Origin of the sequence: Variovorax paradoxus, from assembly GCF_040544635.1 — a bacterium.
Taxonomy (GTDB): Bacteria; Pseudomonadota; Gammaproteobacteria; order Burkholderiales; family Burkholderiaceae_C; genus Variovorax; species Variovorax paradoxus_R.
Map to the genome: position 1 here is coordinate 171,657 of NZ_JBEPKJ010000008.1, position 57,078 is coordinate 228,734.

Annotated in this window: 47 protein-coding genes and 1 pseudogene (2 of these 48 running past the window's edge); 19 read left to right on the forward strand and 29 right to left on the reverse strand. The window is 66.8% G+C overall.

Translation table 11 applies throughout. The features are described from left to right. The 3 genes from ABIC94_RS15365 to ABIC94_RS15375 all read left to right on the forward strand — a co-directional run. Positions 1–858, forward strand: the 3' portion of a protein-coding gene (locus tag ABIC94_RS15365; RefSeq protein WP_354373865.1) for an MFS transporter. Its footprint begins 627 nt before the window's first position; the window shows 858 of its 1,485 coding nt (coding positions 628–1,485); its start codon lies beyond the left edge, outside the window; it ends in the stop codon at positions 856–858. 75 nt (positions 859–933) lie between these two features. Beyond that, positions 934–2,073, forward strand: coding sequence for an ABC transporter substrate-binding protein (locus tag ABIC94_RS15370; protein ID WP_354373866.1), 1,140 nt, complete (start codon positions 934–936; stop codon positions 2,071–2,073). A 50-nt stretch (positions 2,074–2,123) separates the two neighbouring features. Next, positions 2,124–2,891 carry a class II glutamine amidotransferase gene (locus ABIC94_RS15375; RefSeq protein ID WP_354373867.1) on the forward strand — a complete coding sequence of 256 codons (768 nt, stop codon included), beginning with the start codon at positions 2,124–2,126 and terminating at the stop codon, positions 2,889–2,891. Positions 2,892–2,902: 11 nt separating this feature from the next. Here the strand turns inward: ABIC94_RS15375 and ABIC94_RS15380 are convergent, their stop codons facing one another. Together ABIC94_RS15380 and ABIC94_RS15385 are read right to left on the reverse strand one after the other, a co-directional pair. Further along, complete coding sequence (locus ABIC94_RS15380; RefSeq protein ID WP_354373868.1) at positions 2,903–3,772, reverse strand: NmrA/HSCARG family protein; 870 nt, start codon at positions 3,770–3,772, stop codon at positions 2,903–2,905. Between the two features lie 50 nt (positions 3,773–3,822). After that, positions 3,823–4,758 carry an NADP-dependent oxidoreductase gene (locus tag ABIC94_RS15385; protein ID WP_354373869.1) on the reverse strand — a complete coding sequence of 312 codons (936 nt, stop codon included), beginning with the start codon at positions 4,756–4,758 and terminating at the stop codon, positions 3,823–3,825. Positions 4,759–4,861: 103 nt separating this feature from the next. Here ABIC94_RS15385 and ABIC94_RS15390 point away from each other — a divergent pair, with 103 nt between their 5' ends. The 3 genes from ABIC94_RS15390 (at position 4,862) to ABIC94_RS15400 (ending at position 9,451) form a co-directional block, all read left to right on the forward strand. Continuing rightward, complete coding sequence (locus ABIC94_RS15390; RefSeq protein WP_354373870.1) at positions 4,862–5,737, forward strand: LysR family transcriptional regulator; 876 nt, start codon at positions 4,862–4,864, stop codon at positions 5,735–5,737. A 188-nt stretch (positions 5,738–5,925) separates the two neighbouring features. Continuing rightward, complete coding sequence (locus tag ABIC94_RS15395) at positions 5,926–8,151, forward strand: TonB-dependent receptor (RefSeq protein WP_354373871.1); 2,226 nt, start codon at positions 5,926–5,928, stop codon at positions 8,149–8,151. Between the two features lies 1 nt (position 8,152). After that, positions 8,153–9,451, forward strand: a complete 1,299-nt coding sequence (locus ABIC94_RS15400; RefSeq protein ID WP_354373872.1) for a PepSY-associated TM helix domain-containing protein — start codon at positions 8,153–8,155, stop codon at positions 9,449–9,451. On the opposite strand, the gene gshB is transcribed toward ABIC94_RS15400, so the two are convergent. Both gshB and ABIC94_RS15410 read right to left on the reverse strand, forming a co-directional pair. After that, positions 9,411–10,367 (reverse strand): glutathione synthase, encoded by a 957-nt coding sequence (gene gshB, locus ABIC94_RS15405; RefSeq protein ID WP_354373873.1) that lies wholly within the window; start codon positions 10,365–10,367, stop codon positions 9,411–9,413. The genes ABIC94_RS15400 and gshB overlap by 41 nt on opposite strands. Then, positions 10,367–11,635 carry a benzoate/H(+) symporter BenE family transporter gene (locus ABIC94_RS15410; RefSeq protein WP_354373874.1) on the reverse strand — a complete coding sequence of 423 codons (1,269 nt, stop codon included), beginning with the start codon at positions 11,633–11,635 and terminating at the stop codon, positions 10,367–10,369. The genes gshB and ABIC94_RS15410 overlap by 1 nt, the downstream gene beginning before the upstream one ends. Positions 11,636–11,749: 114 nt before the next feature. Here ABIC94_RS15410 and ABIC94_RS15415 point away from each other — a divergent pair, with 114 nt between their 5' ends. Then, a complete protein-coding gene (locus ABIC94_RS15415) occupies positions 11,750–12,190 on the forward strand; it encodes a nuclear transport factor 2 family protein (RefSeq protein ID WP_354373875.1) in 441 nt (146 codons plus the stop codon). 10 nt (positions 12,191–12,200) lie between these two features. Then, complete coding sequence (locus ABIC94_RS15420; protein ID WP_354373876.1) at positions 12,201–13,121, forward strand: polysaccharide deacetylase family protein; 921 nt, start codon at positions 12,201–12,203, stop codon at positions 13,119–13,121. 28 nt (positions 13,122–13,149) lie between these two features. Here ABIC94_RS15420 and ABIC94_RS15425 read toward each other — a convergent pair whose 3' ends face one another. From ABIC94_RS15425 to leuS, 6 genes are all read right to left on the reverse strand, one after another. Continuing rightward, on the reverse strand, positions 13,150–15,021 hold the full coding sequence (locus ABIC94_RS15425; RefSeq protein ID WP_354373877.1) for a potassium transporter Kup: 1,872 nt from the start codon (positions 15,019–15,021) through the stop codon (positions 13,150–13,152). Between the two features lie 178 nt (positions 15,022–15,199). Further along, positions 15,200–16,507 carry a glutamate--cysteine ligase gene (gene gshA / locus ABIC94_RS15430; RefSeq protein WP_354373878.1) on the reverse strand — a complete coding sequence of 436 codons (1,308 nt, stop codon included), beginning with the start codon at positions 16,505–16,507 and terminating at the stop codon, positions 15,200–15,202. A gap of 120 nt (positions 16,508–16,627) precedes the next feature. Further along, positions 16,628–17,920 carry a glutamate-5-semialdehyde dehydrogenase gene (locus ABIC94_RS15435; RefSeq protein WP_354373879.1) on the reverse strand — a complete coding sequence of 431 codons (1,293 nt, stop codon included), beginning with the start codon at positions 17,918–17,920 and terminating at the stop codon, positions 16,628–16,630. Positions 17,921–17,985: 65 nt separating this feature from the next. After that, positions 17,986–19,053: a DNA polymerase III subunit delta gene (gene holA, locus ABIC94_RS15440; RefSeq protein WP_354373880.1), complete on the reverse strand. Its 1,068-nt coding sequence runs from the start codon at positions 19,051–19,053 to the stop codon at positions 17,986–17,988. A 26-nt stretch (positions 19,054–19,079) separates the two neighbouring features. Continuing rightward, entirely contained in the window at positions 19,080–19,601 is a 522-nt protein-coding gene (lptE, locus tag ABIC94_RS15445; protein ID WP_354373881.1) for an LPS assembly lipoprotein LptE, read from the reverse strand. Positions 19,602–19,615: 14 nt separating this feature from the next. Then, on the reverse strand, positions 19,616–22,258 hold the full coding sequence (gene leuS / locus ABIC94_RS15450; protein ID WP_354373882.1) for a leucine--tRNA ligase: 2,643 nt from the start codon (positions 22,256–22,258) through the stop codon (positions 19,616–19,618). A gap of 183 nt (positions 22,259–22,441) precedes the next feature. On the opposite strand from leuS, the gene ABIC94_RS15455 reads away from it, so the two are divergent. Further along, complete coding sequence (locus tag ABIC94_RS15455) at positions 22,442–23,419, forward strand: Bug family tripartite tricarboxylate transporter substrate binding protein (protein ID WP_354373883.1); 978 nt, start codon at positions 22,442–22,444, stop codon at positions 23,417–23,419. Then, positions 23,412–24,503 carry an NAD/NADP octopine/nopaline dehydrogenase family protein gene (locus ABIC94_RS15460; RefSeq protein ID WP_354373884.1) on the forward strand — a complete coding sequence of 364 codons (1,092 nt, stop codon included), beginning with the start codon at positions 23,412–23,414 and terminating at the stop codon, positions 24,501–24,503. Before ABIC94_RS15455 ends, ABIC94_RS15460 begins: the two co-directional genes overlap by 8 nt. Here ABIC94_RS15460 and ABIC94_RS15465 read toward each other — a convergent pair. From ABIC94_RS15465 to ABIC94_RS15475, 3 genes are read right to left on the reverse strand one after another with little or no spacing between them, the layout of a single operon-like run. Next, positions 24,498–25,097: a peroxidase-related enzyme gene (locus tag ABIC94_RS15465; protein WP_354373885.1), complete on the reverse strand. Its 600-nt coding sequence runs from the start codon at positions 25,095–25,097 to the stop codon at positions 24,498–24,500. The two genes, ABIC94_RS15460 and ABIC94_RS15465, sit on opposite strands and share 6 nt — an antisense overlap. Beyond that, positions 25,097–25,615 (reverse strand): CMD domain-containing protein, encoded by a 519-nt coding sequence (locus ABIC94_RS15470; protein WP_354373886.1) that lies wholly within the window; start codon positions 25,613–25,615, stop codon positions 25,097–25,099. Before ABIC94_RS15470 ends, ABIC94_RS15465 begins: the two co-directional genes overlap by 1 nt. Positions 25,616–25,646: 31 nt before the next feature. After that, the gene (locus tag ABIC94_RS15475; protein WP_354373887.1) at positions 25,647–27,122 is read right to left on the reverse strand and encodes an NAD(P)/FAD-dependent oxidoreductase; all 1,476 of its coding nucleotides are present in this window, start codon (positions 27,120–27,122) and stop codon (positions 25,647–25,649) included. Positions 27,123–27,263: 141 nt separating this feature from the next. Here ABIC94_RS15475 and ABIC94_RS15480 point away from each other — a divergent pair, with 141 nt between their 5' ends. The 6 genes from ABIC94_RS15480 (at position 27,264) to ABIC94_RS15505 (ending at position 38,611) form a co-directional block, all read left to right on the forward strand. Next, on the forward strand, positions 27,264–28,940 hold the full coding sequence (locus tag ABIC94_RS15480) for an alpha-amylase family glycosyl hydrolase (RefSeq protein WP_354373888.1): 1,677 nt from the start codon (positions 27,264–27,266) through the stop codon (positions 28,938–28,940). 5 nt (positions 28,941–28,945) lie between these two features. Continuing rightward, complete coding sequence (gene glgB / locus ABIC94_RS15485; RefSeq protein ID WP_354373889.1) at positions 28,946–31,117, forward strand: 1,4-alpha-glucan branching protein GlgB; 2,172 nt, start codon at positions 28,946–28,948, stop codon at positions 31,115–31,117. A gap of 4 nt (positions 31,118–31,121) precedes the next feature. Next, entirely contained in the window at positions 31,122–33,200 is a 2,079-nt protein-coding gene (gene glgX, locus ABIC94_RS15490) for a glycogen debranching protein GlgX (protein WP_354373890.1), read from the forward strand. An 88-nt stretch (positions 33,201–33,288) separates the two neighbouring features. Further along, positions 33,289–34,587 (forward strand): glucose-1-phosphate adenylyltransferase, encoded by a 1,299-nt coding sequence (glgC, locus tag ABIC94_RS15495; RefSeq protein WP_354373891.1) that lies wholly within the window; start codon positions 33,289–33,291, stop codon positions 34,585–34,587. A 17-nt stretch (positions 34,588–34,604) separates the two neighbouring features. Beyond that, positions 34,605–36,086, forward strand: coding sequence for a glycogen synthase GlgA (gene glgA / locus ABIC94_RS15500; RefSeq protein ID WP_354373892.1), 1,482 nt, complete (start codon positions 34,605–34,607; stop codon positions 36,084–36,086). Positions 36,087–36,127: 41 nt separating this feature from the next. Further along, positions 36,128–38,611 (forward strand): glycogen/starch/alpha-glucan phosphorylase, encoded by a 2,484-nt coding sequence (locus ABIC94_RS15505; RefSeq protein WP_354373893.1) that lies wholly within the window; start codon positions 36,128–36,130, stop codon positions 38,609–38,611. A gap of 48 nt (positions 38,612–38,659) precedes the next feature. On the opposite strand, the pseudogene ABIC94_RS15510 reads toward ABIC94_RS15505, so the two are convergent. Further along, a pseudogene (locus tag ABIC94_RS15510) lies at positions 38,660–39,102 on the reverse strand (Lrp/AsnC family transcriptional regulator). Positions 39,103–39,233: 131 nt separating this feature from the next. Here ABIC94_RS15510 and ABIC94_RS15515 point away from each other — a divergent pair. Further along, entirely contained in the window at positions 39,234–40,136 is a 903-nt protein-coding gene (locus tag ABIC94_RS15515) for a DMT family transporter (RefSeq protein WP_354373894.1), read from the forward strand. 31 nt (positions 40,137–40,167) lie between these two features. Here ABIC94_RS15515 and ABIC94_RS15520 read toward each other — a convergent pair whose 3' ends face one another. The 4 genes from ABIC94_RS15520 to ABIC94_RS15535 all read right to left on the reverse strand — a co-directional run bounded on the left by ABIC94_RS15520 (position 40,168) and on the right by ABIC94_RS15535 (position 42,967). Beyond that, positions 40,168–40,647, reverse strand: a complete 480-nt coding sequence (locus tag ABIC94_RS15520) for an ExbD/TolR family protein (protein ID WP_354373895.1) — start codon at positions 40,645–40,647, stop codon at positions 40,168–40,170. Between the two features lie 20 nt (positions 40,648–40,667). Beyond that, positions 40,668–41,369 (reverse strand): MotA/TolQ/ExbB proton channel family protein, encoded by a 702-nt coding sequence (locus ABIC94_RS15525; RefSeq protein ID WP_354373896.1) that lies wholly within the window; start codon positions 41,367–41,369, stop codon positions 40,668–40,670. A gap of 96 nt (positions 41,370–41,465) precedes the next feature. Next, a complete protein-coding gene (dapB, locus tag ABIC94_RS15530) occupies positions 41,466–42,314 on the reverse strand; it encodes a 4-hydroxy-tetrahydrodipicolinate reductase (protein ID WP_354373897.1) in 849 nt (282 codons plus the stop codon). Positions 42,315–42,403: 89 nt separating this feature from the next. Next, positions 42,404–42,967 (reverse strand): outer membrane protein assembly factor BamE, encoded by a 564-nt coding sequence (locus ABIC94_RS15535; RefSeq protein ID WP_354373898.1) that lies wholly within the window; start codon positions 42,965–42,967, stop codon positions 42,404–42,406. A gap of 86 nt (positions 42,968–43,053) precedes the next feature. Between ABIC94_RS15535 and fur the strand changes: the two genes are divergently transcribed. Further along, the gene (fur, locus tag ABIC94_RS15540) at positions 43,054–43,473 is read left to right on the forward strand and encodes a ferric iron uptake transcriptional regulator (RefSeq protein WP_354373899.1); all 420 of its coding nucleotides are present in this window, start codon (positions 43,054–43,056) and stop codon (positions 43,471–43,473) included. Between the two features lie 4 nt (positions 43,474–43,477). Here the strand turns inward: fur and hprK are convergent, their stop codons facing one another. The 4 genes from hprK to ABIC94_RS15560 all read right to left on the reverse strand — a co-directional run bounded on the left by hprK (position 43,478) and on the right by ABIC94_RS15560 (position 47,837). Beyond that, positions 43,478–44,437 (reverse strand): HPr(Ser) kinase/phosphatase, encoded by a 960-nt coding sequence (hprK, locus tag ABIC94_RS15545; protein WP_307703254.1) that lies wholly within the window; start codon positions 44,435–44,437, stop codon positions 43,478–43,480. 108 nt (positions 44,438–44,545) lie between these two features. Continuing rightward, positions 44,546–45,013, reverse strand: coding sequence for a PTS sugar transporter subunit IIA (locus ABIC94_RS15550; RefSeq protein ID WP_354373900.1), 468 nt, complete (start codon positions 45,011–45,013; stop codon positions 44,546–44,548). Positions 45,014–45,196: 183 nt separating this feature from the next. After that, positions 45,197–45,526 carry a ribosome hibernation-promoting factor, HPF/YfiA family gene (hpf, locus tag ABIC94_RS15555; RefSeq protein ID WP_126748817.1) on the reverse strand — a complete coding sequence of 110 codons (330 nt, stop codon included), beginning with the start codon at positions 45,524–45,526 and terminating at the stop codon, positions 45,197–45,199. A 193-nt stretch (positions 45,527–45,719) separates the two neighbouring features. After that, entirely contained in the window at positions 45,720–47,837 is a 2,118-nt protein-coding gene (locus ABIC94_RS15560) for an ATP-dependent helicase (protein ID WP_354373901.1), read from the reverse strand. 214 nt (positions 47,838–48,051) lie between these two features. On the opposite strand from ABIC94_RS15560, the gene corA reads away from it, so the two are divergent. Continuing rightward, positions 48,052–49,038 carry a magnesium/cobalt transporter CorA gene (gene corA, locus ABIC94_RS15565; protein WP_258503637.1) on the forward strand — a complete coding sequence of 329 codons (987 nt, stop codon included), beginning with the start codon at positions 48,052–48,054 and terminating at the stop codon, positions 49,036–49,038. Between the two features lies 1 nt (position 49,039). Here corA and ABIC94_RS15570 read toward each other — a convergent pair whose 3' ends face one another. The 7 genes in view from ABIC94_RS15570 to ABIC94_RS15600 are tightly spaced (at most 50 nt apart) and all read right to left on the reverse strand, a layout consistent with a single transcriptional unit that may run on beyond the window. Continuing rightward, positions 49,040–49,825, reverse strand: coding sequence for a 5'-methylthioadenosine/adenosylhomocysteine nucleosidase (locus tag ABIC94_RS15570; protein WP_354373902.1), 786 nt, complete (start codon positions 49,823–49,825; stop codon positions 49,040–49,042). Positions 49,826–49,828: 3 nt separating this feature from the next. Beyond that, positions 49,829–51,463 carry an ABC transporter substrate-binding protein gene (locus ABIC94_RS15575; protein WP_354373903.1) on the reverse strand — a complete coding sequence of 545 codons (1,635 nt, stop codon included), beginning with the start codon at positions 51,461–51,463 and terminating at the stop codon, positions 49,829–49,831. A gap of 31 nt (positions 51,464–51,494) precedes the next feature. After that, positions 51,495–52,538: a peptide ABC transporter ATP-binding protein gene (locus ABIC94_RS15580; protein WP_354373904.1), complete on the reverse strand. Its 1,044-nt coding sequence runs from the start codon at positions 52,536–52,538 to the stop codon at positions 51,495–51,497. Further along, positions 52,535–53,563, reverse strand: coding sequence for an ABC transporter ATP-binding protein (locus ABIC94_RS15585; RefSeq protein ID WP_354373905.1), 1,029 nt, complete (start codon positions 53,561–53,563; stop codon positions 52,535–52,537). Before ABIC94_RS15585 ends, ABIC94_RS15580 begins: the two co-directional genes overlap by 4 nt. A gap of 18 nt (positions 53,564–53,581) precedes the next feature. Next, positions 53,582–54,490, reverse strand: a complete 909-nt coding sequence (locus ABIC94_RS15590) for an ABC transporter permease subunit (protein WP_354373906.1) — start codon at positions 54,488–54,490, stop codon at positions 53,582–53,584. A gap of 2 nt (positions 54,491–54,492) precedes the next feature. After that, entirely contained in the window at positions 54,493–55,497 is a 1,005-nt protein-coding gene (locus ABIC94_RS15595; RefSeq protein ID WP_354373907.1) for an ABC transporter permease subunit, read from the reverse strand. 50 nt (positions 55,498–55,547) lie between these two features. Then, positions 55,548–57,078 carry the 3' portion of a long-chain-fatty-acid--CoA ligase gene (locus tag ABIC94_RS15600; RefSeq protein ID WP_354373908.1) on the reverse strand. 149 nt of this gene lie beyond the right edge of the window, so 1,531 of the gene's 1,680 nt are visible here — the last part of the coding sequence; its start codon lies beyond the right edge, outside the window; its stop codon occupies positions 55,548–55,550.

The following is a 57,078-nucleotide window of genomic DNA, read 5'->3' on the forward strand; positions in this document are numbered from 1 at the left end:
GCGCCGGGCGGCGTGGCGGCCACACGCGGCAGCGGGCTCGACTGGCGCGGCCTGGCGCTGGGCACGGCCGGCACGCTCTGCCTGCTGAACGGGCTGGTCGAATTGCGCGGCGATTCGCCGGTTCAAGCGGCTCTGCTGCTGGCCGGCGCGCTGGCGGCCTTTGCGGCCTTCATCTGGTGGCAGCGCCGGTTCGCGGCCTCGGGCGGCACACCGCTCATGAACCTGGCGCTCTTTCAATACCGCCAGTTCGCCATGGGCAGCGTGGTCGCCTTCATCTACGGCACGGCGCTGTTCGGCTCGACCTACCTGCTGCCGGTGTACATGCAGGTGGGGCTCCAGCTGTCGGCCTCGCACGTGGGCACCATCCTGCTGCCGGCGGGCATCGTGCTGGCCGTGACCATCGCCGGCGTGGGGCGGCTTGCTGACCGGCAACCGACGTGGCTGCTGGTGAGCACAGGCCTTGCGCTGCTGGCGGCATCCTTCGCGCTGATGATGGTGCTCAGGCTCGACAGTGCCCTGTGGCTGCTGGTGGCGTTCGCCATCATCGGGCGCATCGGGCTGGGCTTCATCCTGCCTTCGCTCAACCTGGGATCGATGCGGCCGCTGGCCAAGCCGCTGATTCCGCAGGGCGCCAGCGCCATCAACTTCCTGCGCATGCTCGGCGGTGCGGCGGGCGTGAGCCTGTGCGCCATCGTGCTCGAGTGGCGCCTGGCTGCGCATGGCGATTCGCTGGCCAATGCCGTGAGCAGCCCGGCGCGGCTGGCGGCCTTCGACGAGGTGTTCCTGATGCTGGCCGCGCTGTGCGCGATTGCCATTTGCGCGGCCTGGCAGTTGCGCCAACCCGCGCCGCAAGGGTAACCCCCAAGTAATACATAAGCACCCATCGCTTCTAATTGTTAGCATTTGTTAATCAACCATGGGGATGGGTCTTTCATGCAACGCAGAAATTTTGTCGCCTCGACGGCGGTTTTCGCCGCGGGCCTGGCCCGTCTCTCATCCGCACAGGCCGCCGAGGCGGGCGTGACCGACACCGAAATCGTGCTCGGCAGTTCGGCCGTTCTGAGCGGCCCGCTCGGCTCGCAGATCAAGGTCGTGCACAACGGTGCCGGGCTGGCTTTCGATGCGGTCAATGAACAAGGCGGCGTGGGCGGACGCAAGATCAAGCTGGTGGCGCTCGACGACGAGCTGAAGCCCGAGAAGGCGCTGGAAAACTACGGCAAGCTGATCAACGACCATCGCGTGTTCGCATTCTTCGGCTGCGTGGGCTCGGGCACCACGGCCGCCGCGGCCAAGCTGCTGCAGCAAAGCGGCGCGCCCAGCGTCGGCGGCTACGGCGTGGGCGACAGCGCACGTGAACGCGTGGCGGGTTCGGCCTACTTCGTGCGCGCCAGCAATGCGCGCGAAGCGCAGGCCCTGGTCGAGCACCTGTCGACCATCGGCGTGAGCAAGATCGCCATCGCGCACCTGGACAATCCCGGCGGCGTCGAGGCTGTGAAGCTGATCGAGGCGGCCATGGCCACGCACAAGCAGACCCCGACGGTGGTGGTCTCGGTGAAGGGCGACGGCTCGACCTCCGCCGCCGGCGGCAAGGCATTGGCGGACAGCCGGCCCCAGGCCGTGTTGATGTACCTGGCCGGCACGGTGGCCGGCGAGGTGATCAAGGCCACCTACGAGGCCGGCAGCAAGCCGATGTTCTACGGCATGTCGATCGTGCCGGGCGAGGTCACGGCCAAGGTGGTGCAACTGCAGGCCAGCGGCCTGGCCATCTCGCAGGTCATGCCCTATCCCTGGGGCGAGGTGGAATCCGTCACGCGCGACTACCGCCGCCTGGCCGAACGCGCGCAGGTGCCGGTGGGCTACGGCAGCTTCGAGGGCTACCTGAACGGGCTGGTGATGGTCGAGGCGCTCAAGCGCACCGGCCGCGACCTGACGCGCGCCCGCCTGCATGCAACGCTGCGGGCATTCAAGCTGCGCCTGGCCGGCATGGACATCGATTTCTCCGCCGGCGCCACCACCGGCTCGCGCTTCATCGAAATGGTGCGCGTCACGCCCGAAGGCCGCTTCGTGCGCTGAACGGGCGGGCCGGTTCGCCGGGCAGGCGGCGCTCGCGCTTTAATAGCGCCATGTGCCAACTGCTTGGAATGAACTGCAACACGCCCACGGACGTGACCTTCAGCTTTACCGGCTTCGCCCAGCGCGGCGGCCGGACCGACCACCACGCGGATGGCTGGGGCATTGCTTTCTTCGAAGACCGCGGGCTGCGGCACTTCGTCGATCACATGCCCGCGAGCGAATCGCCGGTGGCCGAGCTGATCCGGCGCTACCCCATCCAGAGCCGCAACGTCATTGCGCATATCCGCAAGGCGACCCAAGGCGCCATCAACCTGCAGAACTGCCACCCTTTCGTGCGCGAGCTGTGGGGCCGCTACTGGGTGTTTGCCCACAATGGCGACCTGAAGGACTTTCGCCCGCGCCTGCACGGCAACTTCCATCCGGTGGGCAACACCGACAGCGAGCACGCCTTCTGCTGGCTGATGCAGGAACTGGCCAAGTCGCATGCGGGCGTGCCGAGCATCGAGGAGCTCACGCTCACGCTGCGCGAACTGGCGCCGCAGCTCGCGAGCCACGGCACCTTCAACTTCATGCTGTCGAACGGGCAGGCGCTCTGGGCCCATGCCTCCACGCAGCTCTGGTACGTGGAGCGCCGCCACCCTTTCGTGACCGCGCAGCTGTCGGACGAAGACCTCGAGATCGACTTTGCGAAGCACACCACCCCGAATGACCGGGTGGCGGTGGTGGTGACCACGCCGCTCACCACCAACGAGACGTGGACACCGTTCGCGCCCGGCGAACTGCACGTGTTCGTGGACGGGCAGCTGGCGCGGCGCTGACATCGGGCCGCCTACGACGCGGCAGTGGCCTCCTTGACGAAGTCGGCGTACTTGCGCAGAGGGCGCCCGAGGATGGCCTGCAGGCGATCCGCCGCGCCGTCGGCACCGTGCATGCCGAACTTCTGGATCCCGGCCATCATCAGGCGCATGTCGTAGGCAAGCCAGGACGGCCCCCACGTGGCCATCTGCGCTTCGAAGGCCGCCACGTCGTCCCCGCCGTAAGTCACTTCGCGACCGGGCGCGGCACTCCAGATACGGGCCACCGACTCTCCGGTCAACAGCTCGGGCCCGACCAGCTCCAGCGTGGTGCGCGGTGACGGCGCGGGCGCGCGGTCACGGCGCAGGAGTTCGGCGACCGCGGTGTCCGCGATGTCTCGCGCATCGATCATCGCGACGCCCGTGGAGCCGATCGGCATCGGGTAGACGCCGTAGCCCTGGATCACCTGCTGGACCGTGCGATCGTTCTGCATGAAGTAGGCTGGCCGAAGGATGGTCGCCGGAATGTCGAGGCTCTCGATCATTCGCTCGACCGTGTGCTTGCCGGTGAAGTGCGGCACATTGGTGAACTTGTCCGCATGAATGACCGACAGGTAGACCACGCGCTCGATGCCGGCCTCGCGCGCCAGGTTCAGCGCGACGAGGGCCTGGGTCACTTCGTCGGGCGTGACGGCGTTCAGCAGAAACAGCGTGCGCACCGACGACAGTGCCGCGCGCAACGAGGGCACGTCGGTCAGGTCGCCGACGACCTCCTTGACGCCCGCCGGAAAGCTTTGCTTTCCGGGGGTGCGAACGAACGCGCTGACTTGGGCGCCGGCGGCCGCCAGGCCTTGGACGACGAGGGAACCGATGGTGCCGGTGGCACCTGTGACGAGAATGCTCATGAAAATCTCCAGGGGTTGAGGGGAAACGGGTCAGAGGGGCAAGGGATCGATCAGCGCGAGAAGTCCGCGACGACCTTGCCGATGCGAGGGTCGGTGCGATTGCGTTCGATGGCTGCGGGGATGTCGTCGAAGCCCACGACTTCGCCGAGCTTCGAAATCAGCGTGCCTTCGGCGATCTCCGCCGCCAGCCGTTCCAGCAGGGCGGCGTCCGGCTTGTTCATGAACCACAGTCCGCGGCGGCCGGCCGGCGTGCGTGCAAGGATGTCGGGCGAGGAGGTGCCGACGATTGCGCCCTCCTTCGTCAACACCTGCCAAGAGCGATCGAGCACTTCGCCGCCGACGTAGTCGAGCACCAGGTCGATGTCCCGCGCAACCGATTCGAAGCGCTGGGTCCGGTAGTCGATGACGTGGTCCGCGCCCAGGCTGCGAACGTAGTCGATGTGTGCGGTCGATGCCGTTGCGAAGACTTCGGCGCCTGCCCGCTTGGCGTACTGCACGGCATAGCCGCCCAGTCCGCCCGCTGCACCGTGGATCAGGATCCGCTGGCCTGCGCCGATCGGACCTGCGTGGTGCAAGCTCTGCCAGGCTGCCACGGCGGCGACGGGGATGGCGGCCGCATGAACGTCGTCCAGGCCCTGCGGCGTGCGCACCAGGTTCACCTCGTCGACGGTCACGAAGTCGGCATAGGCACCCAGCCCGCCCAGCGGCCCCATGACGCGGTCACCCACGCGAAAGCGCGAAGCGCCGGGGCCGACCGCCTCGACAACACCCGCGAGCTCGATACCCAGCACGGCGGGCAGTTGCAGCGGAAAAGCCTGCTGAACCAGGCCGTCACGAACTTTCCAATCGATGCCGTTCACGCCAGCGGCGCGAACGCGAACCAGAACCTGGCCCGGTCCGGCGGCAGGCCTGGCGATCTCGGTGACCTCGGCGGCGGCAGCACCGCCATAGGCTCGGATCAGCACAGCACGTTGAGTGGTGGTCATTTCAATTTCCTCATCTCGAAGTTGCGATGAGGAGAAGATAGGCCGTTGCATTCGCAAAACGAAGACGCGAAAATGAAGACACCTCGTCTCAAATTCGGAACACATGGACCTGAACGCATTGACCGACTTCGCGCTCGTCGCAACGAATGGAGGCCTCGGAAAGGCAAGCCGCGCGAGCGGGAGATCGAAGGCGACCCTGTCCCGGCGCATCACGGACCTGGAAGAACAGCTCGGCGTGCGGCTCATCGAACGTAGCGCCCGCGGGCTCAAGCTCACGGAAGCCGGCCAGATGCTGATGGACCGCACCGAAGGGCCGATGCACGAGGTGGCTGACGCCATGACCTCCGCACGCGAGGGCTTGTCGGTACCGCGCGGACGCTTGCGCATCGCCTCGCCGGTGCTGTTCTCCCAGCTTGCGATGGGTCGCATCTCCGCCGAGTTCTGCGCGGCTTACCCCGAAGTCACGTGCGAGGTGGTGGCGGAAGATCGCCTGGTCGACCTCGTCGAGGAGCAGTTCGACGCCGCGATCCGGATCAATCCAAGCCCGGACAGCAGCCTTGTGGGCCGGTGCTTCGCCAAGGACCGGTTGGTGGTGGTGGCCGCACCCTCTGTGCCGGTGCCGACGCCAGGCAAGGTCTGCCCCGTTCCCGGCATCGTTTCAACAAGCTTTCAAGCCGGGAACTGGACGCTCGACGACGGACGCCTTGTCATCGAGCCGATCCCGAGGCTGAGACTTTCCTCGTTCCTGATGATCCGCGACGCTGCAATCGCCGGCGCCGGGGCAGCCCTGATTCCGCAGTCCATCGCATGGAACCAGCTGACGCGCGGAGAACTGGTTCAGTGGGGCATGGTGTCGAGCGCGGAGGTCGCGCTCTGGGTCCTGCACACATCGAGGCGACTTCCTGCGCCGAAGGTTCGGGCGTTTGTCGAATTCATGTGCGAGCAATATCCGCAGGGGTCTCTCGTACTGAATGGCTAGGGGACTGGTCGGCGGGCAGTCGCGGCGGTCGCGGAGGGCGGGTTCATGGAGGCGAAAGCCGCAGGCCAGGCGATCCAGCTGACAACTTTTCTCTGACACTTTTCCGCAACAACGCAAGAAAGTATCGAAAACGCTGGCTTGCCGTCGAATAATAACGGTTCTCATTTGTATTTCAGATCGAACCGCTCATGCCCGTTGCTCCGTTTCTCCGGCTTCGCCCGACCGTGGCCGCCTCACTGCTCGCCCTTCACGCCGTCGCAGCCCTTGCCCAGACCACCACGGCGGAACCCGCTGCCGCCCCGCCGATCGCCGCCCCTGGCGGCACGCTGGCCACTGTGACTGTCGAAGCGAGCGCCGATGCTTCGGCCGAGGGCTTGACCAAGCCCTATGCCGGCGGCCAGGTGGCGCGCGGCGGGCGCGTCGGCATCCTGGGCAACCAGGACATGATGAGCACGCCGTTCTCGAGCACCAGCTACACCAACGAGCTCATCCAGGACCAGCAGGCCAAGAGCGTCGCCGACGTGCTGCTCAACGACCCGTCTGTGCGCCAGGCGCGCGGCTTCGGCAACTTCCAGGAGTTGTACGTGGTGCGCGGCTTCCCCGTGTACTCGGACGACGTGGCCTACAACGGCCTGTACGGCATGCTGCCGCGCCAGTACATCGCCTCTGAATTCTTCGAGCGCGTGGAAGTGTTTCGCGGCGCCAACACCTTCCTGAACGGCGCCGCGCCGGGCGGCAGCGGCATCGGCGGCGCGATCAACCTGCTGCCCAAGCGTGCGTCCAACGAGCCGCTCACTCGCGTCGGCTTCGGCGTGCAGACCGGCGGCCAGGGCTACGTGAACCTCGACCTGGCGCGCCGCTTCGGCCCCGACGACAGCCTGGGCGTGCGCGTGAATGCCGTGCGCCGCGAAGGCGGCACCGGCGTCCACAAGGAGAGCCAGCAGCTCAGCGCATTCGCCGTCGGCCTGGACTGGCGCAACCGCAACGTGCGCCTGTCGGCCGACTTCGGCTACCAGGACTACGACCTGAAGGACGGCCGCCCGAGCCTCACGCCCTCGTCGGCGCTGCCGATTCCGCGTGCGCCCGACGCCAGCACCAACTTTGCCCAGCCCTGGACCTATTCGAAGGAAAAGGACAAGTTCGCCACCTTCCGCGGCGAAGTCGACATCACCGACAACATCACCGCCTGGGCCGCCGGTGGCGTGCGCCGCAGTGACGAAGACAACGTGCTGGCGAACCCGACGCTCGCCGACGCGTTCGGCAACACCAGTGGCACGCGTTTCAGCAACACGCGCAAGGACCGCATCGGCACCGCCGAATTGGGCGTGCGCGGCAATTTCGTGACCGGACCGGTGAAGCACACGGTGGTGGCTTCGGCCGCCACATACAGCAACGACCGCGACAACGCCTACACGATCTCGCGCGGCAGCCTGCGCAACAACATCTACGCGCCGTACGCGTCGCCGTTCCCGGTGGCCAACGGCTTCACCGGCAACACGCTGGAAGACCCGCGCCTGACCGACAAGATCGACACCTCGAGCGTTGCGGTGGCCGACACCATGTCCTTCATGGACGACCGCATGCTGGTCACGCTTGGCGTGCGTCGCCAGACGATCGAGCAGACCAGCTTCGCCTACAACACGCTCAAGCAGTCGAGCACCTACGACAAGAGCAAGACCACGCCGGTGGCCGGCGTGGTGTTCAAGATCACGCCGACCGTGTCGGCCTACGCCAACTACATCGAAGCCCTCGTCAAGGGCAACGTGGCGCCCGGCACGGTGAACAGCCGTCCGGTCACCAACGCCGGCGAGGTGTTCGCGCCGTACCAGGCCAAGCAGAAGGAAGTCGGCGTCAAGTACGACGGCGGCACGATCGGCGCAAGCGCTGCCTTCTTCACCACCGACCAGCCGACCTACCAATACGAGGGCCAGACCTACGGCCTCTACGGCAAGCAGCGCAACCAGGGCCTGGAGTTCTCGGTGTTCGGCCAGCCTGCCAAGGGCCTGCGCCTGCTGGGCGGCCTGACGCTGCTCGACGCCAAGCAGAAGGAAACGCAAGGCGGCGCCACCGACGGCCGTACGGCCATCGGCGTGGCCAAGCAGCAGGCCAACCTCGGCGCCGAATGGGATGTGCCGGGCGTGCGCAACCTGTCGCTGAACGCGCGTTTGCTCTACACCTCCAAGCAGTACGCCAACGCCGCCAACACGCAGCAGATCCCGGGCTGGACGCGCTTCGACATCGGCGCGCGCTACCTGGTCGACCTGGGCAACGGCCGCGCGCTCACGCTGCGCGCGCGCATCGACAACTTGTTCAACAAGTCGTACTGGGCCTCGGTGGGCGGCACGCAGGGCTCCAACTACCTCACGCTCGGCGCACCGCGCACCTTCGCGGTGAGCGGCACCATCGACTTCTGAGATGCGTGCCTTCGCGACGACAGTGCACCGCTGGGCGGGCCTCGCGGTTGCACTGTTCCTCATTGTCTCGGGCCTGACCGGCGCCGTGATCTCGTGGGACCACGAGATCGACGGCTGGCTCAATAGCGAGCTCTACGACACGGACTCGCGCGGCCCGTTCCGCGATCCGTTCGACCTGGCGGCCGCGGTCGAGGCGCACGACCCACGCGCGCGTGTCGCTTACATGCCGCTCGGCTTCGAGGAGGGCCATGCGGCCGGCTACTTCGTGCAGCCGCGCACCGATCCCGCCACCGGCAAGCCCTACCAGCTCGGCTACAACCGCGTGTATGTCGATCCGGTGACGGCCGAGATCCGCGGCCGGCGCGACTCGACCGCGATCTCGCTCAAGCCCGAGACGCTGATGCCCTTCCTGCGCAAGCTGCACTACACGCTGCATGTGCCGGCCGTCTGGGGCACCGACCGGCTGGGCTACTGGATCATGGGCGGCGCGGCGCTGGTGTGGCTGCTCGACAGTTTCGTTGCGCTCTACCTCACGACGCCGCGGCGGCAGCGCCGGGCCGCGCACCCCGAGCACCGCCCCGCGCGCGAATGGTGGCGGCGCTGGAAGCCCGCCTGGGCCGTGCGCTGGGCCGCCGGCGGCTACAAGCTCAACTTCGACCTGCACCGCGCGGGCGGGCTGTGGTTGTGGGCGCTGATCATCCTCATCGCCTTCACCTCGTTCTCGCTGAATCTCTACAAGGAGATCTTCCACCCGATGCTGTCGCTGATGTCGAAGACCACGCCGGGTCCGTCGTCGCTGGTGCCGCTCGCGCCGCTGGGCACGCGCATCGAACCCGCCATCGGCTTCCGCCAGATCGTGGCCGACGCCGAGGCCGAGGCACGCCGGCGCGGCTGGACCACGCCGCTGGGCGGCGTGTTCTACAACCAGCGCGGGGGCTTCTACAACGTGTCTTTCTTCGACCATGCCTCGCACGACGACAGCGACGGCATGGGCCTGTCGAACCTCTACCTGGACGGCCGCGACGGCCACATCATCAGCAGCAACCGGCCTTGGCACGGCACCGCAGCCGATGTGTTCGCGCAGCTGCAGTTGCCGCTGCACGGCGGGCGCATCCTGGGGCTGCCGGGACGCATCCTGATGTCGCTCATGGGGCTGGCGGTGGCGGGCCTGTCCATCACGGGCATCGTAATCTGGTGGCGCAAGCGGCGCGCACGGCTGGTGCAGGCGCGCCGGGAGCGTGAACTGGTACCGAAGGAACTCAGCGCGGTGCAGCCAGGTGCGCTTCGAGCGCATCGATGAACATCTTCGGCACGTCGAAGCCGGTCTGCTCGGTGATCTCCTGAAAGCAGGTCGGGCTGGTCACGTTGATCTCGGTGACCGCGTCGCCGATGACGTCGAGCCCGATCAGCAGCAGGCCGCGCGGCGCGAGGGCGCGGCCAATGGCCTCGGCGATCTCGCGGTTGCGCGGCGTGAGCGGCTGCGCCACGCCCTTTCCGCCGGCTGCCAGGTTGCCGCGCACCTCGGTGCCTTGCGGAATGCGCGCCAGCACGAACGGCGCCGGCTCGCCCGCGATGATCAGGATGCGCTTGTCGCCCTGCACGACGTCGGGCACGAAGCGCTGCACCATGATGGTTTCGGCGCCGTTCTTGTTGAGCGTTTCGACGATGGAGCCGAGGTTCAGCGCGTCCTGCTTCACGCGGAAAATGCCCATGCCGCCCATGCCGTCGAGCGGCTTCAAAATGATGTCGCCATGCTCGGCGTGGAAGTCGCGCACGGCCTGCGCGCTGCGCGTCACCAGCGTCGGCGTGACGAACTGCGGAAACTCCATGATCGCGAGCTTCTCGGGGTGGTCGCGCAGCGCGCGCGGCTTGTTCACCACGCGCGCGCCTTCACGCTCGGCCTGCTCGAGCAGGTGCGTCGCGTAGATGTACTCGGCATCGAAGGGCGGGTCCTTGCGCATGAGCACGGCGTCGAAGTCCTTCAGCGCCTTCGATTCGCGGATGTCCTCGCGGTACCAGGCCTTGCTGTCTCCGGTGAGCGTGATCTGCTGCACGTTGGCCGTGACCAGTCCGCCCGACACCCACTGCAGGTCTTCCGGCAGGCAGGCCGCGATGCGATGCCCGCGGCGCTGGGCCTCGCGCATCATCGAGAAGGTGGTGTCCTTGTAGATCTTGAAATGGTCGAGCGGGTCGGCGACGAAGAGAATGTTTTTCATCAGGGAGTCTTTCCGGCGCCGGGTGCGGCCGCCATGTTGCTGCTGTCTGGCGCGATGTTGCCGGAAGCGGCGATGTCCTTGCCGGCGGAGGCCTTTGTCTTCGTGCGCCCGGCCTGCTGCACTGCCAGTGCCAGCGCACCGGCCACCACGCCCCAGAAGGCCGAGCCGATGCCCAGGATGGCCACGCCCGAGAGCGTGACCAGGAAGGTGATGATCGCGGCTTCGCGGTGCGGCTCGTCGCGCACCGCGCCAGCCAGCCCGCTGCCGATGGTGCCCAGCAGTGCCAGTCCGGCAATGGCGGCGACCAGTTCTTTCGGAAACGCCGTGAGCAGCCCGGTGACCGCCGCGCCGAAGAACGCGATCACCACGTAGATGGCGCCGCAGCTCACGGCGGCCGTGTAGCGCCGCGCCGGGTCTTCATGCGCCTCGCGGCCCATGCAGATGGCGGCGCTGATCGCACCGAGGTTCAGGGCAAAGGCACCGAAGGGCGCCAGCACCAGCGTCGCGAGCCCGGTGATCGTGATGAGCTTGCTGACCGGCAAGTCGCCGTAGCCGGCCGCGCGTATGGTCGCCACGCCCGGCAGGTTCTGCGAGGCCATGGTGACGATGAAGAGCGGCAAGGCCAGGCTGACGATGGCCTGCCAGCTGAACACCGGCATGGTGAGCACGGGCCAGGTGAGCGAGAACTGCACCATCGACCCGCTCAGTTCGCCGCGCGCCGCCACGAAGGCAATGGCCACCAGCAGCGTGAGCGGCACCGCATAGCGCGGCAGCAAGCGCTTGGCGACCAGGTAGGTGCCGAGCATCAAGAGCACCAGCGGCAGCGCGGTTTTCGCCGCAATGAATGCATCGAGCCCGAAGCGCGCGAGCACCCCGGCGAGCAGGGCGGAAGCGATGGCCATCGGAATCTTGTTCATCACCCGTTCGAACCAGCCCGTGGCGCCCGCGAGCACGATCAGTGCGGCGCAGACGAGGAAGGCGCCGACCGCTTCGCCCATGCCGTAGCTCCCGGCCGCCACGGCGAGCACGGCGGCGCCCGGCGTGCTCCAGGCAATCATCACCGGCTTGCGCCACCACAGCGACAGCACGATGGATGGCAGGCCCATACCGATGCCCAGCGCCCACATCCACGAGGCCGCGATCTCGGGCGTGGCACCGAAAGCCTGGGCGGCCTGGAAGACGATGGCTACCGAGCTCGTGAAACCCACGAGCACCGCGACGAAGCCCGCGGTGAAGGCCGAAAGGCTCAGATCCTTGAAGAAACGCATCGGGCGATTGTGCCGGGGACGCCGGGGCTGCAACGCCGGCGAATCGGCGCGGGAATTGCTAAGTCACCCTCATGCCCCCGCCATGCACCGCATGGCCTCATGCCGGAGAACCCCATGGATCCACTTGCTTCACCCGATGTGCCTGCATCGCCGGGCCCTGCCACGCCCGCTGAAATCGTCGACGAATTCCTTCGCCTGGTGATGATTCCGGACCCGGCATCGGCCTCGCGCTTCACCGCACCCGACATCCGCATCCGCTTTACCGGCAACCGCGCGATGCATGCGCCCGGAGACACCTCGGCCTTCAATGCGAAGCGCTATGCATGGGTGAAGAAGAAGATCGAGCGCACCGAAACCGTGGCCGGCGGCACGCCGGAGGAAACGGTGGTCTACAGCCTCGGCACGCTCTACGGCGCCTGGCCCGACGGCACGGCCTTCGAAGGCAACCGCTATGTCGACCGCTACGTGGTGCGCCACGGGCTCATCGTGCAGATGGACGTGTGGAACGACAGCGCCGAATGGCTGCTGGTGCGCGCCGGCCTGGCGGTGCTGTGAGGCACGGCGCATGACGGCACGCTGGCCCGAACGGCTTCCCGCGCACGGCCGCTTCGGCTACAGCCCCATCACGCGGCGACCCGACTACGCATGGCCGAACGGAGCGCGGCTGGCCGTGTACATCGGCTTCAACATCGAGCACTTCGCGTTCGGCGACGGGCTGGGCGCCCGCATCGGCCCGGCTTCGCCCGAGCCCGATGTGCTGAACCACGGCTGGCGCGAATACGGCAACCGGGTGGGCGCCTGGCGCTGCCTCGAACTGTTCGATGCGCTGGCGCTGCCCACCGGCGCGCTGATCAACACCGCGCTCTACGACCATTGCCCGGAGCTGGTGCAAGCCTGCGTGGCACGAGGGGACGAACTCATCGGCCACGGCCACAGCAACGCGGAACGCCAGGGCGGATGGGACGAAGCGCACGAGCGCGCGCTGCTGGTGCGCTGCCGCGAGCGCATGCAGCGCGAGAGCGGCCAGGCGCCCGCCGGATGGCTGTCGCCGTGGATTTCGGAAAGCGCGGTCACGCCCGACCTGCTGGCCGAGACCGGCTATGGCTACACGCTCAACTGGTGCCACGACGACCAGCCGGTGCGCATGCGCACGCGCGGCGGCTCGATCTGGTCGGTGCCGTATCCGCAGGAGCTCAATGACATCCCGATGATCGTGGGCCGCCTGATGGATGCCAAAGACTTCAGCGCGATGGTTGTCGACAACTTCGACGAGATGCTCGATCAATCGCGCGCGCAGCCGCTGGTGATGGGGCTTGCGCTGCATCCGTACATCGTGGGCCAGCCGTATCGGCTGCGCCATCTGCGCACGGCACTCGCGCATCTGGCGCGTGCGCGCGACCGGGGCGAGATATGGGTCACCACGCCGGGCGCGATTGCATCGCACATGCAGCAGCTTGCGGCGGATCGGCCGGCGGACTTCGCTTGAGCGAACGCCGCGAACCCCGCGCCCGCCGTCAAATCTCGATCTTCGACCCCAGCTCCACCACCGCATTGTTCGGCAGCCCCAGGAAGGCCGCGGCGCCGCTTGCGTTGTGGTGCATCTGCGCAAACAGCTTCTCGCGCCACGGTGCCATGCCGCTGCCGAGCGTGGGAATGACGACGTCGCGCGAGAGGAAGTAGCTCGTCGCCATGGGCTCGAGCTGGCAGCCGCGCAGGCGCGCGTGGTCCAGCGCGCGCGGAAGGTCGATATCGTTCTTGAAGCCGTAGTGCACGATGATCTGCCAGCAATGGTGGCCAAGCGCCTCGATCTCGATGCGCTTGTCCATCGGGACCCAGGGCACCTCGTGATTGCGCACCGTGACGAACAGGTTCTGCTCGTGCAGCACCTTGTTGTGCTTCAGGTTGTGCAGCAGCGCATTGGGCAGCACGCCGGGCTCCGCCGTGAGGAACACCGCCGTGCCGTCCACGCGCGCGGGCGGGTTCTCGAACACCGAGTCGAGGAAAGCCTGCAGCTCGATGGCATCGGCGCGCTGCACCTCGCCCATCAGGCGGCGGCCTTCCTTCCACGTGATCATCAAGGTGAACACGAAGCCGCCGATCACCAGCGGGAACCAGCCGCCTTCGAACAGCTTGAGCAGGTTCGAGGCGAAGAACAGGAAGTCGACGACGAAGAACACCGCGGTCGACGCAATGCACAGCGCCAGCGGCAGCTTCCAGGCGTAGCGGATCACGAAGAAGGTCAGCACCGTGGTGATGAGCATGTCGGTGGTCACCGCAATGCCGTAGGCCGCGGCCAGGCTGCTCGAGGTGCGGAACATCACCACCGCCAGCACGATGGCCACGAACAGGCCCCAGTTGACCAGTGGAATGTAGATCTGCCCCGCGGTGCGGACACTGGTGTGCTCGATGCTCAGGCGCGGCAGGTAGCCCAGTTGGATGACCTGGCGCGTGACGCTGAACGCACCGGTGATGAGCGCCTGCGATGCGATCACCGTCGACATCGTGGCCAGCAGCACCAGGGGAATGAGGGCCCATTCGGGCGCCATCATGAAGAAGGGGTTCTTCACGGCCTCGGGGTTCTCGAGCAGCAGTGCGCCCTGGCCGAAGTAGTTGAGCGTCAAAGCCGGCATCACGACCGTGAACCAGGCCACGCGGATCGGCCGCTTTCCGAAGTGGCCCAGGTCGGCATACAGCGCCTCGGCGCCGGTCACGCACAGCACCATGGCCCCGAGCAAAATGAAGCTGGTGCCCGGGTTGTCCCACATGAACTTCAGCGCGAACCAGGGGTTCAGCGCCTTGAGGATTTCAGGATGGTGAACGATCTGCGACACGCCAAGCACCGCAATGGCCGCGAACCACGCCAGCGTGATCGGTCCGAAGAACTTGCCGATGCCCGCCGTGCCCCGCTTCTGCACCGCGAACAGGCAGAACAGCACCACCAGGGTGATCGGGATCACGTAGTGCTTGAAGTGCGGCGACACCACTTCGAGGCCTTCGACAGCGGAAAGCACCGAAATGGCCGGCGTGATGACACCGTCGCCATAGAACAACGAAGTGCCGAAAATGCCCACCAGCAGCAGCACATTGCGCAGCTTGGGCTTGTCGGCCACCGCTCGGGAGGCCAGCGCCAGCATGGCAACCAACCCGCCCTCGCCTTCGTTGTCGGCCCGCAGCACCAGCACCACGTATTTGATCGACACGATGACGGTGAGCGTCCAGAAGAACATCGAAAGGATGCCGTAGACGTTCTCGAAGGTGAACGGCACGTGGCCGTGGCCGAACACTTCCTTGACCGCATACAGCACGCTGGTGCCGATGTCGCCATAGACGACGCCGACGGCGCCGATGATCAAGGCGACGGAGGAAGATGATTTGGGAGGTGACACGAAGTCGATGGGAAAAAGGGCAGGCCGCAAGCGCGTAACCGAACGTCACACGCACCGGAATGCTGCCGCGGGTGGAGTTTTTCCGGCCGCTGCGCGCATCCCTCCGCCCTTTTGTTTCCTTTGCTGTGGGGCCGCTATTTTGCCGCCGACCGCCGCTGCCGCAAGCCGCCCCCCAAAATCATTCGTAGATTTCTGCGTCCGGATCGGTGGCTTCCATCTCGTAGCTGGCCGCCACCATGGCCAGGCGGCCCACCACGCCATACATGTAGAAGCGGTTCGGCGCGCTCGCGCCGGGCTTGGCACCGGGCTGCGGCAGATGCGCGCTTTCCGAAAAAGCCAGCGGCACGAAGCTGGCGCCCGGGGACTTCAGGTTCTCGTCGGGGTTGCGCTCGGCATGCACGCGATAGAAGCCGCCCACCACGTAGCGGTCCATCATGTAGACCACCGGCTCGGCCACGCCGTTGTGCACCCGCTCGTTGGTGAGCACTCCCTCCTGAACGATCACCTCGCCGGGCTCGCGCAGTTCCCTGGCCGCAGCGGCCTTGCTGCTCGCGGCGGCCCGCGGCTTGCCGACAAGGCCTTCGACCTCCTTGGCGTCATGCACCGTGATCACGCCCGGACCGTCGCTGCCGGTATGGCCCTTGACGATCACGAAGGGCTTCTCGTTGATGCCGTATTCCTTGTATTTGCGGCGTACCTTGGTCAGCACCGCATCCACGTGGCTGGTCAGCACATCGATGCCGCGGCCTTCGGCGAAGTCGATGCCCTCGGCGCGTGCATAGATGGGGTTGATGAGCCAGGGGTCGATGCCCAGCAGCTTGCCGAAGCGCTTGGACAGCTCTTCGTAGCTGTGCAGGTGATTGCTCTTGCGCCGCACCGACCAGCCGGCATGCAGCGGCGGCAACAGGTATTGCTCGTGCAGGTCTTCCAGGATGCCCGGCGTGCCGGCCGACAGCTCGTTGTTGAGCAGAATGGTGCAGGGATCGAAATTCTTGAGGCCGAGGCGGCGCTTGCTGCGCACCACGGGCTCCAGGCACACGGTTTCGCCGTTGGGCAGCTCGATCTTCTTGGGCGACTTGATGGCCGGATCGATCGACCCCACCCGCACGTTGAGTCCCGCCATGTGGAAGATGCGCACCAATTGGGCCACGTTGGCGAGGTAGAAGGTGTTCTTCGAGTGATTCTCGGGAATGACGAGCAGGTTGCGCGCTTCCGGACAGATCTTCTCGATGGCGGCCTGCGCGGCCTGCACCGCCAGCGGCAGCATCTCCTTGGTGAGATTGTTCCAGCCACCGGGAAAAAGATTGGTGTCGACCGGCGCCAGCTTGAAGCCGGCATTGCGGATGTCGACCGCGCTGTAGAACGGCGGCGTGTGCTCCATCCATTCGAGCCGGAACCAGCGCTCGATGGCGGGCGTCGAGTCGAGTACCCGCTGCTCCAGCTCGTTGATCGGGCCGGTCAGGGCGGTGACTAGATGCGGAACCATGCGGCGGCCTTATTGGATTTGTACTTGGAGGTAGAGCGGAATTGTAGGATTTGGGGGTGGCCGCCCCAATGACAAGACTACGTACGGCAGTCTTGGTTCAATCCGCCCGCCTCCGGTGCATCAGCTGCGGACTTCGCCTTGGCCGAGCACCACGTACTTGAGCGAGGTCAGCCCTTCGATGCCGACCGGTCCGCGCGCATGGAATTTGTCGGTGCTGATGCCGATCTCCGCCCCCAGGCCGAACTCGAAACCGTCCGCGAAGCGTGTGCTCGCATTGACCATGACGCTGGCCGAATCGACCTCGCGCAGGAAACGCTGCGCATGCACGTGGTCGCGCGTGACGATGGCGTCGGTATGGTGGCTCGAGTAACGGTTGATGTGCGCAATAGCCTCGTCGACCCCCTCGACCACCTTGATGCTGATCACTGCGGCAAGGTATTCCTCGGACCAGTCGGACTCGACGGCATCGACGATTCTTGCGCTGGAATGAGCCGCATCGTCGGCGCGCAGGATGCGTGCCGCGACCGGGTCGCAGCGCATTTCCACGCCCTTGGCCGCAAAGATGGCCGCGATCCGGGGCAGGAAATCTTCCGCCACGGCCGCCGACACCAGCAGGCCTTCGGCCGCATTGCAGGGGCTGTATTTCTGGGTCTTGGCGTTGTCGACGATGCGCAGCGCCATCTCGAACTCGGCCGAGTCGTCCACGTAGACGTGGCAATTGCCGTCCAGGTGCTTGATGACCGGCACCTTGGCGTCGCGGCTGATGCGCTCGATCAGGCCCTTGCCGCCGCGCGGAATGATCACGTCCACGAACTCGGGCATGGCGATGAGCTGGCCCACGGCCTCGCGGTCGGTGGTTTGCACCAGTTGCACCGCGTCGACCGGCAGGCCGGCTTCGGCCAGCGCCTCGGACACCAGCAGCGCCAGCGCCTTGTTCGATTCGATGGCTTCCGAGCCGCCGCGCAGGATGGCCGCGTTGCCGCTCTTGATGGCGAGGCTCGCGGCCTCGATGGTCACATTGGGCCGGCTCTCGTAGATCATGCCGAACACGCCGATGGGCACGCGCATCTGGCCCACGCGAATGCCGCTGGGCTGCTGCTTCATGCCGATGATTTCGCCGATCACGTCGGCCATGCCGGCGAGCTGCTCGCAACCCAGGGCCACGGTCTCGATGACCTTGGGCGTGAGCTTGAGGCGGTCGACCATCGGCGCCGACAGGCCTGCGGCCGTGGCGCGCTCCAGGTCTTTCTGGTTGGCCTCGGAAAGCGCCGGGCCGGCTTCGCGCAGGCGCTTGGCCAGGGCCTTCAATGCTCTGTTTTTGGTAGCTGCATCCGCACGGGCCATGAGGAATGCGGCGGATTTGGCTTGCAGGCCGAGGGTCTGCATGTGCTCGCTGACGTTGAACGCGTTCATGCCGGCATTTTCCCGCATTTGGATCAACCCCGGGCTTTGCACCCCTTGGGCGTTGTCCCTCTCCCTCAGCGAGAGGGAGCCGGACCGCTGCTGCAGGCGCGGCACAGCATGAGGGCCAAACGCTGCAGCGCCTGCCAGCCGCTCGCCGGCCAATCGGGCTGCTTGAGGCCCTTGCAGATGCCGTCCACCACATGCGCGGCGCGCAGCAGCCGGGCCAGCATGCGGTCGTCGAGCCTTGGCAGCACGCGCTCGAAGGCGCGTTCGCGCGGGCCCCAGATGCGGTTCTCGCGCAGCGCCATGGGCAGCGGACGCCCCGAGGCCATGGCGTCCTTCACGCGCTTGAGCGCGCGGATGTCCTCGGCAATCGTGTAGTGCACCAGCACCTCGGCCTCGCCTTCGGCCTGCAGGCCGTCGAGCATGCGCGCCACGCGCTGCGGGTTGCCGGCCAGCACGGCCTCCGAGAGTTTGAACACGTCGTAGCGCGCCACGTTGTTGACCGCGCCCTCGACCTGCTCCCAGCTCAGTTCGCCCGCCGGATGCAGCAGCGCGAGCTTCTGGATTTCCTGGTGCGCCGCAAGCAGGTTGCCCTCGACACGGTCGGCAAAGAACTGCAGCGTGCGCTGGCCTTCGTCCCCCGGCATCACGCGCTGGCCCTGCAGGCCGAGGCGCTGCGCGATCCACTGCGGCAGCGCGGCGCGCTCGATCGGGTCGACCTGCAGGCTCACGCCGTTGTTCTCGAGCGCCGAAAACCAGGCGCCGGTGCGCGTGGCCTTGTCGAGCCGCGGAAGCATCACCAGCGTGAGCGTGCTGTCGTTGCCCTGCGCCGCTTCGGCCAGTTGCTGCAGCGCCGTGCTGCCGTCCTTGCCAGGCTTGCCCGATGGAATGCGGATCTCGACGATCTGCTTGTCGGCGAACAGCGAGAGCGAGCCGCCGGCCGCAAGCACCGCACTCCAGTCGAAGTGCGCGCCGGCCACGGTGTACGAACTGCGCTCCGTGTAGCCCTGCGTGCGCGCCGCGGTGCGAATGGCGTCCGCGGCTTCCTGCGCGAGCAGCGGCTCGTCGCCGTGGATCGTATAGAGAGACTTCAGCCCCTTCTGCAGATGGGGGCCGAGTTGGGCGCTGGCAAGTTGCATGGATCGCGGCAGGGGCTGGCTTGCGCCTAGAGTTCCTTGACGGCCGCCAGGCGGCGCATCATCTGCTGCGCGATGTCGGCCTGCATGTCGCGGTACAGCAGCTCGGCTTCGCCGTCTTTCGCGAGCGCGTTGGTCTCGTTGAAGCTCAGGTCGCGCGTCTGCGACACCTCGGTGGGCGGCAGCAATGTCTTGCCGCCGGGCGTGCGCAGCGTGAAGCGAATGCGCAGTTGCAGTTGGAGCTCCCGAAGCGCGCCCGCCGAATTGGTCGAGATCACGATGCGGTCGCGGTTCTCGCCAAGAATTTCGAGAATCGCATCGGCGGTCTGGGCCTCGGTGGGCGGCACCAGCGTGACGGTGCCGGCGGCGCGCATTTCGCGGCGCAGCCGGTTGATCAATTCCGAATTGCCCGACAGCGACAGCGTCTTGAACGCGAACACAGGCGCCTTGCGCAGTTCGAACCCGCAGCCGGCCAGCCCCAGGCTTGCGCCCGCCGCGGTCAGACCGAGAAGAAAGCCGCGGCGCGGCAGCGAGGCAATGCGATTGTTCATGCTTCTGTCGTTATTCAAATGACCACGTTGACCAGGCGGCCGGGAACCACGATGACGCGCTTGGGCGGCGCACCTTCCGCGAACTTGACGAAGTCGTCGCACGAGAGCGCGAGCGCTTCGATCTCGGCCTTGGAGGCGCCGGCCGGCACGCGCAGCGCGCCGCGCAGCTTGCCGTTGACCTGGAGCATGAGCTCGATCTCGTCCTGCTCGAGCGCACTCACGTCCACCACGGGCCATGGTGCGTCGAGCAGGTCGCCCAGCTCCTTGTCGTAGCCGAGCTGCTGCCAGAGCTGGAAGGCGATGTGCGGCGTGGCGGGGTAGAGGCAACGCAGCAGGATGCCGAAGCCTTCGCGCAGCGCGGCCGTGTCGCCGGCGCTGCCGTCGGGCTTGAAGCCTTCCAGCGCGTTGAGCAGCTTCATCGCGCCCGACACCACCGTGTTGTACTGCATGCGCTGGTAGTCGTAGTCGACCTGGCGCAGCACGGTGTGCACCTCGCGGCGCAGCGCCTGGGCCGCCTTGCCGAAGCTCTGGCCGTTGATCGCCACGGCTTGCACGTCGGCCTGCGCCACGCCGAAGTTCCACACCCGGCGCAGGAACCGGTAGCTGCCCTCGACGGCCGCGTCGTTCCACTCGAGCGTGGCTTCGGGCGGCGCGGTGAACATGGTGTACAGGCGCGCGGTGTCGGCGCCGTATTTCTCGATCAGGTCCTGCGGGTCGACGCCGTTGCGTTCGCTCTTGCCCATCTTGCCGACACCGCCGTACTCGACCTTCGTGCCGTCGGCCGTGGTGCCCCCGACGATGCGGCCCTGTGCGTCGAGCTCGGGCGTGACTTCCAGCGGCGGGTGGTAGTTCTTGCCACCCCTCTCGTCGCGGTGATAGTAGATGTGGTTCAGCACCATGCCCTGCGTGAGCAGCTTGCTGAAGGGCTCGTCGACCTTCACCAGGCCCAGGTCGCGCATCACCTTGGTCCAGAAGCGCGCATACAGCAGGTGAAGAATCGCGTGCTCGATGCCGCCGATGTACTGGTCCATCGGCATCCAGTAGTCCGCGCCCTCGGCCACCATCGCCTGGTCGTTCTTCGGATCGCAGTAGCGCATGAAGTACCACGACGAATCGACGAAGGTGTCCATGGTGTCGGTCTCGCGCCGGGCGGCCTTGCCGCAAACCGGGCAGACCACGCCGGCATGGAAGCCTTCGTGCTTGGCGAGCGGGTTGCCCGAGCCGTCGGGCACGCAGTCGGTCGGCAGCACCACGGGCAGGTCCTTCTCGGGGACCGGCACCGCGCCGTGTTCGTCGCAATGAATGATCGGGATCGGCGTGCCCCAGTAGCGCTGGCGGCTCACGCCCCAGTCGCGCAGGCGCCAGGTGGTCTGCATCTCGCCCAGGCCCTTCTGGCCGAGCGCATGCGCCACGGCGGCCACGGCTTCCTTGTACGACATGCCGCTGAAGTTGTCGGAGTTGATGGTGACGCCGCGCTGCCCGGACTCGTCTTTCAGGCCGTACCAGTCCTGCCACTTGTGATAGTCGAATCGCGGCTCGTCGTCGAACAGCACCACCTGGATGATCTCGATGCCGTACTTGTTGGCAAAGGCGAAGTCGCGCTCGTCGTGCGCGGGCACGCCCATCACGGCGCCGTCGCCGTAGTTGATGAGCACGTAGTTGCCCACCCACACCGGCACCTGCTCGTCGGTGATCGGGTGCCTCACGGTCAGGCCCGTGGGCACGCCCTTCTTCTCCTGCGTGGCGAGCTCGGCCTCGGTGGTGCCGCCGGCCTTGCATTCCTCGATGAAGGCCGCGACCTTGGGGTCGAGCGTGGCGGCGTGCGCGGCCAGCGGATGCTCGGGCGCCACGGCGCAGAAGGTCACGCCCATGATGGTGTCCGCGCGCGTGGTGAACACGTACATGCGGCCGTCCTGGATCAGCTGGCCGCTCGCGTCCTTGATGTCGTGCGTGAAGGCGAAGCGCACGCCCTCGCTCTTGCCGATCCAGTTCTCCTGCATCAGCTTGACGCGCTCGGGCCAGCCCGGCAGCTTGTGCTGGGTGTGCTCGAGCAGCTCTTCGGCGTAGTCGCTGATCTTCAGGTAGTAGCCCGGAATCTCGCGGCGCTCGACCGTGGCGCCGGTGCGCCAGCCCTTGCCGTCGATCACCTGCTCGTTGGCCAGCACGGTCTGGTCGACCGGGTCCCAGTTGACGACCTGGGTCTTGCGGTAGGCAATGCCCTTTTCGAGCATCTTCAGGAACAGCCACTGGTTCCACTTGTAGTAGCTCGGGTCGCAGGTGGCGATCTCGCGGCTCCAGTCGATGGCCAGGCCCATGGCCTGGAGCTGGCCGCGCATGTAGTCGATGTTCTCGTACGTCCACTTGGCCGGCGGCACGCCGTTCTTCAGCGCCGCGTTCTCGGCCGGCAGGCCGAAGGCGTCCCAGCCCATGGGCATGAGCACGTTGTAGCCGCTCATGCGCAGGTAGCGCGTGAGCATGTCGTTGATGGTGTAGTTGCGCACATGGCCCATGTGCAGCTTGCCGCTGGGGTACGGCAGCATCGAGCAGGCGTAGTACTTTTTGCGGCTCGCGTCCTCGGTGACGCGGTAGGCATCGGCGGCGCTCCATTGCGCCTGGGCAGCGGACTCGACGTCGCTGGGTTTGTAGCTGGGGTTCATGACGGTTCGGCAGGAGCCCGGCTCGGAGCGGCCGGGGAAGGCGGATTATCGCGCCCGGACGGCCCCCTGGCCGCCAGACTCTAGACTTGAGGCACGCAACCTGCATGTTGCGCGGGCCGTGTCCGCCCTGGCCCGCCCCTGGAGCCCGCCCCCGGGCATGTTTTTCGCACCGCCTGGAACGCCATGAAACTGCTGCTGAAACACCTAGCCCTGGGCCTCGCGGCCGCCGCCAGCCTTGCCGTGCTGCCGCTCCATGCGCAGCAGAACAACGACAAGCCGCTGCGCATCGTGGTGCCCTTCGCCCCCGGCGGGGCGCAGGACGTGATCGCCCGCTACCTGGGCGCCAAGCTCACCGAGAAGCTCGGCGGCAGCGTCATCGTCGACAACAAGGCGGGCGCGGGCGGCATCCTGGCGGCCGACGCGGTGGCCAAGGCGACCGATAGCGCCACGGTGCTGCTGGCGACCGGCGGCGCCATCACCGTCGCGCCCCATCTGCAGGCCAAGCTGCCCTACGACCCGGTGCACGATCTCGCCCCTGTGGCCCTGGTCGGCGACACGCCCATGACCGTGGCCGTGCGCACCGAAAGCCCCTACAAGACCCTGGCCGACGTGCTGCGCGACGCCAAGGCCAAGCCGGGCCAGGTGACCTATGCCTCGACCGGCAACGGCACGGTGTCGCACCTCACGGGCGCGCTGCTGGCCCAGGCGGGCGGCGTGAACCTGCTGCATGTGCCGTACCGCGGCGCGGCGCCGGCACTGACCGACCTGCTGGGCGGACAGGTGGCGCTGATCGTTACCAGCGCCGCCTCCATCGAGCCGATGGTCGCAAGCGGCAAGGCCCGCGTGCTCGGCACCTTCTCGCGCGCGGCCCTGCCCAGCCTCGGCACGCCGCCGACGGTGGCCGAAGCGACAGGCCTCGCCGGCATGGATGTGCCGGTCTGGGTCGGCGTGATGGCACCCGCGCGCATGCCGGCGGCCAGCGTGGAGAAGCTCTCCGCGGCGCTGGTCGAGGTGTGCAACCTGCCGGAAACGAAACAGCGTTTCGCGCAACTGGGCGCGGTGAACACCTGCGGCGGCGGCGCGGCACTGGCCAAGGTCATTTCGGAAGACAGCCAGCGCTGGGCGAAGGTCATCAAGCAGGGCGGAATCAAGGTTGACTGAGGCAGCGGGAGAGCGCTTGCGCGTCGGCATCGCGGGCACCGGAGCGATTGCGCTCGCCAGTGCGGCATGGCTGCGACAGGCGGGCCACGGCGTCATGCTCTGGTCGCCGGGCGGCCAGGGCGCCGAGGCTCTGCGCACGCAGCCATTGGAAGCCGGTGGCGTGCAGCCGTGCACCGTGACGGTCGAAGTCGCCGACGATGCGGAGCGGCTTTGCCTCGCGTCGGAGGTGCTGCTGCTCGCACTGCCGGTCAACGGCCACCGGCGCGTGATGGATGCCTTGCTGCCCTTTCTGCGCGACGGGCAGACGGTGATCGTCAGCTCGATGGCATCGCTGTCTGCGCTCTATCTCCATGAAAGCGCGCGGCGCGCAGGCAGGCGGATCACCGTCGCGAGCTTTGGCACCACGGTGCTGACCGCGCGCCGGGAGTCGGGCACGCAGGTCAAGGTGATGACGCGGCGCAAGGCGGTCGGCGTGTCCGCCCTGCCGGGCGCGAACCTCGCGCAGGCCCTCGCCCTGTGCTCCACGCTGTTCGGCGACGGCTTCTTCCCGCAGGAAAACACGCTCGCCAGCGCGCTCGCGAACGTCAATCCGCAGTCCCATGGGCCGCTCGCCGTCTTCAACTGGACCCGCATCGAGCGCGCCGAGAACTGGCCGCAGTACCACTGCATGACACCCGGCGTGGCCCGCGCGATCGAGGCGCTGGACCTGGAGCGGCGCGCCGTGGCCAAGGCCTTCGGCATCGAACTCGGCCCCATCGAGGACCATTTCGCGCGCTCCTTCGGCACGGCATCGGCGCGGCTCGAAGACATCGCGGCCGAGCTGCATGCCAAGCGCGGCGGCCCGCCCGGCCCCGTGCGCACCGACACGCGCTACGTGACCGAAGACATGCCCTACGGCCTGGCTTTCGTGGAGGCGCTGGGGCGGATTGCCGGCGTGCCCACGCCCGCGACGCGCACCATCGTGGACGCTGCCTCGCTGGTCAGCGGCATCGACTTCAGGCAGCAGAACGACCTGCTGGAGCCGCTGAATTTGGCCGGTGATTTGGCCGGTGAAACCGTCGCCGGGCTGCTCGCCCGCCTATGACGCCGCCGTTGCAGACGGAAAGACCGGCTCGCCCAGGTTGAGCATCAGCCGGTTGGCCCAGGCAAAAAGCGCCACCGAGTGAATCAGGTCGAGGATCTCGAGCTCGGTCAGCCCCGCTTCTTTCAGCACTCGCACGTCCTCGGCCGATACCTTGTCGGGCTCGGCGCCGAGACGGATCGAAAACTCCACGATGGCTTTCTCGCGCGCCGTGGTGCCCGCGGAAGCCGGCTCATCGAACACCTGCGAGATCACGTCGTTGCGCTTGGCGAGCTGCTCGAAGCGCTGCGCATGCACCGAGGCGCAATACACGCAGCCGTTGACGCGCGACTCCACGGTGGCACCCAGCTCGCGTTCGGCCCGCGGCATGCCGCCCGGCGCGAACATGATCGCGTTGAAGGCAATGGAGCGCTGCAGCAGCATCTCGGGTTGGTGCGCCAGCACCAGGAAGTAAGGCGACGTGCGTGCCTGCGGGCTCATCTCGTCGAGCGCGGCCAGCTGGGCCGGCGTGGCCGCGGCGACATCGACCGGGTCGAGCCAGGGCTTCCAGCTCAGCACTTCGTTGGTAAAGCCCTTGATGCGGATCGGCATGGTCATCACACGGCCTCCGCGGCGGCCAGCGCCTGCAGGCCCGCGACCACGCGAACCTGGTAAGAAAGAAAGGCGATCAACTGGCCCAGCGCGACGATGGCGGGTGTCGACAGGCCCGCGTCGGCCAGCGATTGAACCGCGGCCTTGTCGCCCTCGATGGGGCGCTCGATCAAGCTGGCGGTGAATGCCAGCACCGTGCGCAGGCGCGCATCCGCTACCGGAACACCGCTTCCCACGGCAGCGATCAGCTCGCGGTCCACGCCCTCGGCCAGCAAACGCTCGCGGTAGTGCGCGGCGAGCGTCGCGGCTTTCGAGACACCGCAGGCCTGCAGCGCGACCAGCAGGCGCTCGGCCACCGAAAGGCCCTCGACCGAGGGCGAGAACATCGCGTCGTAGCTGCCCTGCGTGGCCGCCACGACCTTGTCGCGCTGCAGCCGCAGCATGCGGGTGGCCTGACTTGGCGCCAGCGGCACCGTGGCGTCGATCACGTCGACGGCAGGAGATGAGTCGTAAGAAGTTGTCATGCGATTCGATGAAAAAAGATGATCTGCGATTTCAGCTGCGTTCATCGGGCGGCGGCGCGGGCACCCATTCGTCGCCGAACAGCTCCGGCTCGCTGTAAGCCTCGAGATTTGCAAAGTGGTGCTCGAAATCTTCGCGATAGAACAGGCTGGCGATGCCGCCCGCGAGCCGCCTGGCGCCATCGCTGATCGCGGGAATGTCGCCCGACACCGTGCCGTGCGACAAGGCCGCCGGATAGCAAAAGCAATGGATGCGGTCGAGCCCCGGGCATTCGCCCGCCGTGCGCTGCTGGAATTCGAACACCGGGCCGAGGTCGGGCGAGTCGGCCAGCTCCTGGTCTTCGTTGCCGGGTGCGGGAACGAAGCGGTTCCCCCATGTGCGCACATGCGGCGCGATGGCGTCGAACTCGGGCCGGCTGCCCCAGTCGACCTTGAAGCCGGTGGACACGATGAGAAAGTCGAACACGAAATCGCCCTTGGGCGTGGCCACCCGCATCGACGAACCCCGCGGCTCGATCGAAAGGACCGGGCAGCCGAAATTGAAGAATGCGTTCGGATGCCGCGACACGCGCAGCGTGCTGCCGTGCGGCGGCGGCACGTTCGCCACGTTGATGTAGTGGCGGATACGCCACTTGAGTTCATCGGGCAGGTCGTAGTGGCCCTGCGTCAGGCCCGGCACGCCGGCGCCCTTGCCTTTGTTGACACGCGGCAGGTCGGGCCGGCGGATCAGCAGCTCGACGCTGTGCGCGCCGGCCTCCAGCGCGGTGCCCGCGCTGTCCATGGCCGAGGAGCCCGCGCCGACGATGCCGACCCGCAGGCCGGCCAGCCTGGCGTAGTCCATCTCGTCGGACGAGTGGGCCCATTGCGAGCGCGGCAGTGCGTTGACGAAAGCGGGAACGGCGGGGCCGCCGAGCCCGTCGCGCCCCGTGGCAAGAACGACGCGGCGTGCCAGCACGCGCTGCGCTCCGGCCGGGGTGCGCAGGTCCAGCCGCACCGCGCGCGCATCGGCCAGCGGATGAATGCCGGTCACGGCCGTGTCGTTGCGCACGTCCACGTTCATCACGCGGCGGTACCAGCGCAGGTAGTCCATCCACTGAAGGCGCGGGATCTTGTCCATCAGGCCCCAAGCCTCGGCACCGAACTGCGCCTCGAACCATGCGCGGAAGGTCAGCGCAGGCAGGCCCAGCGCGGGACCGGTGAGTTCCTTGGGCGAGCGCAGCGTCTCCATGCGCGCGGTGGTGGCCCACGGGCCTTCGCTGCCGGCGGGCGATCGGTCGAACACCACCGCGCGGATGCCCTGCTGCGCCAGGGCCGCGGCGGCAGCGAGCCCCGCCTGTCCCCCGCCGATGATGGCCACGTCCAGCACCGGCTCGCCCGCGTGTTCGCGAACGGGCATCCAGGAGCGCGCGGGCCAGCCGAGGCATTCGAGGTCCTTGGCGAGCCGCTGCTCGAGCGCGGCAAGGCCTTCTGGCGACGGGGAAAGTGCGAGGGAAGCGGGGTCGGTTGTCATCTTGCGGAACGGGACGGGAGCGGGGTTCACATGAAACCCCTGCCCAGTGTAGAAAGCTTTTCGAGTGTGACCGGAGCGGCCCATGCATGGACCGGGCCCGGATCTCGCATGCCACAATGATTTTCAGACCACAGGGGCAGCATGCGCAGCAATCACAGCAGCAACAGCGAATGGTGGCGCGGCGCGGTGATCTACCAGATCTACTCGCGCAGCTTCATGGACAGCAACGGCGATGGTATCGGCGACCTTCCCGGCATCACCTCACGGCTCGAGCACGTGGCGGGGCTCGGGGTCGATGCGATCTGGGTGTCGCCTTTCTTCCGATCGCCGATGAAGGATTTCGGCTACGACGTGTCCGACTACCGCGACGTCGACCCGATCTTCGGCACCCTGGCCGATTTCGACGAGATGCTGGCGCGCGCGCATGCGCTGGGCCTGAAGATCATCATCGACCAGGTGCTTTCGCATACGTCCGACCAGCACGCCTGGTTCGCCGAAAGCCGCTCGAGCCGCGACAACCCCAAGGCCGACTGGTACGTGTGGGCCGACCCGCGGCCCGACGGCACGCCACCCACCAACTGGCTCTCGGTATTCGGCGGCCCGGCATGGCAGTGGGACTCGCGCCGCCGGCAGTACTACCTGCACAGCTTCCTCAAGGAGCAGCCCGACCTCAACTTCCATTGCGCCGAGGTGCAGGAGGCGCTGCTGGGCGAAGTGCAATTCTGGTGCGAGCGCGGCGTCGACGGCTTCCGCTTCGATGCCTGCAACCACCAGTTTCACGATGCGTTGCTGCGCGACAACCCGCCGGCCAGCGCCGCGTCGGTGGACGAGGTCAGCACCGTGCGGGCCGACAACCCCTATGCGATGCAGCAGCACCTCTACGACAAGAGCCAGACGGAAAACCTGCTCTTTCTCGAAAGCCTGCGCAAGCTGCTCGATGCCTACGGCGCGGTCGCGCTCGGCGAGGTGGGCGACGAGAATGCGCCGCCCGTCATGGCGCAGTACACCGAATTGGGCCGGCGCCTGCACCTGGCCTACAGCTTCAGCCTGCTGACGGCCGACCACAGCGCCCAGCACCTGCGCCACCAGGCCGAGACGCTCGACCATGCACTGGCCCCCACGGGCGGCTGGGGCTGCTGGGCCGTGTCGAACCACGACGTGCCGCGCGTGGCCACGCGCTGGAGCAACGGCGACCCCGACGACACCCGGCGCGACCGGCTCTGGCTCACGCTGCTGCTCACGCTGCGCGGCAGCGCCAGCATCTACCAGGGCGAGGAGCTCGGCCTGCCGGAGGCCGAGGTACCGTTCGAACTGCTGCAAGATCCGTACGGCCGCGCCTTCTGGCCCGAATTCAAGGGCCGCGACGGCTGCCGTACGCCCATGCCATGGAAGGCTGACGCGCTCCATGCGGGCTTCACCAGCGGCGCGCCCTGGCTGCCGGTTGACGGCCGCCACTTGCCGCTGGCCGTCGACCGCCAGGGCAGCGACCACTATTCGATGCTCGCATTCAGCCGCGCGCTGCTGCACTGGCGCCGCAGCCAGCCGCTGCTGCGCACGGGCGGCATCGCCTTCTTCGATGCACCCGAGCCGGTGCTGTGGTTCGAGCGGCGCGAGGGGAACCAATCGATGCAGGCCGTCTTCAATCTGGGAGGCGAGCCCGTATCCGTCGCGCTGCGCGAGGCGCTCGAGCCGCTGAAGGAACATCCGCATTCGTCGCCGGCCGTGGCAAGCGTGCAGGCCGACGGCGAAAGGCGCATGCTGACGCTGGCGCCCTATGGTGTCTTTTTCGGTCGACCCGCTGGCGAAGAACAAGTTTGAAGAACATGCCCCCGATGCTGCTGCCCGAACGCGAAGTCCGCGCCTTGATGCGCGCCGAACACGACGATCCGTTCGCGGTGCTCGGGCCCCACGAGACACACGACGGCCTGCAGGTGCGTGCGCTGTTGCCCGGTGCCCAGAGCGTGGCCGTGATGCACACGCGCACCGGCTGGCCGCTGGCGATGCTTGCCCGGCAGGAAGGCTCCGATATCTTCGCGGGCCTGGTGCCGGCAGCGGAGGCGCTCCTGGGCTATTCGTTCCAGGTCGACTGGGGCACGCACACGTCGCGGCTGGAAGACCCCTACCGCTTTCCGTTCGTGCTCGGCGAAACCGACGTGTGGCTGCTGGCCGAGGGCACGCATTTGCGGCCCTGGGAGCGGCTGGGCGCGCACCTGCGCGAGGTCGACGGCGTCAAGGGCGTGGCCTTTGCAGTGTGGGCGCCGAACGCACGGCGCGTGTCGGTGGTCGGCGACTTCAACAACTGGGACGGCCGGCGCCACATGATGCGGCTGCGCCGCGAGTGCGGTGTGTGGGAAATCTTCGCGCCGCAGGTGGCCACGGGCGACAGCTACGAATTCGAGATTCTCTCGGCGCAAGGCGAGGTTCTGCGCAAGGCCGACCCCTTCGCATTCTCTTCGCGCCTGCGGCCCGAGACCGCCTGCGTGGTCGCACCGCTGCCCGCGCCGGTGACCATGCCGCCCGAACGCGCCGCCGCCAACGGCCGCCATGCGCCGATGAGCATCTACGAAGTGCACCTGGGCTCATGGCGCCGCAAGAACGGGCACGAATGGCTGGACTACCGCGATCTGGCCGACACGCTGGTGCCCTATGCGCGCGACATGGGCTTCACGCACATCGAGCTGCTGCCGATCAGCGAGCATCCGTTCGACGGCTCTTGGGGCTACCAGCCCATCGGCCTGTATGCGCCCACCTCGCGCTTCGGCACGCCCGGCGACTTTCGGCATTTCGTCGAGGCCGCGCACGCCGCGGGCCTGGGCGTGATCCTCGATTGGGTGCCCGCGCACTTTCCCACCGATGCGCACGGCCTCGGCCGCTTCGACGGCACCGCGCTCTACGAATACGCCGACCCGCGCGAAGGCTTCCACAACGACTGGAAGACGCTCATCTTCAACTACGGGCGCACGGAGGTGCGCAACTACCTGGTTGGCAATGCGCTGTATTGGCTCGAGCGCTATGGCGTGGACGGCCTGCGCGTCGATGCGGTGGCCTCCATGCTCTACCGCGACTACAGCCGCAAGCCCGGCGAGTGGGTGCCCAACGCCTATGGCGGACGCGAGAACCTCGAAGCCATCGATTTCCTTCGGCGCATGAACCACGTGGTGGGCGTCGAGCGGCCTGGCGCGGTCACGCTGGCCGAGGAGTCGACGAGTTTTCCGGGTGTGACCCGGCCGCCGGAAGACGGCGGGCTGGGCTTCCACTACAAATGGAACATGGGCTGGATGAACGACACGCTGGCCTATGCCGGTATCGACCCCGTGCATCGCAAGCACCATCACCAGCAGATCACCTTCGGGCTGATGTATGCGCACAGCGAGAACTTCGTGCTGCCGCTGTCGCACGACGAGGTGGTGCACGGCAAGGGCTCGATGTTCGGGCGCATGCCCGGCGACGAGTGGCAGAAGTTCGCGGGGCTGCGCAACCTCTATGGCTACCTGTGGGCTTATCCGGGAAAGAAGCTGCTCTTCATGGGGAGCGAGTTCGCGCAGGTGGCGGAATGGAACGCCGACCGCAGCCTGGACTGGCACCTGCTAGAACATCCGATGCACCAGGGGGTGCGCCGGCTGGTGCGCGACCTCAACAACGTGTACCGGCACTTCCCTGCCCTGTACGAGCTGGACACCGAAAGATCCGGCTTCGAGTGGATCGTGCACGACGACTCGGACCAGTCGGTGTTCGCCTTCGTGCGCAGGGCCCGCGACGGCTCGTTCGTCGTGGCGGTGTGCAACTTCACGCCATTGCCGCGGCATGGCTATCGTCTGGGAGTGCCCGCGGCGGGCACGTACCGCGAAGCCATCAACACCGATGCCGCGGTGTACGGCGGCAGCGGCGTGGGCAATGGCGTGGTCGAGAGTTCATCGACGCGCTGGCACGGCAAGGATCATGCAATCGAGATCAGCGTGCCGCCCTTGGCCACCGTGATGTGGGTTGTGGCTTGAAACGATGCTGAATACGGGCTCCCCCTTTCCCCTTGGCGCGACGCTCTCGCCGCACGGCGTGAACTTTGCGCTCGTGGCGCCGAATGCCGAGACTGTCGAGCTTTGCCTGTTCGACACGACGGGTCGCAACGAGCAGCAACGCATCCGGCTGCCCGCCTTTACCGACGGCGTCTGGCACGGGCTGCTGCCGAGCGGGCGCGCCGGGCTGGTCTACGGCTTTCGGGTGCACGGCCCGTGGGCGCCGCACAAGGGGCAGCGGTTCAATCCCGCCAAATTGCTGCTCGATCCGTATGCGCGCGAGATCGTCGGCACATACGACGGCAGCGATCTGTTCCTGGGGCATGACCCCGCCAACCCGGACCAGCGGAACACGCGCGACAACGCCGCCGTGGCGCTCAAGGCACGCGTGGCGGCAGCCGGTGGTATTTCGCCATCGCCAGGCCACGCCCGCATTCCGGCCGGCGAACGCGTGCTGTACGAATTGCATGTACGGGGACAGACCCGGCTGCATCCGGCCGTGCCCGCCGCATTGCGCGGCACCTACGCCGGCCTGGCCGAACCCGCGGTGCTGGACCACCTGCAGGGCCTCGGCGTGACCACGCTGAGCCTGATGCCTGTGCAGCACCGCGCCGACGAGCAGCGACTGCTGGCCATGGGCCTCGGCAACTACTGGGGCTACAACACCATCGGCTGGTTCGCGCCCGAGACGCGCTACTGGAGCGGCCGCGCCGGCACCACGCCGGCGAGCGAATTCCGCGCCATGGCCGACGCGGTGCACGCGCGCGGCATGGAGCTGGTGATCGACGTGGTCTACAACCACAGCGCCGAAACCGACGAGTTCGGCCCCACGCTCTCGCTGCGCGGCATCGACAACGCGCTGTACTACCACCTGCGCCCCGATGACCGCGCGCTCTACGCCAACTGGACCGGCTGCGGAAACTGCCTCAACCTTGCCGAGCCCCGCGTGCTGCAGCTGGTGATGGACAGCCTGCGCTATTGGGCGTGTGAACTCGGCGTCGACGGCTTCCGCTTCGACCTTGCGCCGGTGCTGGGGCGCGGCGCCGATGGCAATTTCGATTCGCGCGCGCCCTTCTTCGCGGCCATGGCGCAAGACCCCGTGCTCTCGCGCACGCTGCTGATCGCCGAGCCCTGGGACATCGGCGCCGGCGGCTACCGTTCAGGCGAATTCCCGTCGGGCTGGCTCGAATGGAACGACCGCTACCGGGACACGCAGCGCGGCTTCTGGCTGCGGCAAGGGCGCGAAGGCGCAACGGGACTCGGCGATTTCGCGCACCGCTTCACCGCATCGAGCGCGCAATTCGCAAACCATGGCCGCGCGCCCACCGCCAGCGTCAACTTCATCACGGCGCATGACGGCTTCACGCTGCGCGACCTGCTCTGCTACGAAGAACGGCACAACCTGGCGAACGGCGAGAACAACCGCGACGGCCATGCACACAACCTGAGCAACAACTGCGGGATCGAAGGGCCGAGCGACGACCCCGCCGTGCTGGCCGAGCGCAACCGCCTGCAACGCGCGCTGCTCGCCACCCTGCTGCTTTCGCAAGGCACGCCCATGCTGCTGGCCGGCGACGAGCTCGGCCACAGCCAGCAAGGCAACAACAACGCCTATTGCCAGGACAACGAGACCACATGGCTCGCGTGGATCGGCACGCACGAGCCTGCCAGCGAAGCCGCCCGCCTGAGCGCTTTCGTCGCGCGGCTCATTGCCCTGCGCCGCGAAGCGCCCGCGCTGCGCAGCACGCGCTGGTGGCCGGCCAACCCGCCGGACGGCGCGGCGGGCATCCGCTGGCTGCGGCCGGACGGCGGGCCGATGCAGGAAACCGACTGGAGCCACGGCACGGCCCTTGCAATCCTTTTCGAAGCCGCTGCAACGGATGCGACGGCCTGGCTGGTGCTGGTGAATGCGGGGCCCGAAACCGTTTCCTTCACGCTGCCTTCCGGCGCCTGGCGGTGCCGGCTCGCGACCGACTCCGTGCTGGACACGGGCGCCGAGCCGCAGGCAACCCGTGCCGGCACGGTAGAAGTGCCTCATTCGAGCCTCTGGATTGCAAGAACGTAGGAGCCAGCCGCCCGGCACGGTGCTAGGCTGATTGCGGAAACTCTGACGACGACGACGAGACGAACCCGACAACAAACGGAGACTCAGGATGGACAACCACAGCACGCCGCAAGCGCCCCTGCAGGCGCATCAACTGGTCCGCCGCACCATCGCCCTGGTACTGGCCGGCGGCAGGGGCTCCCGCCTCAAGCAACTGACCGACCGGCGAGCCAAGCCGGCGGTGTACTTCGGCGGCAAGTTCCGCATCATCGACTTCGCGCTTTCGAACTGTCTCAACTCGGGCATACGGCGCATGGCGGTGGTCACGCAGTACAAGTCGCATTCCCTCATGCGCCACCTGCAGCGCGGCTGGAGCTTTCTGCGCGCCGAGCTCAACGAAATGGTCGACGTGCTGCCCGCCCAGCAGCGCACGGGCGACGAGCACTGGTACCGCGGCACGGCCGATGCGGTGTTCCAGAACCTCGACATCATCCAGACCCGCTCGACCAAGCACGACTACGTGGTGGTGCTGGCCGGGGACCACATCTACAAGATGGACTACTCGATCATGGTCAAGGACCATGCCGAGCGCGGCCTGGGCTGCACGGTCGGCTGCATCGAGGTGCCGCGCATGGAAGCCACGGCCTTCGGCGTGATGGCCATCGACGACGGGCGCCAGATCACCGCCTTTCTCGAAAAGCCGGCCGATCCGCCCGCCATGCCGGGCCATCCCGATGTGGCGCTGGCCAGCATGGGCATCTACGTGTTCGACTCCGAATACCTCTACCAACTGCTCGAGGAAGACGCCGCCAACCCCGACTCGAGCCACGATTTCGGCAAGGACATCATTCCGCGCGCCGTGGCGCAGGGCCGTGCGCTGGCGCATCCGTTCGGCATGTCGTGCGTGACCCGGGCCTCGCGCGGGCCCGGCGCCAAGGCCTACTGGCGCGACGTGGGCACGATTGATGCATTCTGGGCAGCCAACCTCGATCTGGCCTCGATCACCCCCGAGCTCGACATCTATGACACAGACTGGCCCATCTGGACCTACCAGCGGCAACTGCCGCCGGCCAAGTTCGTGCTCGATCGCGACGGCAAGCACGGCATGACCGTCAACACCATCGTCTCGGGCGGCTGCATCGTCTCGGGCTCCAAGGTCAGCAGTTCGGTGCTGTTCTCGGGCGTGCGCATCCATTCGTTCTGCGAGATCAACGAGGCCGTGCTGCTGCCCGACGTGGAGGTCGGCCGCGGCTGCAGGCTCAACCGCGTGGTGATCGACCGCGGCTGCGTCATCCCGGACGACATGGTGATCGGCGAAGACGCCGAGGCCGATGCCGCGCACTTCGAGCGCACCGAAACCGGCGTGGTGCTGGTCACGCGCGAAATGCTCAAGCGACTGGCTGCCTGAGACCGCACCGCCCCACGATGCGAATACTCCAGGTCAGCGCCGAACTCTTTCCCCTGCTCAAGACCGGCGGCCTTGCCGACGTGGCGGGCGCCTTGCCGATCGCCCTCATGGCCGCCGGGCAAGACGCGCGGGTGCTGCTGCCGGGCTTTCCGGCCATTGTGGCCGGGGTGCGCGACCTGGCGCTGGTGGCGGAGTTCGCGGCGCCGTGGGGCGAACGCTTCGCCCTGCGCGCGGGCCGCATCGCCAGCGACGGCAACCCGCCGATTGCCGCTTACGTGATCGATGCGCCGGCGCTGTACGACCGGCCCGGCAACCCGTACGAAGACGCCACGCGCCAGCCCTACGGCGACAACCATCGCCGATTCGCATTGCTGGGCTGGGCGGCGGCGCAGCTTGCAGAGGGGCTCGACCCCACGTGGCAGCCCGAGGTCGTGCATGCGCACGACTGGCATGCGGGCCTGGCACCGGCTTACCTGCACTTTGCGCGGCAGGCCGGTGCGCCCCGCGTGGGCAGCGTGTTCACGGTGCACAACCTGGCCTACCAGGGCATTTCGGCGCCATGGAGCTTTGCAGACCTCGGCCTGCCCGCGCCGGCGTTCCACATGAACGGGCTCGAATACCACGGGCAGGTGTCGTTCATGAAAGGCGGCCTCTACTTTGCAGACCGACTGACCACCGTGAGCCCGACCTACGCCCGCGAGATCCAGACGCCCGAGCAGGGCTTCGGGCTCGACGGCCTGCTGCGCCTGCGCGGTGACGTGCTCACGGGCATCCTCAATGCGGTGGACGACAAGGTCTGGAACCCCGCCATCGACCCGGCGCTGGTGCAGGGCTATCACGCGCCCGAAGGCCGCCACATGGCCGGCAAGGCGCGCTGCAAGGCGGTGCTGCAGCATCAGCTGGGCCTGGCCGTGCGCGCCGACGTGCCGCTCTTCATTCTCGTGAGCCGGCTCACCGAGCAGAAGGGCCTGCATCTGGTGCTCGGCGGCCTCGATACGCTGCTGGCCGAAGGCGGCCAGCTTGCGTTGCTGGGCAGCGGCGAAGCCTGGCTCGAAGAAGCGTTTCGCCAGCGTGCGGCAGCCGCGCCCCAGTCGGTCAGCGTCACCATCGGCTACAACGAATCGCTGGCGCACCAGCTCTTCGGCGGCGGCGATGTGACGCTGGTGCCGTCGCTCTTCGAGCCCTGCGGCCTCACGCAGATGTACGGACTGAAATACGGTAGCCTGCCGCTGGTGCGCCGTGTGGGCGGCCTGGCCGATACTGTGGTCGACTGCACGCTCGAAGACATGACCAGCGGCGACGCCACCGGCTTTGTTTTCGGCCATTTCGACGCCGCCGACTACCACCGCGCGCTGCGGCGCGCCTTCGCTCTTTACCAGCGCGCGCCTGACTGGCGCCGGGTGCGCGGCAATGCCATGCGGCGCCCGGCAGACTGGGCCACCGCGGCCGCTCAATACATCGAGGTGTACCGGCAAGCGCTCGAGCCTGCGGCCGCCTGATTGCGCCACGGCGCACAACCCACAACTCTTTATCGAAGCCCATGACCATCAAAGACTTCGCTTACGACCATCCCGACCGCGACGTGGCCGCCTTCAAGCGCGCAGTCGCCAACAAACTCATCTACGCCGTCGGCAAAGACCCTGTGGCCGCGAGCCAGGACGACTGGCTGATTGCCACCTCCATGGCGGTGCGCGACCAACTGGTCGAGCGCTGGATGGCGACCACGCGCGCCAACTATGCGCAGGACCTGAAGCGCGTCTACTACCTCTCGATGGAGTTCCTGATCGGGCGCACCTTCACCAATGCGCTGCTGGCGGTCGACCTCTACGACACGGTGCGCGACGCGCTGGCCGACTTCGGCGTCGACATGGCGGCGCTGGCCGAGCGCGAGCCCGACGCGGCGCTCGGCAACGGCGGCCTCGGCCGGCTCGCGGCCTGCTTTCTCGACTCGATGGCCACGCTCGGCGTGCCGGGCATGGGCTACGGCATTCGCTACGAATACGGCATGTTCCGCCAGCGCATCGTCGACGGCCAGCAGGTGGAAACGCCCGACTACTGGCTCACACGCGGCAACCCCTGGGAGTTTCAGCGGCCCGAGGTGAACTACCGCGTGCGCTTCGGCGGCCATGTGAAAAAGCGCGAGGGAAAGAACGCGCCCTACGGCGCGGCCGACTGGGTCGACACGCACGACGTGCTGGCCGTGGCCTACGACACCATCATTCCGGGCTACGGCACGCAGGCCACCAACACGCTGCGGCTGTGGTCGGCCCGCGCCACCGAGGAGATCGATCTCTCGGCCTTCAACCGCGGCAACTACATGGCGGCGGTGGAGAGCAAGAACCACTCCGAGAATGTTTCGCGCGTGCTCTACCCCGACGACTCCACGTCCTCGGGCCGCGAGTTGCGGCTGCACCAGGAATATTTCTTCTGCAGCGCAAGCGTGCAAGACCTGCTGCGGCGGTACCTCCGCAACCACAAGACCTTCGACCAACTGGCCGACAAGGTGAGCATTCACCTGAACGACACGCACCCGGTGCTCGCGGTGCCCGAACTCATGCGCCTGTTGCTCGACGAGCACGGCCTGGCGTGGGACGTGGCCTGGGCCCACACGCAGAAGGTGTTCAGCTACACCAACCACACGCTGATGCACGAGGCGCTGGAGACCTGGCCGGTCGAGATGCTGGGCCGCATCCTGCCGCGGCATCTGCAGATCATCTACGACATGAACGCGAAGTTTCTCGCGGCCGTGACGCAGAAGGCCGGCAACGACGTCGAGCTGCTGCGCCGGCTCTCGCTGGTCGACGAGGCAGGCGAGCGCCGCGTGCGCATGGCCTATGTGGCAGTGCTCGCGAGCCATTCGATCAACGGCGTGTCGGGCCTGCATTCGGAGCTCATGAAGCAATCGATCTTTGCCGACTTCGCGAAGATCTTTCCCGAGCGCTTCAACAACAAGACCAACGGCGTGACGCCGCGGCGCTGGCTTGCGCAGGCCAACCCGCCGCTAGCGAGCCTGTTCGACCAGCGCCTGGGCAAGGGCTGGCGGCGCGACCTCTCGCAGCTGGAGGCGCTGCGGCCGATGGCGGGGCAGCCCGCCTTTGCGCGCGCTTTCCGGCATGCCAAGCGAGAGAACAAGCTGCGCCTGGCCAACTGGGTGGAGCAGCACATGAACATCGTGCTCGACACCGACGCGATGTTCGACGTGCAGGTGAAGCGCATCCACGAATACAAGCGGCAGCTGCTCAACGTGCTGCACGTGATCACGCGCTACCACCGCATCCTCGATGCGCAGGCGGCGGGCGAAGCCATCGACATGGTGCCGCGCGTGGTGGTGTTCGCGGGCAAGGCCGCCTCGGCCTACCAGATGGCGAAGCTCGTGATCCGGCTGATCAACGACGTGGCGACCACCATCAACAACGACAGCCGCGTCGGCAAGCTGCTGAAGGTGGTGTTCCTGCCGAACTACAGCGTGAGCCTGGCCGAGGTGATCATGCCTGCGGCCGATTTGTCGGAGCAGATCTCGACGGCGGGCACCGAGGCTTCGGGCACCGGCAACATGAAGTTCGCGCTCAACGGCGCGCTCACCATCGGCACGCTCGACGGTGCCAACGTGGAGATGCGCGACAACGTGGGCGCGGAGAACATCTTCATCTTCGGCAACACCACGCCGGAAGTGGCCGACATCCGCGCGCACGGTTACCAGCCGCGTGACATCTACGAAGAAAACGCCGAGCTCAAGCGCGTGCTCGATGCGATTCGCGATGGCGCGTTCTCCCACGGAGAGCCTGCGCGCTATCAAGGCATCTATGACGCGCTCGTGAACTGGGGCGACCACTACCTGCTCTTGGCCGACTACGCGAGCTACGTCGCGAAGCAGGCCGAAGTCGATGCGCTGTACCGCGACGCTGATGCATGGACGCGCATGGCCATCCTGAACGTGGCGGGGATGGGCGCGTTCTCTTCGGACCGCACCATTGCGCAGTACGCGCATGAAATCTGGCACACCAAGCCGGTGGTGCTCGGCTAACCCGGCGCAGCGCTGGCCGGTGCCTCGGCCGCTGTCTCGGCCGATGCCTCAGCCGATGCGCAGCGGCGGCGCCCGCCGGCGTATCGGCTGCGACTTGACGATGGCCGTGTGCGTCTCGGCCTTGTCGACGATGCGGTCCAGCACCTGGTCGAGCTGCTCGATGGATCGCACGAACAGGCGCGCGATGTAGCAGTCTTCACCGGTGACCTTGTCGCACTCGCTGAATTCGGGCGTGTTTTCGATCAGTGCCTGAACGGCATGCAGATGGCCGGGCAAAGGACGGATGCGAACGATGGCCTGCAGCTGATAGCCCAGCGCCTTCGGGTCGATGTCGACCGTGTAGCCGCGAATCACGCGACGCTCTTCGAGCCGGCGAAGGCGCTCCGAGACGCTCGGCGAAGACATGCCGACCCGGGCCGCGAGGTCTTTCAGTGAAATGCGTGCGTCCTGCTGCATGACTCGAGAATCTTTTGTTCGACTTCGTCCAGCATTTCAGATCCTTTGGAGGCATGGCGGCTTTGCCTTGTTTTCATAGCCTCGAATAGATTTTTCCCTTCGGAAAATCATAGGCCTTGCGCTCCTTCGGTGGCAACCTGAGGCTTGCTTCACACAAACTTCGGTCATGCAAAGACAACTGCGGGGCGCGCTCGAAATGAGCGCGGCGATGGTGATCTCCGGAACCATCGGATGGTTCGTCGTGCGCTCCGGCCAGCCGCTGGTCGACTTGCTGTTCTGGCGCTGCGCCTTCGGGGCCGCCACGCTGCTTGCGGTGTGCGCCGCGCTCGGGCTGCTTCGCAGGCGCTTGCTGACGCTGCGCGTGGTGGCGCTGGCAGCCTTGGGCGGTGCGGCGCTGGTGCTCAACTGGCTGCTGATCTTCGCGTCGTTCTCGCACGCGTCGATCTCGATTGCCACGGCGGTCTACAACACCCAGCCGTTCATGCTGGTGGGTCTTGGCGCCCTGTTCTTTTCAGAGCGGCTGACGGCGGCCAAGCTGGCGTGGCTCGGCATCGCGTTCGCGGGCGTGCTGCTGATTGCCGAGGCCAAGCCGGGCGGCGGCACGGGCGGTACTTCGTATTTCCTCGGCATCCTGATGGCTTTGGGGGCCGCATTCTTCTACGCCATTGCAGCCATCGTTGCGAAGCAGCTCAACGGCACGCCGCCGCACCTGATCGCGCTCGTTCAGGTCTGCGTGGGCATCGTGCTGCTGGCGCCGTTCGCCAACCTGGCGCAACTGCCGGAGGACGGCGCCGTGTGGGGCACGCACCTGGCCATGGGGGTTGTCTACACGGGGCTGGTCTTCACGCTGCTCTACGGCGCGATCCAGAAGCTGCCGACGCACATGGCCGGCGCACTGTCGTTCATCTATCCGGTGGTGGCGATCGGCGTGGACTATGTCGCCTTCGGCCAGCGGCTGCATCCCGCGCAGCTTGTCGGCGCTACCGCCATTCTGCTGGCCGCCGCGGGCATGACGCTGGGCTGGACACTGCCGGGCCTGAAGAAGCGCGAAGCATCGGCGCCCGATTGAACGGGCTGATCAACCGGCCGGCCTTCTTGCGTCAGCGCGAATTCGGCGGTGCCGGATTCGCGGTGGGTGCGTCCGTCACGAACCCGATGCGGCTCAAGCCTGCCTTGTTCGCAATGCCCATCAGCGCCACCACCTTGCCGTAGGGCACGGTCTGGTCGGCGCGCAGCTGCACTTCGGTGTCCTTGCTGTCCGTCGCGGCTTTCTGCAATCGATCGGCCAACTCTTCATCGGTAACCGCCAGGTCGTTGAAGAAGACCTTGCCCGATGAATCGACCGACACGCTCACGAACTTGGGCGTGTCGTTGGGCTGGCCGGCATCGGTCTGCGGCAGATCGAGCTTGATCGAACTTGCCATCAGCGGTGCGGTGATGATGAAGATCACCAGCAGCACCAGCATCACGTCGACCAGCGGCGTGACGTTGATGTCGGACAGCGGCCGCTGTCCGCCGGCGCCCGTCGCACGTCCACCGCCAGCGGCACTGCTGCCTAGCGAGGTGCGACCGAAGGCCATGGTGCGTGTGCCCTGTTCGACTAGGCCGAAACCGGCATCGGCCGTGCGGGCGGCGGCGCGGCAGGGGCCGGCGCGCTGCCGAAGCTGCCGAGCAGGTCGTGGGCAAAGCCTTCGAGCTCGGCCTCGACGCGGCCGATGACGCGGCCGAACACGTTGTAGGCCAGCACGGCCGGAATGGCCACGGCCAGGCCGAAAGCCGTCATCACCAGCGCCTCGCCCACCGGGCCCGCCACCTTGTCGATGGTGAAGCCGCCCGTCTGGCCGGCAATGCCGGAGAGCGCACCGTAGATGCCCCACACCGTGCCGAGCAAGCCGACGAAGGGCGCCGTGGCACCGACCGTGGCGAGCAGGATCTGGCCGGACTGCAGGCGGCGCAGCGCGCCATGCAATGCCTCGCGCAACACCCGCGTGAGGCGCTGATTGCGGTCGCCCGTGGCACCGAGCGTTGCACTGTTGACATCCGCGGCCGCGTTCTTGATGGCGCTCACCGCCGGCAGCACCAGGGTTGCCCGGTCAAAAGCCTTGAGCCGCTGCTCCGCGTCGGCCAGCGTGGCCGACTGCCAGAACGCCGCAATGCTGCGCAGCACGTCGCGCGTGCCGCCGCGCAGCAGCCAGGCTTTCCAGAGAATGACGACCCAGCTCGAGATCGACATCGCGAGCAGTAGCGCGGCCACCGAGCGGCTGACGCCGTCGCCCTGGGTCAGCAGTTCGAGCACGCTCATCGGTTGCGGCCGCCGCCGGGCCGCCCCAAGGCGAGCCGCGCCTCACCCACGGGGGGTGGCGAAACACACGAAGTGGTAAGCCGGGGGGCCGTCATTTCAGCGCAGGCCGAGCACGTCGAACATGTCGAACAGGCCCGACTTCTGCCCAGCCAGGAAGCGCACGGCGCGCAGCGCGCCCTGTGCGTAGGTCACGCGGCTGGCCGACTTGTGGGTGATTTCGATGCGCTCGCCGGTGCCGGCGAACAGCACGGTGTGGTCGCCCACGATGTCGCCGCCGCGGATGGCGGAGAAGCCGATGGTGGAAGGGTCGCGCTCGCCGGTGATGCCTTCGCGGCTGTAGACGCCGCATTCCTTCAGGTCGCGGCCCAGCGCTTCGGCGATGACTTCGCCCATCTTGAGCGCGGTGCCCGAGGGCGCATCGACCTTGTGGCGATGGTGCGCCTCGATGATCTCGATGTCGTAGCCGGTCGACAGTGCCTTGGCCGCCATTTCGAGCAGCTTGAAGGTGACGTTGACGCCCACGCTCATGTTGGGCGAGACCATGATCGCGATGTCCTTCGAGATCTCGGCGATTTCGGCTTTTTGCGCGTCGCTGAAGCCGGTGGTGCCGATGACGGCCTGCACACCGAGTTCGCGGCAGATGGCCAGGTGCGCGAGCGTGCCTTCGGGGCGCGTGAAGTCGATGAGCACCTGGGCATCCTGCAGGCCGGTGCGCAGGTCGGAGACGATTGGCACGCCGCTCGTGAAGCCGAGGAAAGCGGCCGCATCGGCACCGATGGCGTCGCTCTCCGCCCTGTCGAGCGCGCCGGCAAGGCGGCAATCCTGCGCCTCGCGCACGGCCTCGATCAGCATGCGGCCCATGCGGCCCGAAGCCCCCGCAATGGCGATGCGCCGCAAGGCGGGCGTGGAAGACTCGGAAATAGGAGAAGAAATGGATTCAGTCACGCGGATTCAGCCTTCGAAATTGGGCATGGGGACCTGCACGCGCCCGCCTGACTTGGCGGGTGCGCCCGCCCTCGCTGGGTGGCGCGTGCTCAGCGCGCCGCTTCGAGCGGGGGATACGCGGCCGGCAGCGGCGGCTGGCTCGCGGCCGTGGCGGTGGCATCGGCCTTTTTGCTGCTGTCTTCCTTGGGCGCAAATTTCTTGAGCTCTTCTTCCGACGCTTCGAGCGGCGGGATCTTGCCGCTCTTCTTGCGAGTGTCGAGCGTGGCGACGAATTCTTCTTCGCTGGGCATCGGGTCGCCTTCGAAGCGCTCGAGCAGCTCGCCCTTGAAGAAGACGGTCAGGCGGCGTTCCTGCGGATTGACGCCCTGGCGCTTGATCGTGAAGACGTAGTCCCAGCGATCCTTGTGAAAGACGTCGGTCAGCAGCGAGGTGCCGAGGATTTCACGCACTTGCTGGCGCGACATGCCGGGCTTGAGAGCCTCGACCTGTTCCTTCGACACGAAATTGCCCTGGACCACTTCGACCTTGTAGGGCGTGATGGCCGACAGCGCACCACGCGTGCGATCGCTGAAACCGCTGCAGGCGCTGAGGCAGAACGTCGCGGCGACGGCCGCAGCCAGCAGCCAGGGACGGCGTTGGAGAATGGCAGGCATGGGAGAAAAGGGGGGTAGCGATATGATCGGCCATTGTAGCGGCTGGCCCCTTGGGGGCCCGCCTGCAGCACTGGGCAGGAACCATCATGGCCAACATCGACGAACTCAAGAATACCGGCCTCAAGGCCACATTGCCACGCCTGAAGATCCTCGAGATCTTCCAGACCGGCAGCCAGCGCCACATGACGGCCGAAGACGTGTTTCGCGTGCTTTTGAACGAGCACTCGGACATCGGCCTGGCCACGGTCTACCGCGTGCTGACGCAGTTCGAGCAGGCCGGCATCCTCGAACGCAGCCATTTCGAGAGCGGCAAGGCGGTGTACGAGCTCAACGAGGGCACGCACCACGACCACCTGATCTGCACCTCTTGCGGCAAGGTCGAGGAGTTTTACGACGCCGAGATCGAGCGCCGCCAGCAGATGATCGCCAAGGACAAGGGCTGGATCCTGCAGGACCACGCCATGTCGCTGTACGGTCTTTGCGGCGACTGCACCAGCAAGCGGTAGCCGGTCAGTCCCCGTCGCGGCCGTTTTCCATGGCCTTGTGGTGGCGCGCCACGAAGTCGGCATAGGTGTCGATGCCGCGCAATTGCAGGATCGAATTGCGCACGGCGGCTTCCACCAGCACGGCGATGTTCCGCCCGGCCACCACCTGGATGATGACCTTGCGCACCGGAATGCCCAGCACGTCCTGCGTGAGCGGCGCGGAAGGCATGCGCTCGTAGTCGCGCTCGAAGCTGTCGCGTCGCACCAGGTGCACGATGAGCTTGAGCCGCATCTTCCGGCGCACGGCCGTCTCGCCGAAGATCGCGCGGATGTCCAGCAAGCCGATGCCGCGCACTTCCAGCAGGTTCAGCAGCAGGTCGGGGCAGCGCCCCTCGATGGTGTTCTGGTTGATGCGGTAAAGGTCGACCGCGTCGTCGGCCACCAGGCCGTTGCCGCGCGAAATCAGCTCCAGCCCGAGCTCGCTTTTGCCGAGCCCCGATTCGCCGGTGATCATCACCCCCATGCCCAGGATGTCCATGAACACCCCGTGCATCGAGGTGCGTTCAGCGAAATGCTTGGACAGGTAGGCCCGCAGCAGGTCGATCACAAAGGCCGACGATTCGCGGGTGGCGAACAGCGGCAGCTGGGCGCGCTCGCAAATCGATAGCAGTTCGTCCGGCGCGGCCTGGCCATCGGCCAGCACCAGCATCGGGGGTTCCAGCGTGACGATGCGGGCAATGCGCCGGGCGCAGTCTTCCTGGCTGCCGCGCGTCAGGTAGGCCACCTCGCGGGCGCCCAGGATCTGCACGCGGTACGGGTGGATGTAGTTGAGGTAACCGACCAGATCGGCCGCCGACTGGGCGCGGCTGATGACTTCGGGGTCGAATTGGCGTTCGGAGGCACCGAGCCCTGCGAGCCATTCCCAGCGGAGCGACCCGCGGAATTCCTCGAACATGGCGTCGGCGCTGATGACGGTCGGCTTCATGCGTGCGGGAGATGGCGCTCAGCGCCTAGTGTTGGAGCGGGCCAGAATACCTCGGAACCGGCGCCGCGGGGCCGCTGGCGCGGCTTCGCAGGGGTGCGAGAGGCACCTCTACGCGACTTGCGTCGACTGCCAGCTCGCAATGAGTCCGTGCAGCGCGGCCGCGTCGGTGCTCGACTTGATCTGCTCGCGCAGGCCGGCGTCGCTCAGCAACTCGGCAATTTCGGAGAGGATTTCAAGGTGCTTCTGGGTGGCCGCCTCGGGCACCAGCAGGAAGATCAGCAGGCCGACGGGCTGCTCGTCCGGCGCGTCGAAACCGATCGGATTCGCCAGCTGGAAAACCGCGGCCATGGGAGCCTTCAGGCCCTTGATGCGGCCATGTGGAATGGCAACCCCATGTCCGAGCCCGGTGGAACCGAGCCGCTCGCGCGCAAACAGGCTGTCGGTGATCAGGGCGCGGCCCAAGCCGTGAAGGCTCTCGAACAACAAACCTGCTTCTTCAAAAGCACGCTTCTTGCTCGTAGCGTCAACGCTCACGAGTACTTGAGCGGGCGGCAGGATGGACGCGAGGCGATTCATGGTGAGTGCGGGGCGGGGGCGATTATGCACCTGCTTGGTAAAAACCCCCAGTCCGGTTACTTACTTTTTATCTACATGTTGCCCAGGAGCCCGGGAATCAAGGGGAGAAAACAAGGTAATAAAAAGCAAAAAGCCGCCCGAAGGCGGCTTGCACAGGGGGTTGGCCGCAGCACTTGCCCGTGCCTACATCACGCGCTTGGGGGCCGCGTGATGGTGGTCTTGCAGGCGGTCCTTGTGGCGCACCACTTGCCGGTCGAGCTTGTCGACCAGTTCATCGACCGCGGCGTAAAGATCAGCGTGGCTCGATTCCGCGAACATGTCATTGCCCTTGACGTGAATGTTGCATTCCGCCTTTTGCCGGCGTTCCTTTTCCTTTTGCTTTTCCACCGTGAGGATCACCTTGACATCGACCACCTGGTCGAAATGTCGGGTGATCCGGTCCAGCTTGCTCGTGACGTAAGTGCGCAAGGCAGGTGTGACGTCGAGGTGATGACCGCTGATCGTCAAATTCATGAAAGACCTCCTGGAATTGACGGTTGGGAAATGACCAGCACTTCGGAATGAAGCGCGGCCGGCGAAATACAGATGGGTGCGGGGGAGAGGAAGGGAAGAGAAAAGAGAGGGAGAAAGTGAGAAGAGAGGGGAAGGTCGATTCACTATGCCCAAGCTGTCACGGTATTGCAATACCTGAGTTGCCCGGGGGGCTTCAACTCCAGGCCGCACGCATCCGGTTACGCAGGTCGATCACCGCGGCCGGCGGCGGCACCGCGGGCGGCCGCTCTGGCGCGGGCGGCCAGGTCTGCTGTTCGAAGCCCGCAAGATCGCGTTCGGAGATGAAGCGCGTGCGGTTGGCATAAAGATGCCGGTCGCCGCGCACGGCCTGCTGCGTCACGTAGAAACGCTGCGGCACCAGCAGGTGCAGATGGTCGCGCGCCCGGGTCATTGCGACGTAGAGCAGGCGCCGCTCCTCTTCGAGCTCGTGCGCGCTCTGCGCCACGTCGGCCGGCAGGCAGCCGTCGACCACGTTGAGCACATGCACCGAATTCCACTCCTGGCCCTTGGCCGAGTGGATGGTCGAGAGGATCAGGTAGTCCTCGTCGAGCGATGGCGGGCCGGGGCGGTCGCTGGTGGCCTCCGGTGGATCGAGCGTGAGCTCGGTCAGGAAGCGCTCGCGCGAGCCGTAGCCCGACGCGAGCCGCGCCAGTTGTTCGACGTCGCCGCGCCGCACACCCGAGGGGTCGTCGTAAAGCCGCTCGAGATGCGGCAGGTACCAGCGAACCGCCAGCTCGACGTCGGCCGGCCAGGGCAGGGACGGCGCCCGCAACGCGGCATAGGCTTCGGCAAACACCGCCCATTCGGCGCGCGCGGCAGGCGGCGGCACGAAATCGCGCACGGCCGCCGCCGGGTCGGCCGCCTGGTCCATGGCATCGAGCAACCGCGCGCCCGTGGCGGGCCCGATGCCCGGAATGAGCTGCGTGACGCGAAAACCCGCCATGCGCCCGCGCGGGTTTTCCGCGAAGCGCAGCACCGCGAGCAGGTCTTTCACGTGCGAGGCCTCGAGAAACTTGAGGCCTCCGTATTTCACGAACGGGATGTTGCGGCGCGCCAGTTCCAGCTCGAGCGGCGCGCTGTGCGTGGAGGTGCGAAACAGCACCGCTTGCGACTTGAGCGCGAGGCCGCCTTCGCGGTGCGCCAGCACCTTGTCGGCCACCCACACCGCCTGCTGCGCCTCGTCGGGCACCAGCACCAGTTGCGGCCTGCCCGCGGAGGGCTTGTCGGTCCAGAGCGTCTTGGCGTGCCGCTCGGCGGCCTGCGCGATGACACGGTTCGAGACATCGAGAATCGGCTGCGTGGAACGGTAGTTGCGCTCGAGCGTGACGACCCGCGCAGCCTGCGAAAACTGTGACGGAAAGTCGAGAATGTTACGGACCGTTGCGCCGCGAAAGGAGTAAATCGACTGCGCGTCGTCGCCCACCACCGTCACGCCGCGCCCGTCGGGCTTGAGCGCGAGAAGAATCGAGGCTTGCAGCAGGTTCGTGTCCTGGTATTCGTCGACCAGCACGTGGTCGAAGCGCGCGCCGATCAGGCCGGCCAGCGCGGGCTCGGCCACCATGCCCGCCCAGTAGAGCAACAGGTCGTCGTAGTCGAGCACGTTCTGCTGCTGCTTGGCCTCCACGTAGGCGCCGAACAGCCGCTTGAGCTCGGCTTCCCATTCGGCGCACCAGGGAAAGGCCTCCGCAAGCACCTGGGCCAGCGGGGCGCGCGTGTTGACGCAGCGCGAATAAATCGAAAGGCAGGTGCCCTTGCGCGGAAAGCGGTTCACGCTCGTCGACAGGCCGAGTTCGTGGCGCACCAGGCCCATCAGGTCTTCGGCGTCGCCCCGGTCGTGAATGGTGAAGTTGTCGTTCAGGCCGATGTGCGCGGCGTATTCGCGCAGCAGGCGCGCGCCGATGCCGTGGAAAGTGCCGGCCCAGGGCAGCGCAGGCGGCTTTTCAGACTTGAGCCCGAGCACGCGCGCCAGCACCTGGCCCGCGCGGCGCTCCATTTCCTGCGCAGCACGGCGCGAGAAGGTCAGCAGCAGCAGGCGCTGCGGATCGACACCGCCAGCAATCAGGTGCGCCACCCGGTGCGCCAGCGTGCTGGTCTTGCCGGAGCCCGCACCGGCAATGACCAGCAGCGGACGCTCGTCGCGGCCGACCAGCGCGCCGATGCCGTGCTCGACCGCGGCGCGCTGCTCGTCGTTGAGCGCGCCAAGCGCGGCGGCCAGGCGCTCGGCCTGCGTGGCACCGGGGGCAGAAAAAACGGGGAGCGCAGCGGTCTGCATGCCCGTGACTTTACTGTATGTCCATCCAGATCGGCGAGCTCGCCGTCACATGGCCGATGACATAATCGCGCCTCGCTGCAACTGGAGACCGCACCATGGAAACCGCCCCGTCTCGGCAGCTTTCAACTCCCTTCTGACGCCTGCTTGCCGGGCTTGGGAATTGAAAGCGCCCCTCCCTCGCCCCATCGCATCAGTCATTTCACGGGAGTGAGCCATGCTCAATATCTTTACGCTCGCCAACGGTCGCCTTGTCCAGGAAGAGATCGAATCGCTGGAGGAGCTTTCCAAGTTCCAGCCGATCTGGGTCGACCTCGAATCGCCCACGCTCGAGGAAAAGCGCTGGATCAAGCAGTACTACGGCCTCTCGATTCCCGAAGACGCGATGGACGAGGACATCGAGGAGTCGGCTCGCTTCTATGAAGAAGACAACGGCGAACTGCACATCCGCTCCGACTTTTTGATCGACGACGACGAAGACCCGCGCTCGGTGCGCGTTGCGTTCATCCTGAACCAGCACAACACCGAACTGCGCAGCCGCGGCGTGCTGTTCTCGATTCATGACGAAGACGTGCCGGTGTTCCGCCTGCTGCGCATGCGTGCGCGCCGCGCGCCGGGCCTCATTGAAGACGCGAAGGAAGTGCTGCTCAAGCTGTTCGACGCCGACGCCGAATACTCGGCCGACACGCTCGAAAACATCTACGACGAACTCGAGATTGCCGGCAAGAAGGTGCTCGAAGGCAACGTGAGCGACGAACTCGCCGGCGAGGTGCTCGGCGCCATTGCGCGGCAGGAAGACTTGAACGGCCGCATCCGCCGCAACGTGATGGACACGCGCCGCGCGGTGAGCTTCATGATGCGCAGCCGCATGCTCAATGCCGAGCAGTTCGAAGAGGCGCGGCAGATCCTGCGCGACATCGAATCGCTCGACAACCACACGGCCTTCCTGTTCGACAAGATCAACTTCCTGATGGATGCGACCGTCGGTTTCATCAACATCAACCAGAACAAGACCATCAAGATCTTCTCGGTGGCCAGCGTGGCGCTGCTGCCGCCCACGCTGATCGCGAGCATCTACGGCATGAACTTCAAGTTCATGCCCGAGCTCGACTGGTCGCTGGGCTACCCGTACGCGCTGGCGCTGATGGCGGCGAGCGCGCTGGTGCCGATGTGGTACTTCCGCCGGCGCGGCTGGCTCAAGTAGCTCAAGTAGCAGTAGGCGCTTCGCCAGAAGGCGGCAGCGCGGCCAGCCACGCGCCGACCAGCGCAAGGCTGTAGCGGCTCGCCACCTCGACGACAAAGCGCGCGAAATCGCCATGCGCCGCGTCGTCTGCGCGATCGGAGATGGTGCGCATGGCCGCGAACGGCACGCCGTAGTCGTGGCACACCTGCGCCATCGCGGCGCCTTCCATTTCGACCGCGAGCGCGTCGGGCAGAGCGCGCTGCAGCGCCTCGCTCTCGGCGGTGGTCGACACGAATCGGTCGCCGCTCACCAGCAGGCCACGGTGCACCTTAGGGGACCGAATGCCGAACTCGTCGACCGCCGGCTGTCCGATCAACGCGACCGGGTCGCGCAACACGTCCGCCGCCGCGCCCGAAAGCGCATCGGCAATTGCCGCATCTGCCGCGAAGCGCGCCATGCCCATCAACGGCACCTCGTACTTCGGGAAGATCGGCGAGGCATCGAGATCGTGCTGCAGCAGCTGCGTTGCAACGACCACGTCACCCACATTCACGCCCGGCGCAAGCCCGCCGGCAACGCCGGTGAACACGATCGCCCGCACGCCGAAGCGCTCGAGCAGCACCGTGGCCGTTACCGCCGCCGCGACCTTGCCGATGCGCGACAGCACGGCGACCACGGGCTGGCCGTGCAAATGGCCGACCCAGAAGTCGCGCCCCGCGGCGCGCACGCGCTGCTCGTCCGGCATCTGCGCGAGGAGCGCGCTCAGCTCCTCGTGCATGGCTGCGACGATGGCAACGGGTGCGCCCATCGCCTACTTGATGTCCACGCCGTAGAAGGTGTGGCGGCCGAAGGGACTGAGCTTGAAGTCGACCACTTCCTTGCGCACCGGCTTCAGCTGCACCGCATGCGCGATGGTGAACCACGGCGCCTGCTCCTTGAAGATGACCTGTGCCTTCTTGTAGAGCGCATCGCGGTCGGCCTGCTTGGTCGCGCTCTTGGCCTTCAGCACGAGGTCTTCGTACGGCTGATAGCAGAACTTCGAAATGTTGCTGCCGCTGGCCGATTTGGCCGAGGAGCAGCCCAGCAGGGTGTACAGGAAGTTGTCCGGGTCGCCGTTGTCGCCGGTCCAGCCCAGCATGCCCATCTGGTGCTCGCCGGCCTGCAGGCGCTTGCGGTATTCGCCCCACTCGAAGCTCTTGATCTCGGCCTTGACGTTGATCTTGGCGAGGTCGGCCTGCATCAGTTCGGCGATGCGCTTGGCATTCGGGTTGTAGGGCCGCTGCACCGGCATGGCCCAGAGGTCGGTCGAGAAACCGTCCGGGAAACCGGCCTGCGCCAGCAGCTTCTTGGCGGCTTCGGGATCGTACGGATCGTCCTTGACCGCGTCGTTGTAGGACCACAGGGTGGGCGGAATCGGGTTCTTCGCGGCCACGCCGGTCGACAGGTACACACCGTCGATGATCGCCTTCTTGTTGATCGCCATGTTGATGGCCTTGCGCACGCGCACGTCGTCGAACGGCTTCTTGGTGGTGTTGTACGAGAGGTAGCCCACGTTGAGGCCGGGCTGCTCGAGCACCTGCACGTTCGGGTCCTTGCGGATCGCGTCGAGGTCGGCCGGATTCGGGTACGGCATGACGTGGCATTCGCCCTTCTGCAGCTTGGCCCAGCGCACCGAGGCGTCGGGCGTGATCGCGAACACGAGGTCGTCGATCTTCGCCTTGCCGCCCCAGTACTGCGGGAAGGCCTTGAAGCGGATGACCGCGTCCTTCTGATACTGCACGAGGTAGAACGGTCCGGTGCCGATCGGGTCCTGGTCGACCTTCTCGGGCGTGCCGGCCTTCAGCATGGCAATGGCGTATTCCTTCGACTGGATGCCGGCGTATTGCATCGCGAGGTTGGCAAGGAACGGCGCCTCGGCCTGGTTGAGCACGATCTTGACCGTGTACTCGTCGATGCGGTCGACCGACTTGAGCAGCTTGGGCATGCCCATGTCGTTGAAGTAGGAGTGGTTCTGGCTCGTGACCTTGAAGAATGGATCGCTCTCCTTCCACTGCCGCTCGAGCATGAAGATGAAGTCGTCGGCGTTGAAGTCGCGCGTGGGCTTGAAGGTCTTGCTGGTGCTGTGCCACTTCACGCCCTTGCGCAGGTGAAAGGTGTACTGCGTGCCGTCGGCCGAGATGTCCCATTTTTCCGCCAGGCCAGGCACGACCTTGGTGCCGCCGCGCTCGAACTCGACAATGGTGTTGTAGACCTGCGTGGTCACGTCGAACGAAGTGCCGGTGGTGTTCACGCCCGGGTAGAAGTTCTCGGGGCTGCCCTCCGAGCAATAGACCAGCGTCTTGGCGGACGCGGCGCCGCAGGCTAATGTGAGTACGGCGAGTGCCGTCGGCGCGAGCAGCGCGGCAAGCCTTGGCGAACGGCGCGAAACAGATGGCTGGGTCTTCATGGCAACTCCTTGGGACACGGGTTGAAGTGAACTAGAGGTTCATCGCCAGAGGCGCGACGAACGGCGGAGACAACGGCATATCGGCGCGCACCGGCGGCGCGCCATCGAGAAACTTCTCGGCGTAGTGGCAGGCCACCAGCCGCTCGTCGAGTGCGCGCAGCAAGGGCCTCTCTTCGCGGCAGCGCTGCGTCACGTGCGGGCAGCGCGTGTTGAAGACGCAGCCCGAAGGCGGGTCGAGCGGCGAAGGCAGCTCGCCCTTGAGCACGATGCGCTGGCTGCTGAGACCTGGCGTGGACGCCAGCAGCGCCTGCGTGTACGGATGCAGCGGCCGCGCGAAGATGCGCGCCTTGGGCCCCTGCTCCACCGCATGGCCGAGGTACATCACGAGCACGTCGTGCGCAATGTGCCGCACTACGCCCAGGTCGTGCGAAATGAAGAGATAGGCCAGGCCAAGCTCGGCCTGCAGGTCTGCCAGCAGATTCAGCACCTGCGCCTGGATCGACACGTCGAGCGCCGACACCGGCTCGTCCGCCACCAGGAGGCGCGGCTCCAGCATGAGCGCGCGCGCAATGGCAATGCGCTGGCGCTGGCCGCCCGAGAACATGTGCGGATAGCGGTTCGCGTACTCGGGCCGCAGGCCCACGCGCGCGAGCATCTCGCGGGCCTTGGCGGCCCGCTCGGGCTTGCCGAGCGTGGTGTTGATCGCGAGCGGATCTTCGAGCACGGTCGAAATCTTCTTGCGCGGGTTCAGCGAACCGTAGGGGTTCTGGAACACCAGTTGAACGGCCTGGCGCAGTTCGCGCCGATGCTCGGGCGGCGGGCTCACCGCATCGTGGCCGACCAGCGTGAGCTGCCCGGCCGTCGGCTTCTCGATCAGTGCGACCATGCGCGCCAGCGTGGACTTTCCGCACCCCGATTCGCCCACCACCGCCAGCGTTCGGCCACGTTCGATGCGAAACGAAATATCGCCCACGGCGCGCAGCTGCGCAGGCGCGCGGAACATGCCGCGCCGCACGGCATACGTGCGCTGCAGGTTGCGTGCCTCCACGACGACATCGGCAGGTACAACGCTCATGGCAGCGCCTCCACGGCTTGGGGCCGGTCCGCCTCGATGGCCGCCATCCGGCCGGGCTCGCCGAGCGGAAAATGGCAACGAACTTCGGCGCCTGGCTGCGACTCGACCGCGCGCAGCGCCGGGCGCACGTTGCAGGCCTTCGTCGTCACGTAACTGCAGCGCGGCGCAAAGAGGCAGCCGGACGGCCGGTCGTGCACGCCGGGCACCACGCCCGCGATGGTGGCAAGCCGGCCCTCGGGCGCGGCACGTTCGGGCAGCGCGGCCAGCAGCGCTTCGGTATAGGGATGCTGAGGGTTTGCAAAGAGCCGGTCGACGCGCTGCTGCTCCATCACCTGGCCCGCATACATCACGGCAATGCGTTGCGCCATTTCACTGACCACGCCCATGTTGTGCGTGATGAGCACCAGCGCCATGCCGCGCTCTTTCTGCAGCTCGCGCAGCAGGTCGAGAATCTGCGCCTGGATGGTCACGTCCAGCGCGGTGGTCGGCTCGTCGGCGATCAAGAGGCGCGGGTTGCAGGCAATGGCCATCGCGATCATCACGCGCTGGTTCATGCCTCCCGAAAGCTGGTGCGGATAGCTGCCGAGGCGCGAAGACGCGGCGGGTATGCCGACCTGCTCGAGCAACTCGGTCGCGCGCTTCTTCGCCGTGCGTTTGTCCAGATGCAGGTGCAGCCGCAGCGTTTCCATCAGCTGGAAGCCGATGGTGAAGCAGGGGTTGAGGCTGGTGGTCGGCTCCTGGAAGATCATGGCGACTTCCTTTCCGACCAGCGTACGGCGCGCCTTGTCGGAAATGCCAAGCAGCTCCTTGCCCGCAAAGCGCATGTGGTCCGCGCGCACGCGGCCCGGAAAGCCGACGAGGCCCATCAGCGCCATCATCGTCACGCTCTTGCCCGACCCCGATTCGCCGACGATGCCGAGCACCTCGCCCTCCTCGAGCGAAAGGCTCACGCCGTCGACGGCGTGCAGCACGCCGCCCTGGGTGGGAAATTCGACGTGCAGGTTCTTGATGTCCAGCAAAGGCATTTGTTCGTCTCCTTTGCTTCAGCGCTTGAGCTTCGGGTCGAGCGCGTCGCGCAGACCGTCACCGAGCAGATTGAACGCCAGCACGGCCGCGAGAATCGCCAGGCCCGGAAAAGTGACGACCCACCAGGCGCGCAACACGAACTCGCGCGCGTCGGCCAGCATCGTTCCCCACTCGGGCGAAGGCGGTTGCGCGCCGAGGCCGATGAAGCCCAGCGCCGCCGCATCGAGGATGGCGGTCGAGATGCCGAGCGAGGCCTGCACGATCAGCGGCGCGGCGCAGTTGGGCAGCACTTCGCGGAACATCAGGCGCAGCGTGCCGGCGCCGCTCACGCGCGCGGCGGTCACGTAGTCGCGCGAGATCTCGGCAATGACAGCGGCGCGCGTGATGCGCACATAGTGCGGCAGCACGACGATGGCCACCGCGACCATCGCGTTGATCAGCCCCGGCCCGAGGATCGCGACGATCACGATGGCCATCAGCAGGCTCGGCATCGTGAGGACGATGTCCATCATCCGCATGATCGCGATCTCCAGCACGCCGCGGAAGAAGCCCGCGATCAGCCCGAGCACCACGCCGATGACCACCGACAGCGCCACCACGGCAACGCCGATCGACAGCGAGAGCCGCGCGCCGAACATGAGGCGCGAAAGAATGTCGCGGCCGATGGCGTCGGTGCCCAGCAGATAGCTGGCCGAGCCGCCCTCCTGCCACGCCGGCGGCAGCAGGAAGACGGCGCTGTTGGTTTCGTTCGGCGCATGCGGCGCAATCCACGGCGCGAACAATGCAACGAGCAGCAGCAGCGCGATAGTGGCGAGCCCGATGACCGCGCCGCGGTTCGCGGAAAACGCGGTCCAGAACTCGCGCCACGGGCCGGGCGGCGCCTTGCTGCTCGCACCAGGTGCGGAAACGATCTGGGTCGATGCCATGTTCAGCGCCTGATCCTGGGGTTGATGACGCCGTAGGTCACGTCGACCAGCAGGTTGATCAGCATCACGATGCCGCCGAGCAGCAGCATGCCGCCCTGCAGCACCGGATAGTCGCGCCGGCCGATGGCCTCGATGAGCCACTTGCCCACGCCGGGCCAGGAGAAGATGGTTTCGGTGAGGATCGCGCCCGTGAAGAGCACGCCCACCTGCAGCCCGATCACCGTGACCACCGGAATCAGCGCGTTGCGCAGCGCATGCAGCCCCACCACGCGAAGGCCCGAAAGGCCCTTGGCGCGCGCGGTGCGAATGTAGTCTTCGCCCAGAACCTCGAGCATGGCCGAACGCGTCATGCGCGCGATGACGGCCAGCGGCACGGTGCCGAGCACGATGGCCGGAAGAATCAGGTGGTGCAGCGCCGACCAGAAGGCATCGGTGTCGCCGGCGCGCAGCGCATCGATCAGCAGGAAGCCGGTTTCCGGTTCGACGAAGTACTGCACCGAAATGCGCCCGGAAACGGGCGTCCACCCCAGCTGCACCGAGAAGAACAGGATCAGCAGCAGCCCCCACCAGAAGATCGGCATCGAATAGCCGGTGAGCGAGGTGGCCATCACGCCATGGTCGAAGATGGAATTGCGCCGCACCGCCGCAAGAATGCCGGCCGGAAGCCCCAGCAGCAGCGCCAGGAGAATCGCGCACACGCCGAGCTCGACCGTGGCGGGAAACAGCGCCAGAAACTCGCCCATCACGGAGTCCTGCGTGATGAGCGACTTGCCGAGATCACCGTGCAGCACACGGCCGATGTAGATGCCGTACTGCACGATCACCGGCTTGTCGAAGCCGTAGGCCGCGCGCAGCTGCGCATGGCGCGCGGGGTCGATCCCGCGCTCGCCGGCCATGGTTTCAATAGGATCGCCCGGCACCAGCCGGATGAGAAAGAAGGCAAGCAGCGTCATGCCGATGAAGGTCGGCACCAGCAAGCTCACGCGCGTGAGTAGGAAGCGAAGCATCGATCCGCAATATGCAAGATCGATGCCGCCGCCCTACCCGGGCCGAACCCTTACTTTTTGGCGTCTCGCAGTTCGCGGCGCAGAATCTTTCCGACCGGCGTCTTCGGCATGTCGGTGCGGAACTCCACGATTCGCGGTTGCTTGTAACCCGTTAGGTTTGCTTTGCAGTATTCGCGCACCTGCGCTTCGGTCAGCGAGCCGTCCTTCTTGACGATCACGAGCTTGACGGCCTCGCCGGTCTTCTCGTCGACGATGCCGACTGCCGCGCATTCGAGCACGCCCGGAATCTGCGCCACCACGTCTTCGATCTCGTTCGGGTACACGTTGAAGCCCGAGACCAGGATCATGTCCTTCTTGCGGTCGACCACCTTGAAGTAGCCGCGCTCGTCGACCATGCCGATGTCGCCGCTCTTGAAGTAGCCGTCGGCCGTCATGACCTTGGCGGTTTCGTCGGGGCGCTGCCAGTAGCCGGCCATCACCTGCGGGCCCTTGATGGCGATTTCGCCGGGCTGGCCCGGCGGCACCTCGCGGCCCTCGTCGTCGAGCAGCTTGAGCCAGGTGTTCGGGAGCGGCAAGCCGATGGTGCCCGTGTAGGCCTTGCTGTTGGTCGGGTTGCAAGTGGCCGAAGGCGAGGTTTCGGAAAGGCCGTAGCCCTCGCAGATCGGGCAGCCGGTTTTCTCGAGCCAGAGCTTCGCCACCGCCGCCTGCACCGCCATGCCACCGCCCACCAAGACCTTGAGGTTCTTCCAGTTGACGATGTTGAAATCAGGGTGGTTCGCCAACCCGTTGAACAGCGTGTTGACCGCCGGGAAGGTGTGGATCGTGTGCTTGGACAGCTCCTTGAGCACGCCCGCCAGATCGCGCGGATTCGGAATCAGGATCAGCTTGCCGCCCGTGCGCATGCTCAGCATCATGCCCACCGTGAAGGCGAAGATGTGATACAGCGGCAGCGCGCAAACACCCGTGGGTTGCTCGCCGGCCGGTACCTGCGCCATGGCGGGCTCGTTCCAGGCTTCGGACTGCAGCACGTTGGCGATCACGTTGCGATGCAGCAGCACTGCGCCCTTCGAAACGCCCGTGGTACCGCCGGTGTACTGCAGCACGGCCACGTCGTCGGGGCCGATGACAGGCACTTGCAGCGTGCGGCTCGCACCCTGGTCGAGCGCATCGTTGAAGCGCACCGCGCCCGGCAGGCTGAATTGCGGCACCAGTTTCTTGACGTTGCGCACCACGTAGTTGACGAGCGCACCCTTCAGGAAGCCGAGCCGGTCGCCCATGGCCGCCAGCACGATGTGCTTGATGGGCGTGGCCGCGATGCATTGCTGCAGCGTGGTGCCGAAGTTCTCCATGATGACGATGGCCTTCGCGCCCGAGTCCTTCAGCTGGTGCTCGAGTTCGCGCGGTGTGTACAGCGGATTCACGTTCACCAGGATCAGCCCGGCGCGCAGGATGGCCGCGACCGCAATCGGATACTGCGGGCAATTGGGCATCATGACCGCGACGCGGTCGCCCTTGACCAGCGCCAGGCCTTGCAGGTACGCCGCGAAGGCCTTGCTGAGCTTGTCGGTCTCCCCGTAGCTC

Excerpts from the sequence above, each read along its gene's own strand:
- lptE (WP_354373881.1), bottom strand. The coding sequence starts at position 19,601 with ATGAACAATCGCATTGCCTCGCTGCCGCGCCGCGGCTTTCTTCTCGGT.
- ABIC94_RS15390 (WP_354373870.1), top strand. The coding sequence starts at position 4,862 with ATGGACCTGAACGCATTGACCGACTTCGCGCTCGTCGCAACGAATGGA.
- ABIC94_RS15550 (WP_354373900.1), bottom strand. The coding sequence starts at position 45,013 with ATGAATCGCCTCGCGTCCATCCTGCCGCCCGCTCAAGTACTCGTGAGC.
- ABIC94_RS15420 (WP_354373876.1), top strand. The coding sequence starts at position 12,201 with ATGACGGCACGCTGGCCCGAACGGCTTCCCGCGCACGGCCGCTTCGGC.
- ABIC94_RS15475 (WP_354373887.1), bottom strand. The coding sequence starts at position 27,122 with ATGACAACCGACCCCGCTTCCCTCGCACTTTCCCCGTCGCCAGAAGGC.
- glgB (WP_354373889.1), top strand. The coding sequence starts at position 28,946 with ATGCCCCCGATGCTGCTGCCCGAACGCGAAGTCCGCGCCTTGATGCGC.
- ABIC94_RS15375 (WP_354373867.1), top strand. The coding sequence starts at position 2,124 with ATGTGCCAACTGCTTGGAATGAACTGCAACACGCCCACGGACGTGACC.
- ABIC94_RS15520 (WP_354373895.1), bottom strand. The coding sequence starts at position 40,647 with ATGGCCTTCGGTCGCACCTCGCTAGGCAGCAGTGCCGCTGGCGGTGGA.
- ABIC94_RS15410 (WP_354373874.1), bottom strand. The coding sequence starts at position 11,635 with ATGCGTTTCTTCAAGGATCTGAGCCTTTCGGCCTTCACCGCGGGCTTC.
- glgX (WP_354373890.1), top strand. The coding sequence starts at position 31,122 with ATGCTGAATACGGGCTCCCCCTTTCCCCTTGGCGCGACGCTCTCGCCG.
- ABIC94_RS15535 (WP_354373898.1), bottom strand. The coding sequence starts at position 42,967 with ATGCCTGCCATTCTCCAACGCCGTCCCTGGCTGCTGGCTGCGGCCGTC.
- ABIC94_RS15525 (WP_354373896.1), bottom strand. The coding sequence starts at position 41,369 with ATGAGCGTGCTCGAACTGCTGACCCAGGGCGACGGCGTCAGCCGCTCG.
- ABIC94_RS15370 (WP_354373866.1), top strand. The coding sequence starts at position 934 with ATGCAACGCAGAAATTTTGTCGCCTCGACGGCGGTTTTCGCCGCGGGC.
- leuS (WP_354373882.1), bottom strand. The coding sequence starts at position 22,258 with ATGAACCCCAGCTACAAACCCAGCGACGTCGAGTCCGCTGCCCAGGCG.
- ABIC94_RS15515 (WP_354373894.1), top strand. The coding sequence starts at position 39,234 with ATGCAAAGACAACTGCGGGGCGCGCTCGAAATGAGCGCGGCGATGGTG.
- ABIC94_RS15575 (WP_354373903.1), bottom strand. The coding sequence starts at position 51,463 with ATGAAGACCCAGCCATCTGTTTCGCGCCGTTCGCCAAGGCTTGCCGCG.
- ABIC94_RS15560 (WP_354373901.1), bottom strand. The coding sequence starts at position 47,837 with ATGCAGACCGCTGCGCTCCCCGTTTTTTCTGCCCCCGGTGCCACGCAG.
- glgC (WP_354373891.1), top strand. The coding sequence starts at position 33,289 with ATGGACAACCACAGCACGCCGCAAGCGCCCCTGCAGGCGCATCAACTG.
- ABIC94_RS15480 (WP_354373888.1), top strand. The coding sequence starts at position 27,264 with ATGCGCAGCAATCACAGCAGCAACAGCGAATGGTGGCGCGGCGCGGTG.
- ABIC94_RS15395 (WP_354373871.1), top strand. The coding sequence starts at position 5,926 with ATGCCCGTTGCTCCGTTTCTCCGGCTTCGCCCGACCGTGGCCGCCTCA.
- ABIC94_RS15435 (WP_354373879.1), bottom strand. The coding sequence starts at position 17,920 with ATGAACGCGTTCAACGTCAGCGAGCACATGCAGACCCTCGGCCTGCAA.
- corA (WP_258503637.1), top strand. The coding sequence starts at position 48,052 with ATGCTCAATATCTTTACGCTCGCCAACGGTCGCCTTGTCCAGGAAGAG.
- fur (WP_354373899.1), top strand. The coding sequence starts at position 43,054 with ATGGCCAACATCGACGAACTCAAGAATACCGGCCTCAAGGCCACATTG.
- holA (WP_354373880.1), bottom strand. The coding sequence starts at position 19,053 with ATGCAACTTGCCAGCGCCCAACTCGGCCCCCATCTGCAGAAGGGGCTG.
- ABIC94_RS15415 (WP_354373875.1), top strand. The coding sequence starts at position 11,750 with ATGGATCCACTTGCTTCACCCGATGTGCCTGCATCGCCGGGCCCTGCC.
- gshA (WP_354373878.1), bottom strand. The coding sequence starts at position 16,507 with ATGGTTCCGCATCTAGTCACCGCCCTGACCGGCCCGATCAACGAGCTG.
- glgA (WP_354373892.1), top strand. The coding sequence starts at position 34,605 with ATGCGAATACTCCAGGTCAGCGCCGAACTCTTTCCCCTGCTCAAGACC.
- hprK (WP_307703254.1), bottom strand. The coding sequence starts at position 44,437 with ATGAAGCCGACCGTCATCAGCGCCGACGCCATGTTCGAGGAATTCCGC.
- hpf (WP_126748817.1), bottom strand. The coding sequence starts at position 45,526 with ATGAATTTGACGATCAGCGGTCATCACCTCGACGTCACACCTGCCTTG.
- gshB (WP_354373873.1), bottom strand. The coding sequence starts at position 10,367 with ATGAAAAACATTCTCTTCGTCGCCGACCCGCTCGACCATTTCAAGATC.
- ABIC94_RS15570 (WP_354373902.1), bottom strand. The coding sequence starts at position 49,825 with ATGGGCGCACCCGTTGCCATCGTCGCAGCCATGCACGAGGAGCTGAGC.
- ABIC94_RS15580 (WP_354373904.1), bottom strand. The coding sequence starts at position 52,538 with ATGAGCGTTGTACCTGCCGATGTCGTCGTGGAGGCACGCAACCTGCAG.
- ABIC94_RS15465 (WP_354373885.1), bottom strand. The coding sequence starts at position 25,097 with ATGACCATGCCGATCCGCATCAAGGGCTTTACCAACGAAGTGCTGAGC.
- ABIC94_RS15590 (WP_354373906.1), bottom strand. The coding sequence starts at position 54,490 with ATGGCATCGACCCAGATCGTTTCCGCACCTGGTGCGAGCAGCAAGGCG.
- ABIC94_RS15400 (WP_354373872.1), top strand. The coding sequence starts at position 8,153 with ATGCGTGCCTTCGCGACGACAGTGCACCGCTGGGCGGGCCTCGCGGTT.
- ABIC94_RS15505 (WP_354373893.1), top strand. The coding sequence starts at position 36,128 with ATGACCATCAAAGACTTCGCTTACGACCATCCCGACCGCGACGTGGCC.
- ABIC94_RS15585 (WP_354373905.1), bottom strand. The coding sequence starts at position 53,563 with ATGCCTTTGCTGGACATCAAGAACCTGCACGTCGAATTTCCCACCCAG.
- ABIC94_RS15380 (WP_354373868.1), bottom strand. The coding sequence starts at position 3,772 with ATGAGCATTCTCGTCACAGGTGCCACCGGCACCATCGGTTCCCTCGTC.
- ABIC94_RS15470 (WP_354373886.1), bottom strand. The coding sequence starts at position 25,615 with ATGACAACTTCTTACGACTCATCTCCTGCCGTCGACGTGATCGACGCC.
- ABIC94_RS15385 (WP_354373869.1), bottom strand. The coding sequence starts at position 4,758 with ATGACCACCACTCAACGTGCTGTGCTGATCCGAGCCTATGGCGGTGCT.
- ABIC94_RS15595 (WP_354373907.1), bottom strand. The coding sequence starts at position 55,497 with ATGCTTCGCTTCCTACTCACGCGCGTGAGCTTGCTGGTGCCGACCTTC.
- ABIC94_RS15455 (WP_354373883.1), top strand. The coding sequence starts at position 22,442 with ATGAAACTGCTGCTGAAACACCTAGCCCTGGGCCTCGCGGCCGCCGCC.